We start from the raw sequence: 46,450 nt of genomic DNA, 5'->3' as shown, positions 1-46,450 counted from the left end.
GTCGTCACCCAGTTTGAGCGTCAGACGTCGAAGCGAGACTCGCACTACGGCGTACCGGGTGTGCCGCCCTCGCTCCCATAGGCTGCGTCATGCGAGAGGCCTACGTCGCCCCCGCCACCCCTACCACGCAGGCTGCCGCGCTTCGTTCTCCGAGCTTCCCGGTCGATCTGCTGGGCGGCGCGCCTGGCCAATCGCAGTTGCTCCTCCCGATCCAGCACCCGCGATGCTCCCCGACGCCGAGCCACCACCACCACCACACCGACGATAGCCAGCAGCAAAAGCGCAACGACTCCCCATGCCGCGCCAGTCACACCCGCACGGTAACGAACACAGCCAACGCCCCTGCAATCCCGCCGTCGACCCGCCCACGTGGGGAGCGGGCCGCCGCCCGGTCCATCACACGTCAAGCGGACCTTGACGCACGTACGGACGCGCCGGAACAGACTGAGTCGCCTCTCGTGCCACGGAGCGCGCCCCGACGGACACCGCCACAGTGGCGCAGTTGACCCAACCTCGCCCGGCACGGACCCGGCTCCCGGGGTCGGAGCTGGCCACCGGCGGGCACCCCCTCCCTCCCAGGTAAGCGGATGACCTAACCCTGAGCGCTGCGAAAAAGCGGGCGTCAAGCCGATCACCGTGCACGTCGCCAGGCGCACCTGCGCCACGCTCCTGGCCGACCTCGACGTCGACCCCCGAGTCGCCATGCAGGTGCTGAGGCATGCCCGCTTCTCCGTAACGTTGGAGATCTACACGCAGGTATCGACGAAGGCGACCAGAGACGCACTCAAACGCCTCGGTGACTCACTCGGGCGCTGACGGAACTGCTGTACTTCACTGCTGTACGACAGCAGAAAGGCCACCTCCCAAGACTGGGAAGTGGCCTTTGACCTGCGTGGGCGATACTGGGATCGAACCAGTGACCTCTTCGGTGTGAACGAAGCGCTCTCCCGCTGAGCTAATCGCCCTCAGCGCCGATGACTCTACCTGATCGAGGGACCGGACCGGAAATCCGGGGTCCGCGTGCCGCGCGGCAGTCGGCCGACCCGTCGAAGCGCCAGGTCAGCCCAGGGTCAGTGCGTCGCCAGGTAGTGCAGCGCCTCGGCCACCACGTCGATGCCGAAGCTGAACTTCAGCGACAGCCAGACCACCGAGCCGACGAAGACCAGGCCGACGGAGCCGAGCAGGAAGCGCACGGCCAGTGAGCGGTCCTTCACCCACTGGGTCCAGTTGTGCACGTGCCGGCGGGTGAAGCCGAGCAGCCGGCGGGCCCAGTGGAACTCGACGGCCCAGATGCCGAGGCCGGCGATCACCAGCAGCCAGCCCGGCCCGGGCAGTGGGATGAGGGCGATGCCGATGGTGACGACGAGGGCGCCCGCGATGGCGATGAAGATCTTGAGGGTCACCCGTCCGGTCGGGTTGGCCCGGATCAGGTCGAGGGTCGTGCCCAGCCGCTGCCGCCAGCGCGGTCGCTGCCGCCGCTCGGCCAGCGCCGTCCCGCCCGCGCCACTCCGGCCGGACGCCGCCCGACCGGGCCGGTCGTGCTGCTCCATCGGCACTTTGTACCCCCGCTGTTCGGCTGCCCGGGCCGCGACGTTCGGCGGGCCCGGCACCGTCTTCGGATCCACTGAGGATCGTTTCGTGACCATTTCCTCCCCCAGTGTGGCTCGCGCCCGTCACTGCAACGGCCGACTGGACGTTACCGGAGTAAGTCGACGACTGAACCACCCGATGCCGGGCGGGATCACGCACTGGGCAGAACCGGAAATCCTACATGAATCTTCACATTCACGCGGCCTTTCCGACCCCCTTCCCACCACTGGGTGAAGTCAGCGTATGGCGGAGCGTAGCCAGGAGTAGCACCTGAGTATGGGAAAAGCGGGACACGCGCGTTCCGCAGCGGTGCCGGGGGGAGATCGTCCATGAGTGTCATCCGACCGACGACCGTAGAGGTCGAGACGTCGCTAAGGCTCGTCGCACCTGACGCCACCGCCTTGCCGGTGCGTGCCAGTCTGCGTTACGACCCTGCTGATCCGTATGCGGTCCATGTCCTGTTCCACGCCGAATCCGCCGGCGGCGAGGCCGTCAGCTGGTCGTTCGCCCGGGAGCTGCTGGTCACGGGCCTCGACGAGCCGGCCGGCATCGGCGACGTGCGGGTCTGGCCCTGGGCCACCCCGCGCGGGGACTTCGTCGCGCTGGCGCTGTCGTCGCCCGACGGCAACGCCCTGTTCGAGGTGCCGCGCAGCGTCCTGGTGCGCTTCCTGCGCCGGACCTACGTCGTCGTCCCGCGCGGCCGCGAGGCCGAGCACCTGGACGTCGACACCGCGGTGAGCCGGCTGCTCGCCGGTCGCTGAACCACCGGCCACACCGGCCGACCGGGGCCGCGCGGATCTGCCGAGTCCGCGCGGCCCCGGCCCACCAGGGGGTACGCGCACCGCCTCCCGCCCCTCGCCGGGCTCAGCCGTGGGTGGTGATGCCGCCGTCGACCGGGATCACCGCGCCGGTGAGGTACGCCCCGGCGCGCGACGACAGGTAGATCGCGGTGCCGGCCATGTCCTCCGGCCGACCGATCCGGCCCAGCGGCACCTGCCCCTCGATGGCGGCCCGGGACGCGGGGTCGTCCAGCGCGAACGCCATCATCTTGCTCTCGAACGGCCCCGGCGCGATCGCGTTGACGGTGATCTGCTCGCCGGCGAGCTGGTGGGCCAGGCTGCGGGTGAGCATGTGCACGGCGGCCTTGGTCGCCGAGTACGCGTACACCTCCATCATCGGCACCCGGATGCCGTCGATGGACCCGACGTTGATGACGCGGGCCGGGTCGTCGGCGCTGGCCGACGCTCGCAGCGCGGGCAGCAGCGCGGTGGTGAGCCGGAAGACGGCCTTGACGTTGACGGCCCAGAGCTTGTCGAACGCGCTCTCCGGGTACGACTCCAGCGGCGCACCCCAGGTCGCGCCCGCGTTGTTGACCAGCACGTCGAGCCGGTCGTACCGCTCCCGGACGGCGGCGGCCAGGCCCTCGGCGCCGGCGTCGTGGCCGAGGTCGGCGGGGATGGCCTCGCAGCGCCCCTCGGCGGAGAGTTCCTTGGCCACGGCCTCGCAGACGTCCGCCTTGCGGGACGAGATGATCACGTGTGCGCCGGCCCGGACGAAGCCCTGGGCGATCATCAGGCCGATCCCCCGCGAGCCGCCGGTGACCAGGACCGTCTTGCCTTCGACCGAGAACAGATCCGTCATGCCCATCCCATCGCGAGTCGGCCGGGACCGCCGGGGCGGGGCGGCCGACCGGCGCGGACCGGCTCCGGCCGTGCCTCGACCGGACGGCGCTACCGCTCGGTAACGTAGCCCGCCCCCGACGACCTCGACAACCCCCGCCGGCCGGCCCGACACCCGCCCGCCCCAGCCCGCGCGACCTGCGCCGCGTTCCCGGGATGCGTTGATCGTCGCCCCGGGCTACCGTCGCAGGCGATGGTCTCTTCCGGTCAGCTCTCCCCCGTTCCGCCCGGCAACCCGGCGACCGCCCCCGCCGAGATCGACACGGTGGCCCTCGGTGACCTCGCCCCCGAGCCGCGCTGGCGGCGCCCGGTGCTGCTGGAGAGGGACCTGCTCGTGCTGACCACGGGCGGACACGGCACCGCCGAGCTGGATTTCCGCGCCCTGCCCTGCCGGCCCGGCACGCTGCTGCGGGTGCGCGCCGGCCAGGTGCTGCGCTGCGCCGGCCCGCAGCTCGACGCGACGGTGGTGCGCTGGGACCCGGCGGCGCTGCGCGGGCTCGACGTCGACCCGGACGCCGTGCCGTCCTGGCTCCAGCTCGCCGGCGAGGACGAGGACGCGGTGATCAACGAGGTGAGCCAGCTGGCGGTGGACTGCCAGCGGCACCGGGGGCTGGCCGCGGCGCGTGGACTGCTGCGCCACCAGCTCGCCGTGCTGCTGCTGCGGCTGTCGCTGCTGCCCGAACGCGCCCACCCGGCGACGCGGGCGGAGGCCGCCACCTTCCACCGGCTCTGCCGCGAGGTCGAACGCGGCTACCAGCACACCCGCCGCGTCGAGGACTACGCCGCCCGGCTGGGCTGCTCGGTGCGTACGCTCACCCGGGCCTGCCTGGCGGTGACCGGGCGCAGCGCCAAGCAGGTGGTCGACGAGCGGGTGGCGCTCCAGGCGAGCCGCCTCCTGGCGGCCACCGACGAGCCGATCGCCCGGATCGGCCGGCGGCTGGGCTTCTCCGAGCCGACGAACTTCGGCCGGTTCTTCACCCGCGAGGTCGGGGTGAGCCCGGGCGCGTTCCGCGCGGCCCGTGAGCAGCCGGTACCCGGGCCGGTCGTCCGGCCCCGCCCGCCCGCCGACGCGGCCGGCCGCCCACGCGGGGCATGATGTCGGGGTGCAGATCTCCGCGCGCGGCGACTACGCGGTACGGGCGGCCCTGAGCCTCGCCACCGCGTACCCCCGGTTGTTGTCCACCCAGGCCATCGCCACGGAGCAGGACATGCCGCGCAAGTTCCTGGAGGCGGTCCTGGCCGACCTGCGGCGGGCCGGCATCGTCCGGGCGCAGCGCGGCGCGGAGGGTGGCTACACGCTGGCCCGCCCGCCGCGCGAGGTGACCGTCGGCGCGGTGCTGCGCGCGGTGGAGGGCCCGCTGGCCGGGGTCCGCGGGCTGCGCCCGGAGGAGACGAGTTACGAGGGCGCGGCGGAGAACCTGCCGGGGCTCTGGGTCGCGGTGCGGGCCGCCGTGCGCCGGGTGGTCGACGAGGTGAGCCTCGCGGAGATAATCAGTGGCCGGCTCCCCGCCCACGTGCGTAGGTTGACCGCCCTGCCCGACGCCTGGGAGCCGCGCTGATGCCCACCCCCGTCCTGCGCACCGAACGCCTGCTGCTTCAGCCCTACCGGCCGGACGACGCCGAGGACTCGATAGCCCTGCTCACCGACCCCGAGGTGGGCCGGTTCATGGGCGACGGCCCGCTGAGCGCCGAGGAGGCCGGCGCCCTCTTCGGGCGGGTGTTCACGAAGGTCTACGCGAACGACCTCTTCGACGTCTGGGCGGTCCGCCGCGACGGCCGGTACGTCGGACACGCCGAGATCAAGCGGACGGATCAGGTCGACGGCCACGAGATCATCTACGCGCTGGCGAAGCCGGCCTGGGGCGAGGGTCTCGGCACCGAGCTGGCCGGGGCCCTGGTCCGCTACGGCTTCGACACCCTCGGCCTGCCCCGCGTGTACGCGACGGTCGCCGACGCCAACCACGCCTCGCTGGCGCTGCTGGGCAAGCTCGGCTTCGTCCACGAGCGCGACATCGCCGAGGACGACGGCAGCGTCACCCGCGTGCTCGTCGTCGACCGCGCCCCCGCCTGACACCGCCCCGCCCGGTCGGCGGCGACGGGACCGACCACCGAGGCACGACGCCGCCGGTCGGCGGGCCCGACGCCCACAGCCCGCGCCGCCGGCGTTGCCGCCGCCGGAGTGACCGGGCCGGTCACGCCCGCGCCGGCGTGCCCGTCGTGGTGTAGCCGCCCCGGTGGTGGATCAGCGGGTCCCCGTCCTCGCCGCCGCCGAGCGCGAGCGGCTCGGCCACGAAGAGGGTGTGGTCGCCGGCCGGCACCCGGTGCGCGACCCGGCAGAGCAGCCGGGCCAGCACGCCGGACAGCAGCGGCACGCCGAACGGCCCCGGCGCCCAGTGCGGATAGGCGGCGAACCGGTCGATCCCGCCGGTGGCGAAGACCCGGGCGGCCTCCCGCTGGTGGGCGCCGAGCAGGTGCACGGCGACGTGCTCGGCCCGGGCGAACACGGGCCAGCTCGACGAGGCGGTCCCGAGGCAGAACGAGACGAGCGGCGGGTCCAGCGAGACCGAGGTGAACGAGGTCGCGGTGAAGCCGGCCCGGACGGGCTCGCCGGAACCGTCCGGGTGGGCCGGCCCGCCGGCGGCCGGGGCGACGGTGGTGACCACGGTGACGGTGGCGGCCTGCCGGCGGAGCAGCGCCCGGAACAGGTCCCGGTCCACCGGCAGCAGCTCGGCCCCGCCCTGCCGGGACCATTCCATGGTGGTCACGTCGGCTCCGGGGCCGGGTGGGCGCCCGGCGTGCGGGGCAGCCCTGCGTCGACGGGCGGGCGAGCCGCGTGGAGAAGATCGTCCCGCTGCGTCATCGCCCCATGCTGCCGCCGGCCGGGTCCCCGGTCAATGCCCCTATCGGGGGCGGAATCGACGTCGGCCGGCACCGTCGCGAACCCCTATGCCGGACGCCGGGGGTGGGCAGCCGCCGCACCGCGAGCCCTCACCGGACGCACGGGGGCCGTCACCCCCGTCGGACCGTCCACGCGGGACGGGCAGGGGTTTCGCGATTCGGCGATCCGGGCATGTTCGGGTTCGACAGGGCAGGGAAGGGAATCGAAGGGAGCACGACGATGGGTCTGATGTTCCGCAAGCGCAAGAAGTACGGCCCGATCATCCTGAACTTCACCGAGAACGGTTTCTCCTCCTGGAGCATCAAGATCGGTCGCTGGTCCTGGAACTCGCGGGCCAAGGCGCACCGGGTCGACCTGCCGGGTCCGCTGTCCTGGAAGCAGGACAAGTCCCGGGCGTGAGGTCCCGAGGTCGAGCGGGGTGCCGGTGATTCACCGGCACCCCGCTCGGCGTCCGGGTCAGGACGTCGGCCCGGCGTCCCGCGCGGAGATGACCACGTCGCCGCCGAGCCGGCCGTGCTCCGGGTCGCGGGTCGCCTCACCGGCGTCCAGCAGGCCGGTCAGCGCCCGGACGGCGTCGGACGACCGGTAGGCGGTCGCGGTGAGGGCGTGCCGGCGCAGCTCGGTGACCGTACGCGGGCCGGAGCGCGCCAGCTCGGCCAGCAGCTCGCGGCGCAGCGGGCCGGGTTCCGGGGCCGGGACGACGTCGAGCAGCCGGCCCGCCTGGTCGCGGTAGCGCACGCCGGCGGCACCGTCGAGCGCCCAGAGCGCCTCCTTGAACGCCTCCAGGCTCTTGTCCGACCCGGTCGCGAAGGCGAGCAGCCGCGCGGGGGCGCCGTCGCCGGGCACCAGCTCCACCTCGGTCGTCAGCGGGAACCCGGCGCCGGCGAGGGCGGCGCGCGCGGGGGTGCCTGCGGCGGTGGCGAGCAGCACGTCCGCCGGCTTGCCGGCCGCCGCGGCGGTCAGGACGGCGGGATCGGCGGCGTCGTCGTCCACGACGGAGAGCAGGGGCGCGCCGGCCGCCCCGGCCGCCTTCACCGCCACCGGCAGCCGGGCCGGGCCGCCGGGCACGAGGTGCACGGCGACGCCCGCCGGCAGTTGCGCCTCGACGGCCCCGAGCCGGGCCGGCAGTTCCCCGGTGTCGTCGGCGAGCACCAGCACGGTGAGCTGGCGACCGCGCAGCCGGTCGGCGTGCCCGGCGACCACCCGCAGGGCGGCCTCCGCGGAGCCGGCGTCGCCGCCCGCGTACGCCAGGGCGAGGGTGGCCCGGCGGGCGCGGTGCAGCGCCCCCGGCAGCCAGGTCTCCAGGTGTCGGACGAGCAGCTCGCGCAGGACGGCGTCGGTCGGCATGCTGCCGTTCTACCGCACGCCCGCCCCGGGGCGTACAGAGCTCCCCCGACGGGCCGTGCGCCGCGGCGGCCCGGGACGGGTCCGGACGCGGCGCCGCCGGGCGCCGGGGCGGGTCGGCACGCGTCGCCGGGGCGGGTCAGGCCGGGACGGAGACGCCCACGCCGCCCCGGGTCTGGCCGCCGTAGCGCCGCCGTTCGGCGTCCAGGTCGAGCCGGCCGATCCGCTTGCGCGCGGCCAGGGCGGCGTCGTCGAGCCGGTCGGCGGGCACCAGCCAGACGATCTCGAACTCCAGCCCGTCCGGGTCCTGGCCGTAGAGGCTCTTGGTGGTGCCGTGGTCGGACGCGCCGACCAGGGCGTCGGCGGCGGCGAGCCGCTGCGCGGTGGCCGCCAGCTCGTCGAGGGTGTCGACCTCCCAGGCCAGGTGGTAGAGCCCGACGGTGCCGCGGCCGGCGGTGGAGCGAGCGGCGCCCGCACCGACCTCGAACAGGCCCAGGTCGTGGTCGTTGGTGGAGCCGGGCGCCTGGAGGAAGGCGGCGCCCCGGAAGCCGTCCGGCGTCATCGGGATCGGCCGGAAGCCCAGCACGTCGCGGTAGAAGGCGACGCTGCGGGCGAGGTCACTGACGTAGAGCACGGCGTGGTTGAGGCGGTGGATTCCCATGCCACCGACGCTAGCGCGCTTTTGTTGAGCGTTCAACTAAGTGGCGTATGATGGCCGTCATGACCCGCTGGCTGGATCCCGACGAGCAGCGCACCTGGCGCGCGTACCTGACCGCCTCCCGCGCGCTGATGGAGGCGCTGGACCGGGAGCTGCAACGCGACGCCGGGATGCCGCACGCCTACTACGAGATCCTGGTCCGGCTCTCCGAGGCGCCGCAGCGGCAACTGCGGATGAGCGACCTGGCCGAGGCCACCGGCTCCTCGCGCAGCCGCCTCTCGCACGCCGCGGCCCGCCTCGAGGCGGCCGGCTGGGTCCGCCGCGAGGAGTGCCCGACCGACCGGCGCGGGCAGATCGCCGTCCTGACCGACGAGGGCTTCGCCACCCTCGCCGCCGCCGCGCCCGGTCACGTCGAGGGGGTACGCCGGCACCTGTTCGACGCGTTGAGCCCGGCCCAGGTGGACCAGTTGCGCCGGATCAGCGAGACGCTCGCCGCACACCTGACCGGTTCTTGACCAATCCACCCCGGCCCGGGTCTTGTACTTACCGTCGTCGGATGAGCACGATGGGGCGTGCCTTCCGGCTTCGGTGATCTGACTGACCAGGCGCACCACCTGGTGTCCGCCGGCGACCTCGCCGGCGCCCAACGGCTGCTCGCCGACGCGCTGACCGACGCGGACCCGCGTCCGGCCAACGCGACACCCGAGCTGGCCGAGGCCGCCAGCCTCCAGGCCCGCGTGCTGGTCGCCCTCGGCGAGCCGCACTCGGCCCGGGGCTGGGCCGCGTTCGCGTACGCGGCCACGACCCGGCTGCACGGGCGCTCCGACCAGCGCACGGTGGCCGCCGCGGCTACCCTCGCGGCGGTGCTGCACCGGGTCGGCAGCTGGTCCCGCGCCGCCCGGCTCTACCAGGAAGTGATCATCGAGCTGACCGCGCTCGACGGTCCCGAGTCGCTGCGGGTGCTCGCCGCCCACGCCGACCTGGCCACGGTGGAGTACGCGCGCGGCCAGTGCCAGGTGGCCCGCGACCGGTTGCAGGACGCCTGGGAGCTGCACCGCGAGGTCTACGGCGACGGCCACCCCAGCGGCATCAAGATGCTGGCCCGGCTCGGGGCGATGCAGCGCGACTGCGGGCAGTTCGCCGAGGCGCACGACAACCTGGCGCTCGCCCGGGAGCTGTGCCGACAGCACCTGCCGGCGGACGATCCGCTGGCGGCGCAGGTGGCGACGCTGGCCCGGGCGGCGGCCAATCCCGACCACGTCTGCGCCGACACCGCACCCGTCGGCCGGGACGGCCCGATCGTGCCGTCCGCGCGCACGCCGCCCCCGGGCGACGCGCAGTCGACGGCCTACCACCCCTCGCAGCCGGGCTACCGCCCGGCGGAGCCGGACCCGTACGCCGGGCCACCGCACGTGGTGCCGACGCCCCGGCAGCCGACGGAGGACCCGCCACCCGGCTGGTGGCCCCCCGAGGCCGACGCCGAGGACGCTCCGGCCGACAGTGCCGTGCCGCCGTCGGTCGTACCCCTGGCCGGCGGCGCCGCCGAGGCCGACGGGGTGCACCGGGTCCGCCAGCCCGGCGCACCCGAGGAGCCCTACCAGCCGTCGCGGCTGCTGCCGGTGCCGGTGCACCGCGCACCGTCGCGGCGCAACAGCCGGCTGCTGCCGCTCGTCGTCGGTGGCGTCGCGGTGGTGCTGCTGGGCACGGCCGCCGTGATCGCCGGGGTGGCCGGGGTGGACGGTGACCCCGACCCGGCGCCCCCGGCCGCGACCGGCGCCCGGGCCTCCACGCCGGCCGGGGCACCGGCCGGCACGGGCACCCCGCCCGCCGCCGGCCCGACGACGGGGGCCGCGGCCTCCCCCGGCACCCCGCCGGGCTCGGTGACGCTGCGGGACAACCGCGACAACGTGGCGCTGCGCTGGACGTACCCGGCCGGCGGGGAGGGCCCGGTGGTCATCTCGGGCGGCCGGGTCGGCCAGGCGCAGACGGCCTTCGCCAACCTGCCCGCCGGCACCACCGCCTTCGTCGTCTACGGCCTGAACCGCAGCACCGACTACTGCTTCACGGTCGCGGTCGTCTGGTCGACCGACACGATCGCCCGCGCGCGGGAGGTCTGCACCCGCCGCGGCTGACGGGCCGGCGTGGTTCCCGGGGGCGGCCGACGTGTCCCGGGGCCCACGCCGCGCGTGCGGCCGGGGCCCCGGGCCGGCGTGGTCACGGGTGGGCGTGGGACCCGGGCCGGCGCCGGACGCCCGGACCGTCAGGGACGCTCCGGGTCGGGCAGGGCCGGCAGCAGCAGGCGTACCCGCAGCCCCGGACCGCCGTCCCGGCCGGGACGGGCGTCGGTCAGCTCGATGCCGCCGCAGGCCCGGCGGACCAGCTCGCGCACGATGGCCAGGCCGAGGCCGGCGCCGCCGTCGTCCCGGGCCCGGGCGTCGTCGAGCCGGGTGAACCGGCCGAAGACCCGCTCCCGGTCCGCGACCGGGATCCCCGGCCCGTCGTCGGTCACCGTCACCAGGTGGTACGCCACCGCGCCGGCGCCGCCCCCGGGGTGCACGGGCGGCCCGGCGGCCAGCACCACCTCGCCGTGGGCGTGCCGGACCGCGTTGTCGACCAGGTTGGTCAGGATCCGGCGCAGCTCGTCGGGGTCGCCCTCGGTCCACAGCGGCGCCGTCGGCGCGTCGAGGCGCACCGGCGGCGACGGGTACCGGGCGGCCACCGCCGCCAGCAGGGCACCCAGCTCGACCGGCCCGGTGACCCGCGCCGGCGGCCCCTCGTCCAGCCGGGCCAGCAGCAGCAGGTCGTCGACGAGCCGGCCGAGCCGCTCGGTGTCGGCGAGCAGGTTCGCCGACACCGCCGTCCAGTCCGTCCGGTCGGCGAGCCGCCGGGCGACCTCCAGCTCGGTACGGATGTTCGCCAGCGGGCTGCGCAGCTCGTGCGCGGCGTCGGCGACGAACGCCCGTTGCCGGTCGCGGGCGGACTCCAGCCGGCCCAGCATCCCGTTGAGCGTGACCGCCAGCCGGTGGATCTCGTCCTGCGACGCCGGTACGGGCAACCGCCCGCCCCCGTCCCGCCCGGTGATCTCCTCGGCGCCCCGGCGCAGCGCCTCGACGGGGCGCAGGGTCGCGCCGACCACCCGCCAGGCCACGGCGGCGAGCACCGCCACCAGCAGCGGGAAACTCACCAGCAGGATGGTCCGGACGACGTGCGCGCTGTGCCGCACGTCCGCCAGCGACCGGGCCACCAGGACGGTGCGCGGGTCGGCGGCGGTGCCCGCCGGCACGGCCACCACCCGGACCGGCCCGGCCAGGCCGACCCGCTCCCCCGACACCGTCAGCCGCTGCCGCGCGCCGGCGTCGATCCGCTCCGGCGACACCATCGGCACCAGCCGGTCGGCGTCGATCGAGGCGGCCCGCACCCTGCCCCCGGCGTCGATCACCTGCACCCGGACCTGCCCGCCGGCCACCGGCAGCGGATCGGGCAGGACCTCCTCGGCGGCGAGCAGCGCGACCGCGTCGGCGGTCCGGAACGCCTCGGTGTCCACGGCGCGTTGCAGGGCCCAGCCCAGCACGCCGAGCAGGACGAGGCCGCCGACGGCCAGTCCCCCCGCGACGCCGAGCACCCCGACCGCCATCAGTCGCCCGCGCAGCCCGAGCGCGGCGCGCAGGCGCCCCCGCACCCCGCGCGTCACGGCGCGAGCCGGTAGCCGGCGCCGCGGACCGTCTCCAGGCGCTCCCGGCCGAGCTTGCGCCGCAGGTACCCGACGTAGACCTCGACCGCGTTGGGCGCCGTCTCGACGCTGGCGTCCCAGACGTGGTCCAGCAGCTCGGTCTTGGAGACCACCTCGCCGGGGCGGCGCATCAGGTAGTCCAGCAGCGCGAACTCGCGGCTGGTCAACGCGACCTCGGCGTCGGCCCGGGTCACCCGCCGCCGGGCCGGGTCGAGCCGCAGGTCGCCGACCGCGAGCACCGTGGGGCGTTCGGGGGCGCCACGGCGCAACAGGGCCCGCAGCCGGGCCAGCAGCACGACGTACGAGAAGGGCTTGGTGAGGTAGTCGTCGGCCCCGCAGTCCAGTCCGTCGGCCTGGTCGTACTCGCCGTCCTTGGCCGAGAGCATGAGCACCGGGAGCCAGTGCTCCTCGGCGCGCAGCCGGCGGACCAGCTCGTAGCCGGAGAGGCCGGGCAGCATCACGTCGAGGATCATCGCGTCGTACCCGCCGTGCCGTGCCGCGTCCAGCCCCTCGGGACCGGTCGCCGCCACGTCCACCGCGAACCCCTCGGCCTGCAACCCCCGTTGCAGGGCGGACGCCAGCCGCGACTCGTCCTCCACCACCAGCACCCGCACGCCCCAAGGGTGCCACCCGGGCGCCCGGGGCCGGCCGGTCGTCCTCAGCGCCCTCACAGCGTCGAGGAGGCAGGATGTCCGGCAGGAGGTGTCACATGTCCGTCCTGAAGAGCCGTCCCGTCCTGCGCTGGCTGGTCCCCGTGACCGCCGTCGCCACCGTCATCGGAGGCGGCGCCGCGCTCGGCACGTTCGCCGCCCAGGCCGAGCCGAGCCTGCCGCCGCGTACCGCCGCCCAACTCCTGGTCGACCTGCAGACCTCCCGGCTGGAGGGGCTCTCCGGCACGGTCGTGCAGCGCGCCGACCTGGGCCTGCCGCCGCTGGCCAACCTCGTCGGCGGCGACGGCCTGACCGGCCTGCTGACCGGCACGCACACGCTGCGGGTCTGGCACTCCGGGCCCGACCGGCAGCGCATCGCCCTGACGGACACGCTCGGCGAGCAGGACGTCATCCGCAATGGCCGGGACGTGTGGACCTGGAACAGCCGGTCCAACACCGCCACCCACCGCACGCTCCCCGAGGGCACCGCCGGGGCCGAGACCCCCGAGCTGCCGGCCACCCCCGGCGAGGCGGCCGACCGGGCCCTGGCGGCGATCGGCCCGAGCACCGAGGTGAGCGTCGGCCGGTCCGCCACGGTCGCCGGCCGGGACGCGTACGAGCTGGTGCTCGCCCCGCGCGACGCCGCCTCGCTGGTGCACCAGGTGCGCATCGCCATCGACGCGCGGGAGCACGTGCCGCTGCGCTTCGAGGTCTTCGCCGACGGCAGCGACAAGCCGGCCTTCGAGATGGCCTTCACCCAGGTGTCGTACGCCCGGCCGGACGCCGACCAGTTCACCTTCAACCCGCCGCCCGGGGTGAAGGTGACCGAGGAGACCGCCGGCAGGGAGCCCGCCGACGCGCGCGGGAAGCGGCCCACGGACGGTGAGCGGCCGGACGTGCGTACCGTCGGCGAGAGCTGGGCCACGGTGGTGGTCGCGCGGCTCGACGGCGCCGGCGCGCCCGCCGACCGGGCCGGGGCCGCCCCCGGTCGCCCCTCGAACGGGTCGACCGGGGACCCGGCGGCGCTGCTCGGCGCGCTGCCGAAGGTCAGCGGCGACTGGGGCAGCGGCAGGCTGCTGACCGGGAAGCTGTTCAGCGCGCTGCTCACCGACGACGGCCGGCTGATCGCCGGCGCGGTGACGCCGGAGCGGCTCTACGAGGTGGCCAGGGGCTGAGCCTCGGCAGTCCGGGGGCCCGCCATACGGCGGGCCCCCGCTGTCTGTGCGGGGCGGCCCGTCGAGTGGCCCGGCGCGCTTGGTCGGGGCGGCCGGCGCACGGTATCTTTCTCAGTTCAGGCAACAAAAAAGAACGGCTGTCGAAAGCCGTTCCGAGAGAGATGCTAACCCAATGGGAGAGGGCTTGTCAAGGCATTCCGCCGATTCCGCCGAATTGCAGCCCGATGACGAGATCGGCCGCGAACAGGAATACGTCTCGATGCTCTATCGCCGACTGGACGAGCTGCGTGAGCAGGCCTCCGACCGGTTGACCGACGAGCTGCGTTCGACCGGCGGCACGCAACAGGCCCGTTCCCAGCGCGACAGTGCGGTGCGGATGTACGCCGACCAGGTCGAGCAGTACTCCGCGGTGGAGAGCGGCCTCTGCTTCGGCCGGCTCGACACCGACGACGGCGGCCCGCACTACATCGGCCGGATCGGGATCTTCGACACCAGCGGCGACTACGACCCGCTGCTGATGGACTGGCGTGCCCCGGCGGCCCGCGCCTTCTACCTCGCCACCGCGGCCAACCCCCAGGGGGTGCGCCGCCGCCGGCACCTGCGCACCCGGGAACGCAAGGTGACCGCGCTCAACGACGAGGTCCTGGACCTGGCCACCGCCTCCCCCACCGCGCACGAGGAGCTGACCGGCGAGGCGTCGCTGCTCGCGGCGCTCAACGCCGGCCGCACCGGCCGGATGCGCGACATCGTCGAGACCATCCAGGCCGAGCAGGACCGGATCATCCGCGCCGACCTGCCGGGCGTGCTGGTGGTGCAGGGCGGTCCGGGCACCGGCAAGACCGCCGTCGCGCTGCACCGCGCCGCGTACCTGCTCTACACCCACCGCGAACAGCTCTCCACCCGGGGCGTGCTCCTGGTCGGCCCGAACGCCACCTTCCTGCGCTACATCTCCCAGGTGCTCCCCGCGCTGGCCGAGACGGGCGTGCTGCTGCGGACCCAGGGCGACCTCTTCCCGGGGGTCAGCGCGCGCCGGACCGAACCCGCCGCGACCGCCGCGCTCAAGGGCCGCGCGGTGATGGTCGAGGTGCTGGCCGCCGCCGTCCGGGACCGGCAGTGCGTGCCCGACGAGCCACTGGAGATCGAGCTGCCGCAGCAGGAGGTGCTGCGGCTCGACCCCGAGACCGTCCGCGCCGCCCGGGACCGGGCCCGCCGCTCGGACCGGCCGCACAACCTGGCCCGGGCGCTCTTCGACGTCGAGATCGTCCACGCCCTCGCGGCCCAGGTCGCCGAGCGGATCGGCGCGGACCCGCTGGGCGGGGAGAACCTGCTCGACGAGGCCGACGTGGCGGAGATCCGCCGCGAGCTGCGCGAGGAGCCCGAGGTGCGGGCCGTGCTGGACCAGCTCTGGCCGGTGCTCACCCCGCAGCGCCTGCTCGCCGACCTCTACGCCGCCACCGGGCGGATCGCCACCGCCGCGCCCATGCTCAGCGACGCCGAGCGGGCCATGCTGCACCGCGAGCCGGGCGGCTGGACGCCGGCCGACGTGCCGCTGCTGGACGAGGCGGCCGAGCTGCTCGGCGAGGACGAGCGGGCCGCCGCCGCCCGCCGGGAGCGGATCCGCGCCCTGCAACGGGAGTACGCCGAGGGCGTGCTGGAGATCGCCCGGGGCTCCCGCTCCATCGACGTGGAGGACGAGGCCGACGGCGGTGAGATCCTCGGCGTCACCGACCTCATCGACGCCGACCGGCTGCTGGAGCGGCAGGAGGAGGCGGACCGGCTGACCACCGCCCAGCGGGCCGCGGCCGACCGGCGTTGGGCGTTCGGGCACGTGATCGTCGACGAGGCGCAGGAACTGTCGCCGATGGCCTGGCGGCTGCTGATGCGCCGCTGCCCGAGCCGCTCGATGACGATCGTCGGCGACGTGGCCCAGACCGGCGCGCTGTCCGGCACCCCGTCCTGGGCCGACGCGCTGGAGCCGTACGTGGCGCAGCGCTGGCGGCTGGAGGAGCTGACCGTCAGCTACCGCACGCCGGCCGAGATCATGGCGGTCGCCGCCGAGGTGCTCGCCGAGATCGATCCGGCGCTGCGCCCGCCTCGCTCCGTACGCTCCAGCGGGGTGCCGCCGTGGGACCGCGCGGTGGCGCCGGAGCGCCTGGCGGCGGAGCTGGTGGCCGCCAGCACCCGCGAGGCGGCCGGCCTGGACGACGGCCGGCTCGGGGTGATCGTGCCGGCCGGCCGGGTCGACGAGCTGGGCGCCGCGCTCACCGCCGCCCTGCCCGAGGCGGCCGTCGGCGAGGACCCTGAGCTGGAGAGCCGCGTGGTGGTGCTCACCGTCGGCCAGGCCAAGGGCCTCGAATTCGACTCGGTCCTGCTGGTCGACCCCGACCGCATCGTGGCGGAGTCACCGCGGGGCCGCAGCGACCTCTACGTCGCCCTCACCCGCGCCACCCAACGCCTCGGCATCCTCCGCCCCACCTGACCCACCAACCCGCCCACCCCGCCCGCCCCCGGCCCGCCCGCCCCCGGGCCCGCCCGCCCCCGGCCCGCCCGCCCCCGGCGATCATGAGGTTGGCGGCAGTCTTGGAGATCCACATCGCCGCCAACCTCATGATCGCCCGCAGGGGGGCGAGGGCCGGGCGGGCGGTGGGGTGGGTGGGTCAGTCCGGGGTGAAGTCGCCCACCTGGCTGGCGGGGCCGGACTGGTCGCTGGTGGAGCCGGCCGCCGGGGTGCTCAGGCCGCCCGTGGTGGCGTCGCCCGTGGTGGTCGGGGCCACCTTGCCGCGGTGCTGCTCCGGCTGCCGGGCCACCCGGCGCACGCTGGCCGGCCCGGCGGTGCCGCCGGTCGTGGTGACCGCGCCCTGTCCCCGGGTGGGCCCGCCGTCCCGCAGCACCTCCGGGTCGACCGGGACGTGGGCGGGGTCGTCCGGGTCCTCGTCCTGGATGACCCGCTGCACGTCGGTGGGGGGCACCGTCACCTCGTCCAGGGCGCCCTCGCCGTACACGCCCCCGGCGATCCGGTCCTCGGCCCGCCGGGCGGCGTCCTGTCGCATGTCGTCCTCGCGCACGTCCATCACCTCGCAGAAGTGTCGGTCCGGATTGCGTGCCCGAGGGCCGGGCCGGCAAACCCGCCCCGACGCCGAACCGGCCGGCCCACGCCTCGGTCGATCATGCAGTCGTGGTGCCGGCTGGATGCCCGTTCGGGCGTTTCGCGCCCCACCACAACTGCATGATCGACGCTGCCCTTCCGGGGCGCGGGCCCGCAGTGGCGACCTTTCCCGTCAGCCGTGGGGGTTACTGCCCCCGCCGGCTCGGGTAGACGGCGGGTGCCCCCGCCATGAACGCGAACCGTGCCGTGGCCGACACGCGGTAGCGGGGCGAGGGAACGCAGGTACGACTCATCGCATCCTGAGGAGGACAAGATGAGCACGCAGGCTGCTTCCACCAGGCCGATGAACCGGCCGACGCAGGACGCGCCCAACCGCGCGATGCAGGACCGGGCCATCCAGGAGACGCCCACCCGTCCGATGCCGATGATGCACGACGGGCACCGGGAGCCCATGCAGGCGCCCGGCACGGAGACCAAGCCGTCGCTGCGGACCACCGAGTTCTGGGTCTACATCGCGGCCGTGATCGGCGTGCTGGCCGCCTCGCAGCTGGTCGGTCGGAACACGACCGGGGTGGACATCTTCCGGGCCGACAACGCCTGGTTCATGGTCACGCTGCTGACCATCGGATACCTGGGTAGCCGTGGTCTGGCCAAGGCCGGTAGCAACTGGCGCAGTGGTGAGGAGCGCAAGGCCCGGCACTGACCGGGCGCCGCTGCACGCAACGCGGTGGCCTCCGGGACGAGAGTCCCGGAGGCCACCTTCGTGCGTGGTCCTACTCCTCGAAGCCGCCGAAGTCCTCGCCGAAGTCGCCCTCGAACGCGTCCTCGATCATCTCGCCGGCGATCATGCCCCCGGCGACCCCGAGCGCGGCCCCGGCCACCATGCCGCCCATGCCGGGCCCCCGGCCGTGACCGTGCCCGTGCCCGCCGAAGCCGTGGGCGCCGCGCAGGCTGCCGTAGCGGGACGTCGTCTCGCGCAGCCAGCCGTCGACCACCTGGGCCCAGTCCGTCCGGTCGGCCTCGGTGTGCGAGACGCGGTAGTGACCGAAGACGTCGTGCCCGGCGGTGAGGAACCCGCCGCGCTTGTCGCACTCCAGGATCACCTCGACCCCGTGCGGGCTGGTGACGAAGGTCAGCTCGACCTCGTTGATGGTGCCCGCGTACTGGGGCGAGGCGAAGAACTCGATCTCCTGGTAGAACGGCAGCGTCTGCTGCGTGCCCCGGATGTGGCCGCGCTCCAGGTCGGCGTGCTTGAACCGGAAGCCGAGCCGCTGGAACGCCTCCAGGATCCGCTCGTGCACCGGCAGCGGGTGCACGTTGACCTGGTCCAGGTCGCCCTTGTCCACCGCCCGGGCGATGGCCAGCTCGGTACGCAGCCCCATCGTCATGCCGCGCAGCCGCTGACCGTAGACGTCGGTGATCGGGGTCTCCCACGGCACCGGGAGCTGGAACGGGATGGCGAGCTGCTGCTTCGGGGCGAGCTGGAGCGGGCCGCTGACCGGCAGCCGGTGGAACTCCATGACGCCGGCGTACTCCGTGTCGTGGCCCTCGATCTCGACCCGGGTGACCAGGCCGACGACGACCTGCTCGATGTTGGCCGGCGCGTCGCCGCCGAGCAGGTTCACCTGGCCCTCAAGGGTCAGGCCGGGCCGGGTGTTCGGGTTGGTCAGGACGGTGTCGACGCTCGGCCCGCCCACGCCGAACGCGCTCAACATCTTCTTGAAGACCATCGGAACTCCCGCGCAAAGACACCGCGCTCCACCCTGGAGCCGGTCGCTGACTTCCCGGGACCCTAACCGGAGGCGCTGTGAAGTGCCTGTGAGGGCGCGCCCGCCGACGAACGCACCCCGCGTGGCTGCGGCCCGTACGGCTATCGGACCGCTGGCCGTCGCCTGCCTGACGCCGGGACCAGCCCGGTGGCGAGCAGATGTACGCTCGCGGCGATCAGCGCGGGCTCGCTGGTGTAGACCCGGGCGAGGTCCAACGCGCCGCTGAAGACGACCTCGGCCAGCGGCCCGTTCGCCGCGGCCTCGGCGGCCGTCCAGGCCGGCCCTTCGAGTCCGTGCACCACGACGTCGGTCAGGCCGGCGACCCGGCACTCGTCGCGCAGTTCCTCGGCCCGGTGGAAGTAGGCCGGGGTGAAGGTGCTGCGCGGGTCGTTCACCCCGTTCGTGAGCAACGCCCGGGCTTCCCGGACCGCCTCCCCGGTCAGCCGACCGGTGGCGGCGAATCGATCGGTCCCGCGAAACGCGAGATCGCCGCGGCGACGACCCGGCCACCGGGGCGCGTCACCCGCGCGGCCTCGCCCAGGGCCTTCAACCGGTCCTCGCCGCGCACCAGGTGGTAGAGGGGGCCCAGAAGCAACGTGACGTCGTAGTGGTCGTCCTCCTCGGGCAGCGCACGGGCGTCGGCCACCACCGCGTCGACGGGAGGCTGGCCGCCGGCGGCCTGCGCCACGTGGCCCGGCACCAGATCCACGAGCCGGACGCGGTGACCGGCGGCGGCGAGCATCCGCGCGTAGACGCCGGGCCCGCCGCCGACATCCAGCACCCGGGCCGGCGCGGGCGGCAACAGTTCCCGCAGGAGTTCCCTCGTCCGCGTGCGCTCCAGCCGCGCCTGCGGCCGGGAATCCAGTCGGGCGTCCTCGCGGTACCGCACCGTGTAGTGCTCGACGATGTCGCGTGAATGCTGGTCCACGACAGAAGGATCGCGGCCGGCGACGTCAGCCGCGACCCCATTTCGGGGCCGGCGATGCAGGTGTCCGCCGGCCGCGCCGGCCGCCGGGACGCCTCGGGGCCGTTACCGTCAGGGGGTGGGGGCCGGCGGCTCCTCGCGGACCACGGCCACCTCGCCGGCCGGCACGACCAGGTCGCCGGCGCAGTGCGCGCCGGTCAGCAGCTCCACGCCGGTCAGGTCGAGCCGGACGTCGGCGTCGGTGTGGTTGACGACGAAGAGCCAACTGCGGTCGCCGGCGCGCCGCCGGACCACCTCCACCTCGGCGGGGACCCGCGCCGCCGGGCGTACGCCCGACTCGGCCACCAGCCGGGCCACCAGCCGCTCCGTCGCCGCCGCGTCCAGCCGGGTGCCGACGTACCAGGCCGCGCCCCGGCCCACCGGGTGCCGGGTCAGCGCCGGCACGCCCGGCAGGGGCCCGTCGGCGTACGCGGCGAGCACCTGCGCGCCCTCGGGATGCAGCCACTCCGTCCACACGTCGGCGACGCAACCGTCGTCCAGGGTGACCCGCTCCCCCGCCCGCAGCGGGAAGAACTCCTCGACGCGGACGCCCAGCAGCTCCCGGAACGCCCCGGGGTAGCCGCCGAGGCGGATGTGGTCGTGCTCGTCGACGATGCCGCTGAAGTAGGTGACCAGGGCGGTGCCGCCGGCCTCGACGTACGCGCGCAGCGCCGCCGCGTGCGCGTCGCGCACCATGTAGAGGGTGGGGACCAGCACCAGCCGGTAGCGGGCGAGGTCGGTCGACGGGTGCACGACGTCGGCGGTGATCCCGGCCCGCCACAGCGCGTCGTGCAGCGCGGCGAGGCGGTCGACGTACGTGACGTCGACGGTGGGGTGCGAGTCGAGTTCGGCGCCCCACCACGCCTCGTAGTCGAACAGGATCGCCACCTCCGCCTCGACCCGGCTGCCGCGCACCTCGGCGAGGGCCGCGAGGTCCGCGCCGAGTCGGCACACCTCGCGGAACACCTTGGTCTCCGGGCCGGCGTGCGGGACCAGCGCGGAGTGGAACTTCTCCGCCCCGGCGCGGGAGGCCCGCCACTGGAAGAAGAGCACCCCGTCCGCGCCGCGCGCCACGTGCGCCAGGCTGTTGCGGCGCAGCTGGCCGGGGGTCTTGGCGACGTTGCGCGGCTGCCAGTTGACGGCGCTGGTGGAGTGCTCCATCAGCAGCCACGGCGCGCCGCCGGCGACGCCCCGGGTGTGGTCGGCCGCGAGGGCGAGGCCGACCTGGGCGCGCGGGTCGGCGGCGGTGAGGTAGTGGTCGTTGGCGACCAGGTCCACGTCGGACGCCCAGGAGTGGTAGTCCAGGTACTTGTTGCTGATCATGAAGTTCGTGGTGACCGGCTGGCGCACGAGCCGGCGCAGCACCTCGGCTTCGGCGCGCAGTTGGGCGCGCTGCTCGTCGGAGGAGAAGCGCAGGAAGTCCAGCTGCTGGGTGGGATTGGCGAAGGTCGGCGCCGTGCGCGGCGGGTTGATCTCGGCCCAGTCGCCGTACCGCTGGCTCCAGAAGGTGGTGCCCCAGGCGTCGTTGAGCCCGTCCAGGTCGCCGTGGCGCTCGCGCAGCCAGCGGCGGAACGCCTCGGCGCTGACGTCGCAGTAGCAGTGCACGTTGTGGCAGCCCAGCTCGTTGGAGACGTGCCACATCACCACCGCGGGATGCTCGGCGTAGCGGGTGGCGAGGGCCTCGACCAGGGCCAGCGACCGCTCGCGGAACACCGGCGAGCTGGGACAGTACGCCTGCCGGCCGCCCGGCCAGAGGATCGCCCCGTCGGCGCGCCGGGGCAGCGTCTCCGGGTGCCGGTGGGCCAGCCACGGTGGCGGGCTGGCGGTGGCCGTCGCCAGGTCGACCGAGATCCCGCCGCCGTGCAGCACGTCGAGCGCCCGGTCCAGCCAGCCGAACTCGTACGCGCCGGGGGCGGGCTCCAGCAGCGCCCAGGAGAAGATCCCCACCGACACCAGGTTGACCCCGGCCCGGCGCATCAGCGCGACGTCCTCGGTCCAGGTCGACTCGGGCCACTGCTCGGGGTTGTAGTCGGCGCCGAACCACATCTTCTCGCCCTGCCATTGCCGCATGGATGCAGAGCGTGCCCGGACGGCGGAGCCGAGTCAACACGTTCCAACATCGATCGCCTTGACGACGCCTACCGCACCACGGCCTTGTCGCGGCCGGAATGTCGGGCCATTGCCGTCCCCCTTGACAGCGCCCGGGGGACGGGTAGCTTGAGGCGCCACTGGCAATTCGTGTTCGTCAATGTGGATTCGCGATGGATCCCGTTGTGTGACCACGATTGCCGGGGCACCGCCACCGACGGCCCTCGGGCACCTCTTCGTCAGCAGGAGGCACCATGTCCCGTCCCCGCACCCGAGCCGAGTACCTCGCCCGGCTCGTACCCCCCTCCGTTGCCGGCCTCGACCGTCGCTCGCTGCTGGCCGGCGCCGCCGGCACCACCGCGCTGCTCGGCACGGGCCTGCTCGCCGGCTGCGGGTCCGACTCCGGCGGGTCCGACGCCAGCACGGTGTCGCTGGGCTCCAACCAGTCCGACCCGAAGCCCAAGGAGGTGGTCGCGAAGGTCATGGACGGGTTCCGGACCTCGTCCGGCCTCCAGGTCTCCGTCAACACGGTCGACCACAACACCTTCCAGGAGAACATCAACAACTATCTCCAGGGCAAGCCGGACGACGTGTTCATGTGGTTCGCCGGCTACCGGATGCGGTTCTTCGCCGCCCGGGGCCTCGCCAGCGACCTCAGCGACGTCTGGGGCAGGCTCTCCGGGATGTCCGACGCCTTCCGCAAGGCGTCGACCGGGGACGACGGCAAGCAGTACTTCGTGCCGTCGTCGTACTACCCGTGGGCCGTCTTCTACCGCAGGTCGGTCTGGCAGCAGAACGGCTACCAGGTGCCGAAGACCCTCGACGACCTGACCGCGCTCGCCGGGCAGATGAAGAAGGACGGCCTCACCCCGATCGCCTTCGCCGACAAGGACGGCTGGCCGGCGATGGGCACCTTCGACATCCTCAACCTGCGGATCAACGGCTACCAGTTCCACATCGACCTGATGGCCGGCAGGGAGTCCTGGACCTCCGGGAAGGTGCGCAAGGTCTTCGACACCTGGCGCGGCCTGCTGCCCCTGCACCAGCCGGACAGCCTCGGCCGGACCTGGCAGGAGGCCGCCCAGTCGTTGCAGCAGAAGAAGAGCGGCATGTACCTGCTCGGCCTCTTCGTCGGCCAGCAGTTCGACGACAGCGAGCTGGCCGACCTCGACTTCTTCACGTTCCCCGAGATCGACCCGGCGATCGGGGCCAGGGCCCTGGACGCGCCGATCGACGGCTACATGATGGCCCGCAAGCCCAAGCAGGAGGCCAACGCCAGGAAGCTGCTGGAGTACGTCGGCTCGAAGGCCGCCGCGGACATCACCGTCAAGAACGACCCGAGCACCCTGGTCGCCAACACCGAGGCGGACACCAGCGGCTACAGCGCCCTGCAGAGGAAGGCCGCCGAGCTGGTCGGCTCGGCCACCGAGGTGGCCCAGTTCCTGGACCGCGACACCCGCCCGGACTTCGCCTCGACAGTGATCATCCCGGCGCTCCAGCAGTTCATCAAGGACCCGAAGGACATCGACGGGCTGACGTCCAGCATCGAGAACCAGAAGAAGTCGATCTTCACCGACTGACGGCGAGAGGGTGAGGGCACCGTGTCCGACCTGCCCCTGATCCAAGCGGATCGCGCCGTGCCGCCGCCGGCCGCGACCACCACCGCCACGGGTGGTCGCCGCCGGCGCGTACGGCTGCTGTCCCGCACCGACCGCGTGGTCGTCGCGCTCATGGTGGCCGTACCGCTGCTGCTCGTCGTCGGGCTGGTCTGGCTGCCGGCGGGGGCCACCGTGCTGCTCTCCGGCACCGACTGGGACGGCATCGGCCCGGTCGGCGACATCGAGTGGGTCGGCGGCCGCAACTACGCCGACGTGGTCCGGAACTACCCGCCGTTCGTGCCGGCGGTGCAGAACAACCTGCTCTGGCTGGCGGCGCTGTTCGTGGTGGCCACCCCGTTCGGCATGTTCCTGGCCGTCCTGCTCGACAAGGAGCTGCGCGGCAGCCGGTTCTACCAGACCGCGCTCTACCTGCCGGTGGTGCTCTCCCTGGCGCTGATCGGCTTCGTCTGGCAGCTGCTCTACTCCCGCGACCAGGGCCTGCTCAACGCCGTCCTCGGCACCGGCGTCGACTGGTACGGCGACCCTGGCGTCAACATCTGGGCCGTGCTGGTGGCCGCCGGCTGGCGGCACGTCGGCTACATCATGCTGCTCTACCTGGCCGGCCTGAAGGGCGTCGACCCGTCGCTGCGGGAGGCCGCCGCCGTGGACGGCGCGTCGGAGGGCCGCACGTTCTTCCGGGTGGTCTTCCCGGTGCTGCGGCCCGTCAACATCATCGTGCTGGTGGTGACGGTGATCGAGTCGCTGCGCGCGTTCGACCTGGTCTGGGTCGTCAACAAGGGCCGCAACGGCCTGGAACTGCTCTCCGCGCTGGTCACCCAGAACGTGGTGGGCGAGGCGAGCCGGATCGGCTTCGGCTCGGCGCTGGCCACCATCATGCTGGTCGTCTCGCTGGTCTTCATCAGCGTCTACCTGGCGACCGTGCTGCGGGAGGGACGCCGATGAGCACCGCGACCGTGCCCACGGAGAGCCGGACCGACCCCGCGACCCGGCGCCGCCCGCCGCCGCGCCCGGCCCGGGTGGTGCTGCACGTGTTCCTGGCGGCGGTGGCGATCGGCTGGCTCTTCCCGATCCTCTGGGCCGTGCTGACCTCGCTGCGCTCCTACGAGTACACGGCCGCCAACGGCTACGTCTCGCTCGGCGGATGGACCCTCGACAACTACGTCACCGCCTGGCGGACCGCCGAGTTCGGCAGGCACCTGCTCAACTCCGCCTACATCACGGTGCCGGCGGTGCTGCTGACCCTCTTCCTCGCCTCGTGCGTGGCGTTCGTCATCGCCCGGTTCAGCTGGCGGACCAACGTCGTCCTGCTCGGCCTGTTCACCGCGGCGAACCTGCTGCCCCAGCAGGCCCTGCTCATCCCGCTGTTCCGGCTCTTCACCCAGGTGCCGCTGCCGGCGTTCATGAGCGACTCGGAACTGCTCTACGACAGCTACTGGGGGCTGATCCTGGTCAACGTCGCCTTCCAGTGCGGCTTCTGCGTCTTCGTGCTCAGCAACTACATGAAGGCGCTGCCGCGCGACCTCTACGAGGCGGCGATGGTCGACGGGGCGAGTGTCTGGCGCCAGTACTGGCAGGTGACGATGCCGCTGTGCCGGCCGGCCCTCGCCGCGCTGGCCACCCTGGAGGTGACCTGGATCTACAACGAGTTCTTCTGGGCCACCGTGCTCATGCGCACCGGCGACAAGTTCCCGGTGACCAGCTCGCTGAACAACCTGCGCGGCGAGTTCTTCACCGACAACAACCTCGTCTCGGCCGGCTCGGTGCTGGTCGCCGTCCCGACCCTGGTGATCTTCTTCCTGTTGCAGAGGCAGTTCGTCCGGGGCCTGACCCTGGGGGCCACCAAGGGATGACCATCGTCCACCTGCGCCGCGCCCGGACCAGCCTGGTGCTCGACGCGCGCGGCCCGGGGCTGCCCCGCCTCGCGCACTGGGGCGCCGACCTCGGCCCGGTCCCCGCCGGCGACCTGCCCGCCCTGATCGACGCCACCGTCGCGCCGGTCGTACCGAGCAGCTTCGACGCGCCGACGGTGCTGTCCCTGCTGCCGGAGGCGGCCGCCGGCTGGGGCGGCCGGCCGGCGCTGGCCGGGCACCGCGACCGCCGGGACTGGTCCACCGCCTTCCGCCTGGCCGGCGTCGACGTGACCGACGACGGCAGCGGTCCCGCCCGGGTCACCGTCCGGGCCACCGACGGCGCGGCGGCGCTGTCGCTGGCCGTCGAGATCACGCTCGACCCGACCGGGCTGGTGCTGCTGCGGCACCGGCTGCGCAACACCGGCGACCGCCCGTACGAGCTGCGGGAGCTGACGCCGATCCTGCCGGTGCCGGCGGTCGCCACCGAGTTGCTCGACCTGACCGGCCGGTGGTGCCGGGAACGGTCCCCGCAGCGGCACCCCTGGCCGATGGGCGCCTGGGTACGCGAGGGCCGGCACGGCCGCACCGGGCACGACGCGACTTTGCTGCTGGTCGCCGGCACGGCCGGGTTCGGCTTCGACCACGGCGAGGTGTGGGCGGTGCACACCGCCTGGAGCGGCGACCACGTGACCTTCGCCGAGCGGCGGCCGACGGGCGAGTCGGTCCTCGGCGGCGGCGAGCTGCTCGCCCCCGGCGAGGTGGTGCTCGACCCCGGCGGGGAGTACGCCACTCCCCTGCTGCACGCGGTCTTCTCCGCCGCCGGGCTGGACGGGCTCAGCGACGTCCTGCACACCCACCTGCGCGCCCGCCCGCAGCACCCGGCCACGCCCCGCCCGGTCACCCTCAACGTCTGGGAGGCCGTCTACTTCGACCACGACCTGGACCGGCTGCGCGCGCTGGCCGACCACGCCGCCGAAGTGGGGGTGGAACGCTTCGTGCTCGACGACGGGTGGTTCCGGGGGCGCCGCCACGACCGCGCCGGCCTCGGCGACTGGTTCGTCGACGACGCCGTCTGGGCGGACGGCCTGCACCCGCTCGTGGACCACGTGCGCGGGCACGGGATGCAGTTCGGGCTCTGGGTCGAACCGGAGATGGTCAACCCCGACTCGGACCTGTTCCGCGCCCACCCGGAGTGGGTGCTGTCGGCGCCGGGCCGGCTGCCGCCGCAGTGGCGACACCAGCAGGTGCTCGACGTGGCCCGCCCGGAGACGTACGCGTACCTGCTGGAGCGCCTCGACGCGCTGCTCGCCGCGCACCCCGGCATCGGCTACCTCAAGTGGGACCACAACCGGGACCTGACCGAGGCGGGCCACCACGGCCGCCCCGGCGTGCACGGGCAGACCCGCGCCGTCTACCGGCTCCTCGACGAGCTGCGCCGCCGCCACCCGGGCGTGGAGATCGAGAGCTGCGCGTCCGGCGGCGCCCGGGTGGACCTGGAGATCCTGCGGCGCACCGACCGGGTCTGGGCCAGCGACTGCAACGACGCCCTGGAACGGCTGGCCATCCAGCGCTGGACGGGGCTGCTGCTCCCGCCCGAGCTGGTCGGCAGCCACATCGGGCCCGAGCGCTCGCACACCACCCACCGCGTGCACGACCTGGGCTTCCGGGCGGCGACCGCGCTCGTCGGCCACCTCGGCATCGAGTGGGACATCGGCGCCATCGGCGCCGCGCAGCGCCGCGAGCTGGCCGCCTGGGTCGCGCTGCACAAGCGGCTCCGCCCGCTGCTGCACGCCGGCCGGGTGGTCCGGGTCGACCATCCCGACCCGGCCGTCTGGGCGCACGGCGTGGTCGCCCACGACGGATCCCACGCGGTGTACGCCGTGGCCCGGCTGGCCACCTCGGTGACCCAGGCGCCCGGGCCGGTCCGGCTCCCCGGCCTCGACCCCCGCCGGCGGTACGCGGTGCGGCCCGTCGCGGGAGTGCCGGAGCCGGCGACCCTCCAGCTGACCGGGCCGGGCTGGCTGGCCGACGGCGGGGTGACCCTCGGCGGCGCGGTGCTGGCGACCGTCGGGCTCCAGATGCCGGCCCTGCACCCCGAGCAGACCGTGCTGCTGGAGGTCACCGCCGCCGGCTGAGGGGGCGGCGGAGATTCCTCGGAGATTTCTCCGCCGGGATGTCGAGAACCGGAGTTCCGGCTTCTACCGACGGGTGAGAGCACCGATGATGGTGCGCAGTCGTGAGGAGCCAGACGTGAAGTACATGTTGCTGATGCAGTTCAGCGCCGCCGGCACGGACTTCCTCCCGATCGACACCTGGACGCCCGAGGAGATCCGGGCGCACATCGGGTTCATGGGCGTGGTCAACGCCAAACTGGTCGCCGACGGCGAGTTCGTCGACGGCCAGGGGCTCGCCGGGCCGGCCCAGGCGAAGATCGTCCGGGCGGGCGCCGGCGGCGCGCCCGTGGTCACCGAGGGGCCGTTCGCCGAGACCTGCTGCGCGAGCTGGCGCCGCAGGTCCTCGGCGTGCTCGCCCGCTGGTTCGGCGACTTCGCCACCGCCGAGGACGCCGTGCAGGAGGCGCTGCTGGCGGCGGCGACCCAGTGGCCGGTGGAGGGGCTGCCCGACAACCCGCGCGGCTGGCTGATCCAGGTCGCGTACCGGCGGATGGTCGAGCTGGTCCGCGACGAGACGGCCCGGCGGCGGCGCGAGGACCTCGTCGCCCGCCGCGAGCCGGACGACCGCCGCGCCGCGCCGCCGCCGGACGAGGAGCTGGGCGCCGACCGGGACGACACCCTGACGCTGCTCTTCCTCTGCTGCCACCCGGCGTACGCGGGTACGGAGGCTGTCGAGCTGCCCGCGTGAATGGAGCAGGCAGTTCAGGATCCCTGGCCGCCGGCCATCTCACACACGGGGCAGCTCGACAGCGCGCGCAGCGACGCCTGCAGGATGGTCGCCTCGCCCGAGGCGACGAGTATCCCCGCCGCGCGGCAGCCAGCACGTCCCCTACGCCGCCCGAACGGCCGTTCGATCCCGAGCGCCGCTACGCCACTCGAACGGCGGGTTCGGCGCAGGTGGCACCGCCACAGACCGTAGAGCGGGCGCGCACCGATGGCGCGGCGGGTGGCGGGCCCCCCGGAGGGCCCGCCACCGTTGGACGCCGGTCGCCTCAGGGAGCCGCCGGGCTCGCCCGCAGCTCCACCACTACGCCCCTTCGAGCCGGGTCGACAGCCATGACCGGCATCGAGGTGCCCTCGGGAACCTCCACCGTGTTCGCCATGCCTTCCACAGTGACCGACACGTCCTGGTCGCCGGCGCCCACCAGGTACACAGCCTCCAGGCGGAGGCTCAGCCAGCCGGTGTCGCCCTTCACCGCGAAGCACACGTCCTCGGCGAGGGACTCGACCCGAATTAGGTTGGAATCACCGGTGCAGTCCGCGAGCGTGATGCGCCCGTCACCTCGGAAGAGCTGAATTCCCCTGGTCTCGAGAATCTGCGCCGCACCAGGATAGGAGTAGTCCTCCACCACCGACGGCATCGTCGTCGGCTCCTCGACAGCCGAAGCCACGCTCGGCACCACGAAAGCACCGACAGTGGTGACGGCGACTGCCCCCAGAACCATCAACTTCCTATCGATATGCATATCAGAACCTCTCACGACATAGGTAATTGGGCATTTCAAGATCTGTCCATCCAGTACCGGCGTCCCTCGCCCACCTCGTTGTGGGTGAGGTAGAGCCGGGTCGCCTTGTCCGACTTGTCGACGAAGACAGGCACGGAATAACCGTCAATATTCACCGACACGTACTGGCGCCGATATCGATCAGGCGCCGACAGGCGCCAGGCCCCGGAACCCGTCCACGCGGCCGAGAAGCGGTCAGGCGCCTGAATGTGAACTGGCAACTCACGCGCCTCGAAGGTGTTGTCGTGGCGCAGCGTCAAGGAGGCGTCGTCGACCCCCCTCCAGTCGCCCAGCACGTCGGCGGCTACCGCCCGTGACTGCTCCTTGAAGAACACCCGGGCGGCGACATACACCCCCAGCCCAAGCAGCAGGAGCACAGTCGTTGCAATCGCCACCAAAACCAGCGCCGTTCTCCGGCCCATCGCAGCACCTCTCACGCGGATCGAAGACCCGCAGCCATCAACTCACTCTGATCCGCACGGTGCCGGTCACTGTCGTCTTCAATGGTCTGGCGGGATTGATCTTGTAAAGTTGAGCGAGCACCTTGCGGTAGGTGGGGTTGTCGTCATAGCCCGCAAAATGGGCGACCGACTCGTTGCTCATATCGTTCGTAAGAGTCACCCGCACCGTCGCAGTACCATCCGAGTTCATCGAAATCACCTGGTAGTCGACATAGTACGAACCGAGGGCGGTGACCTCCCAGTTGCCGCCAAGGATGTCCTTGAGCCCCTGCATCGGATCATCCCCCAAGCTCTTGTGCAGCTCGCCAGAGCGGTCACCGGCCATGACCGACTCCTGCAGTGCCGCGAGCAACCACGGGTCCTTCACCGCCTGCTGCCCGAAGTAGCTGTCCGAGCCGAACCGGACCTCCCCCTGGGATCCCGTGTTGCCCATGAAGGCGAAGAGGGTGTCCCAACCGCTGGCCGTCGTCGGATCGAGGTACATGTCCTGGCTGCAGTCGGTCCAATAACCGAAGGGAGAGAGGAAGTCGATGACCGCCCGGTTCGCCCGGCACGCCGGGTTCTGCCACGTGTAGGGCTTACCCTCATAGCAGATGGAGTTTTCGACCCAGGCGGTGTCACAGGGGTTGGGCTTGGGATTTGCTGGGCCGCCGTCGTCCCCGCCCCCGCTCTGCAACCAGGTGATAACGGTCCTCAGCGCCACCTGATAATCCCGGGCGGCCGCCTCGGCGTCCTTCCCGGCTTGCAGCGCAGAGACCCGGGCCTGCGCGGCTGCGGCGTACGCATAGCTTGCATAGGCCCTGGCCTTGCTGGCCGCGGCGGTTGCCTGATTCGCAGACTCGGTGGCCGCCCGCGCAGCCGCGGTGGCAGCAGCGGCGGCCTCCCGGGCGACACGAGCGGACTCCGCCGCTTGGTCCGCCGACCGCTGAGCATCAAGCGCGGACAGCGCCGCCTGGTCGGCGTAGCCCTTCGCCTGGAGCGCCAGATCGCTGGCCTGCTTCGCGTATCCGGCGGCCTCGGCCGCCTTCTGCTGCGCCAAAGCCGCATACTCGTCAGCCTTGGCGGCGTCGCTCTGCGCCTGGATGGCGTAGTTCGTCGCCTCAAGGACGTATCGCTTGACGGTCGCGACGTGCACGGCCGTGTCGTGGTCCCGCTGGGCAGCCTTGTGCCGCACCGAGATGAGGAACTGCTTCTGGTAGTTGCGCGGACCGGCCAGCGCGATCTGAGCGGCGGCGTTCACCTCCGGACCGCCGTTCGCCATGATGGTCGCGATGGCGTCGCGATCGTCCCGCTCCGCGGCGACATGCTGACCACTGCGCAGGAACTCGTGCGCGTCCTCCGGTGTCCCGGCCAGTGCGGCCTGCGCTGCGACGTTCGTAGCCGGGCCGCCGGCAGCCATGACCTCCGCGATGGCAGCGCGGTCGTCGCGTACCTTCCCCTCGTAGTAGGGCCACTTCAAGAAGGCCACCACCCGCGCGTGGTCACCGGTGAGTGCCTGCTCGGCAGCTGCCTTGAAGGCGTCCTTGTCGGACACTTCGATCATTCGCAGAACCCGCGCCCGGTCGTCCTGATCGGCGGCGATTTCCCTGCCCTCGGCCAGGAACAGCCGCAGGTCTCTCTCGCCACCAGCCAGCGCCTCCGCCGCCGCCGTACGCGTCCACGGCCCCGCGCTTCCCATGAGCCGCAACAGTGCCTGTCGGCCGGAGCGGAGCAGGACCTCGGTCGACGCGCCCGAGGCGCCCGCCTCGTCGAGCAACCTCTGGGTTTCGGCATCGACCCGTTCGAACTCGGGAATGTCGGCAGCGAACGGCTTGGGGGCAGCGCGCTCTAGCGCGGCCTCCTCCCGTGCCTCCTCGACGGCCAGGTCCGTGTCGAGCTTGAGCCGCTCGGCCTCGGCCGCACGAGCCGTCTGATCCACCTGGGACGCCTGCTTGGCGGCTTGGTCGGCGGTGTCCGCCGCCGTGTGCGCCGCCTTGGCCGCCGCGATGGCTCGCGTCGCCGCCTCGGCCGCCTCACCCGCATGTGCCGCAGCGTCGTCGGCCGCCACGGCAGCGGCGTCCGCATGGCCCGCCGCGTCCAAGGCGTGGGTTCGTGCCTGTCGAGCGGCAGCCGCCGCCTGACGTGCCAGCGCCTGGGAAGCCCGTGCCGAACGGGTGGCCGACGCGGCCAGCCGCCGGGCCCGTGCGGCGGCTTCGCGTGCGCGCTGCGCCTCCGCCTCAGCAACGTTGGCGTACCCTCCAGCCGCCTCAGCTGCGGCTGCGGCCTTGTCGGCGTTGCCAGCCGCACTCAGGGCGGCCCCTGCTGCGACGTCCGCCGCGGCTGCTGCCTGCTCCACCACGTTGAGGGCACCCAGAATGCTCTTCACCGTGGCCGAGGCACTCCGCGCGGCCTCGGCCGCCGATCGAGCCGCCGACGCCTTGCTCGCGTCGTTCGCCGCTGCTGCAGCGGCGTTGTAGGCGCGTGCGGCCGCCCGACCGGCAAGAGCAGCGGCCGAGGCCGCCCTGTTCGCCGCGCTCGCAGCCACCCTCGCCGCCCGATGTGCCGCCGCAGCAGCTCCAATCGCATCCGCCGCAGCGTCCGCCGCACGGTTGGCCGCGTCTGCGGCGCGGGAAGCCGCCGCCCCGGCCTTGCTGGCGGAGTCCTGCGCCGCTGCCGTCTCGGCGGCTGCTCGCTCGGCCGCTTCCTTCGCCTCCGCAGCAGCGCGAGAGGCCTGCTCGGACGCCTCCTTCGCCACCTGGGTCTCGCGCGCCGCCGTGATCTGCGACTGCTTCGCCAGGTCGACGAGCTGCTGGAGCGTCAGCACCTCCGTGTCCCGGGCCCGGGCCACGTGCTGACCGTGATCGAGGTACTCGCGGACATCGGTCGCCGTGCCGTTCAACGCGACCTGCGCGGTGCGGACCACCTCCGGGCCACCCGCCGCCATGATCTCCGATACCTCGTAGCGGTCGTCGCGCTCCTTGGCGACCCGCTGACCGGTCATCAAGAAGGTGACCAGAGCATCGCCGCCCGTGTCCAGTGCCTTCTGAGCCGCGAGCCGGGTAGCTGGACCACCGCTGGCCATGATCTCGGCAACTCGTACCCGCATGTCGCGGCGGGCCGGCTCCTGCCATCCACTGCTGAGGAAGTTTCTCAGTTCCTCAGGTGGGCCGGCCAGCGCATCCTGTGCGGCCAAGGTCAGAATCGGACCGCTGAGCGCCATCAGCTCGGCCAGTCGGACGCGGTCGTCCCGGACGGATGCTTCTGCGCGCCCAGAGGCGATGAACGAGGCAAGCCGCTCCTCAGTGCCAAGCAGGGCCTCCCGCGCCGCCTGCGACACCACCGGCCCGCCGGTCTGCAGATAGATCATTGCGGCGTGCCGGTTCGACAGTGTCGAGACGATGTCGTCGGCCGCCAACGCGGGCCTCGCCGGCGTGAGCATCGAGCTGAGTAGCACTGACACGACAACGACACAGACATTCCGCCGAACCGTGGCGCGCCTCGATATGCTACGAGGTAAAACACGTAAAATTGGCACTGTACCCCCGATTTCAGATGTCACTCATGGCTGCTGCAATTGGGATGCCACCCAATTGCGTCTACTTCGTCGCGTCCGCCTGCTTCAGGTGGTGGGATCGCCGCAGCCACACCTTCTTGGCGGTCGTCGTCAGATGGACAGACGACACGACTGCGGGCGCGCCCCACGCCGATCGGACGCGGGGCCCGCTCGTTGGGCGAAGAAGGATCATTCGCCGTCCATCTTCATGCTCGGCCACCAGCCGTAGACGCCCCGGCCCACCCGCCACGAGCCGAAGGGCACGTTGAAGCCGCCGTCGGTCTTCGCCGTGAAGGTGTGCAGCCCGATGCCGTCGTCGGTGTACTGGTAGAGGATGGCGAGGTCGTCGCGCTTGTCGCCGTCGTAGTCGCCGGAGACCAGCTTGCTCCTGGCGAACTGGCCGAAGATGGTCGACGTCCAGGAGGCCAGCGGGGCGTTGAAGTTCCCGTCCGCCTTGGCGGTCCAGGTGAACAGGCGCAGGCCGTTGTCGGCGAGGAGGACGGCGACGTCGTCGCGACCGTCGCCGTTGAAGTCGCCCTCGGCGAGCTTCATGGAGGCGAGCGCCCCGAACGGCTTGTCCGCCGGGGTCGACCAGGAGGTGTATCCGGTACCGAACTTGCCGTCGGCCTGCCCGGGCCAGGTGATCAACGCCATGGCTCCGTTGGCGTACGCGTAGAAGAGGCTGGCGTCGTGCCGGCCGTCTCCGTTGACGTCACCGGCAAAGACCGAGGTGCTCGCCCAGTTACCGAAGTTGGAGGCCCGCCACGCCTCGATCGGCGCGTCGAATCCGCCGTCCGGGCGGGCGAGCCAGTTGATCCAGGCCTCGTCGCCGTTGCCGTACCCGTAGAAGGCGGTCAGATCGGCCCGGCCGTCCCCGTTGAAGTCGCCGGAGGTCATCTTCATGCTGACCAGGTGGCCGAAGTTGCTGCCGGCAGTCCAGGACCGCACCGGCGCGCTGTGCTTGCCATCCGGGCGGGTGACGAACGTGTCGAGGGCGAAGCTGCCGTCGGTGCGGGTCGACATCACCGCGACGTCCTTGATGCCGTCGCCGTCGAAGTCGTCGTTGAACACCTTGACCCGGTCCGCGGCGTACGCCCCACCGCCGCCCTTCCATTCGCCGAGCGGGGCGTCGAACCCGCCGGTGGAGGTGGCGGGGAACGTCTGCGGCGCGACGTCGCCGTTGGCGTACACGTAGAGGAAGTTGATGTCCTCGTACCTGTCGACCGCCGGGCCCTGCGGCATGTTCGCGGTCAGCCAGGGACCGAGGTCGTCCACGCGGGTCTCCAGCGCGTCCCGGCGCGTCTCGGTCTCGGCCAGGCACCCGCCCTGCCACGACGCGTGGTGCAGGGCCACGAGCTGCGGCTTGCCGTCGACCAGCCGGACGGCCGGCCCGCCGAGGTCACCTCGGCAGATGGCGGCCTGCCCGCTGCCCAGGATCTCCAGCGTGCCGGCGCCCACGCCCTGCACCGAGAAGGTGCCGGTGTGCAGCTGGTCCGGCACCCACGTGGTGGCAGTACGACCGAAGCCGGCCACGGTCAACTGCTCGCCCACGCTGGGTGCGGCGCCCAGCGGCACCGGAGCCACGTCGACCCGCGCGGAGAGCCGGACGAGCACCACGTCGCGGTCGGGGTGCGGCACGATCCGGAAGACCGGCACGACAGCGCCGGTCGACGCGGTGAGGTCCGGGCGACCGACGGTCACGGTGGTCGGCTTCGCGGGCTTCCCGGCGACGACCGGCTGGCCGTCGACGCTGAAGCAGCTCTTTGCGGTCAGCACCCACCACGGGTCGACCAGTGCGCCGCTGCAGGCCCGGGAGCCGGGCCCCACCTCGATCTTCGCGGCGAAGGCGAAGGAGCCGTCGCTGACGGCGGCACCTCCGGTGACGGCCTGGGCCGGCGAGACGCCGATGAACCCGGCCAGCAGGGTGGTGGCGAGCAGGCCGACAGTTGGGGCTGCTCGCCGACGGTACGACGAAGGCACAGACGATCCCTTCCGGATCAACTGGCGGGGGCGATGTACGACAGTGCGACGACGACAGGCGTCGATACGCGACTATGGTGTGCCGGACGGCGCTCTCATGGGCGGCCGGCGCGTACAGCCAGGCGTGGCACCATGCAGACTCGTGCCCAGCCGTGTGGCTGGGCACGATCGCGAACGATCATGCACGACAAGGACCCCCGTGTCCCTTGCGGACTCGCGACCACCAGAAGGCGATCGCAGGGTCACCGTAGGCATTCCCGCCTTCGGCCGCTGCCCACTCGACGGTGCGGTATCCCACATCGTCGATGTCTTGCGTCGTCTCCGATCCGCCCCTATGGTCAGCGGCCTCCGGGTGGCGGCGCATCGGGGCGGCCAGCCCCGACCCGTCCGGCGCCCTGCGACCGCCCGTGCGGCCCCCCGGCTCTCCGCCGGCGTCACGAGGAAGAAAGGTGGCCGGGTCCGCGCGGACCCGGCCACCTCCTGGTGCGTGAGCTCAGCTCGCGGTGCAGGTCACCGCGGGCGTGGGGTTGGTGCCGTTCCAGCTGGCGATGAAGCCGAAGCTGGTGCTGGCCCCGGCGCCCAGCCGGCCGTTCCAGTCGGCGTTGCGGGCCGTGACGGTCGACCCGCTGCTGCTCAGGACGGTGCTCCAGGACTGGCTGACGGTCTGGCCTCCTGCGAACGTCCACTTCGTCGTCCAGCCGGTGATCGCCGCCGAGCCGGCGGTCACCTTCACCTCACCCTGGAAGCCGCCCTGCCACTGGTTGGTCACCGTGTACGTCGCGGTGCAGCCGCCTGGCGGCGGGGTGGACGGCGGCGGAGTCGTCGGCGGGGGCGTGGTGGGCGGGGGCGTGGTGGGCGGCGGGGTGGTGGGCGGGGGCGTCGTCGGCGGCGGGGAGGTCGGCGGCGGGGTGCTGCCGTAGACCGTCGCCTCCTTCGCGGTGGCCTTGATTCCGTTCGCCCCGTTGAAGATGCGCTGGCCCCACGTGGTCAGCGCGGCGGGGTTGAAGCTGGTGACCATGTCGAGGTATTCGACGCCGCCGCCGTTGCCGCTCCACGACCAGCCCAGGTAACCGATCCCGTTCGCCTGGCTGTAGGAGAGGATGGCGTCCTCGTCGGGGTTGCCGTCGGAGTGGTCGAAGCCGAACTCGCCGACCACGATCGGCAGCTTGGCGGCACGGAACCGGCCGAGGTAGTCGCTGATCTCGGCGGCGGTGTCGAAGACGCCGTACATGTGGATGGAGAAGACCGTGTTCTTCTGCGGGTCGGCCGCGAAGACCGAGGCGGCGTTGTCGCGCATGGTGAACGACCAGTCCTGACCCCAGTTGGGGGCGTCGACCATGATGGTGTGCGTCAGGCCGCCCGCCCGCAGCCGCTTGATCGCGTTGGCGGTGTCGGTCGCCCAGGTGCCGTAGCCCTGGTTGCCGTACGGCTCGTTGCCGATGTTGACGATGACGTACTTCTCCTGGCCGGCGAGGGCGCCGGAGACGCTCAGCCAGTAGTCGACGGCCTGGTCGAGGGTGGCCGCCCCACTCTGCTCGCCGTAGCCGGTGGTGTCGTGCACCTCCAGCACGCAGATCAGCCGGTTGGCCTTGCACAACGAGATGACGTTGGCGACGTCGGCGGTGTCGTTCTTCGCCCACCGCTGGCCGCTGGCCAGCACCACACGAACGGTGTTCGCCCCCAGCGCCTTGATGTTGGCGAAGGAGCTGGTCTGCTGCTGGTACCAGGTGTGCGCGTGGTTCACGCCGCGCATGACGAACTGGCTGCCGTTGGCGTCGTAGAGCTTGCCGTCGGTGACGGAGAAGCCGGTCGCGGCCCGCGCGGGCTGGCCGAACGCCAGCACGGCGACCAGCAACGCGAGCAGGGCCGCACCGGCGGCGGAGAGTCTCTTCTTCATGGCCTTCCTCAAAGGGAGGACCCCCACTGCCCAGGTGGGGGTGGGACGTCACAGGGGATGGCGGCTGCAGCCCGACAGCCGCCGCCCGGCTCCCGGCGGCGCAGGGATCAGCGTAGGCGGGTCCGGCCGGTCACGCAATGAACCGGTTAAGCAGCGGCCCGCCGACACCGGACGTGAGGGTTGACCCGGCCGGACAGGGGTATCCGGGGATGATCCGCCCCGGGTCGGAAGGAGACATCCATGGTCAACGTCGGCTACACCCTGATGTGCGAGCAGGCCGGCCCCAAGCAACTGGTCGACTACGCGGTGCGGGCGGAGGCGGCCGGCTTCGACCAGCTCGTCATCTCCGACCACTACTACCCGTGGCTGGACTCCCAGGGCCACTCCCCGTACGCCTGGTCGGTGCTCGGCGCGGTCGCGCACGCCACCAGCCGGGCGGAGCTGATGTCCTTCGTCACCTGCCCGATCCGCCGCTACCACCCGGCGGTCGTGGCGCAGAAGGCCAGCACCGTCGGGGTGCTCTCGGACGGCCGGTTCACCCTCGGCCTGGGCGCGGGCGAGAACCTCAACGAGCACGTGGTCGGCGGCTGGCCGCACGTGCAGCAGCGCCACGAGATGTTCGAGGAGGCCCTCCAGATCATCCGGCCGCTGCTCAACGGGGAGACGCTGACCTTCTCGGGCAACCACTACGACGTGCCCGACGCCTACGTGTGGGACCGGCCGGCCCGGCCGGTGCCGATGGCCGTCGCCGCCTCCGGCCGCCAGTCGGTCACCCTCGCCGCCGAGTACGGCAACGGCCTCGTCGCCACCGAGCCCGACCCGCACATCATCGAGATGTACGACGAGGCCGGCGGCGCCGGGCAGCCCCGCTACGGCCAGGTGGCCATCTGCTACGGCCCGGACGAGGCGGAGTGCCGCAAGATCGTGCACGACCAGTTCCGCTGGTTCGGGATGGGCTGGAAGGTCAACGCGGACCTGCCCGGACCGGAGTCGTTCGCCGCCGCCACCCAGTTCGTCCGCGAGGAGGACGTCGCCGAGGGGGTCTCCTGCGGGCCCGACGTGGACCGGCACGTCGAGGCGTTCCGGAAGTTCGTCGACGCCGGCTTCACCCACGTGGCGATCGTGCAGGTGGGCGGCGAGACGCAGCCGATGTTCCTGGACTGGGCACAGGAGCAGCTCCTGCCGAGGCTGCGCGAGCTGTGAGGGCGACAGCGACCCACCGGCCCCGGGCGACCCCGCCGGGCCGGTTCGGCCCGGCGGAGCTGCGCCTCGCGCTGGCCGCCCCGAAGCCGGCCGCCGGGCTGACCAGCGAGTGGCGGCTGGTCGACGGGCTGCGTACGCACACCCGCCGCGCGGGCGACCCGGGCACCGCCGCCACCCCGGTCGTGCTGGTGCACGGGCTGGCCGTGTCCCACCGCTACCTGACCCCGCTCGCCCTGGCGCTGGGCGACACCCATCCGGTGTACGCGCCCGACCTGCCCGGCTTCGGGCTGACCGAGCGCCCCGGCCGCGCGTACGACGTGGTCGAGCACGCCGCGCACCTGGCCGCCTGGCTGGCCGCGTACCGGATGCCGCCCGTCTGTCTGCTCGGGCACTCGTTCGGCGCGGAGGTCGTCGCGGCGCTGGCCGCCCGGCACCCCGACGCGGTCCGGGCCGTGGTGCTCGCCGGCCCGACCAGCGACCCGGCCGCCCGGTCCCGGCGGGGACAGTTCGGGCGCTGGCTCGTGGACACCCTGCGCGAGGCGCCGTTGCAGGCGCCGATCCTGGCCCGGGACGTCCTCGACGCCCGCCCCTGGCGGGTCCACGCGACGCTGTCGCACTCGGTGCACAACGGGATCGAGGCGGACCTGGTCCGCATCGCCGCGCCGACCCTGGTGGTCGCCGGCTCCCGGGACCCGGTCGTGCCGCCGGCCTGGCGCGCGCAGGTGGGCCAGCTGGTGCCGCACGCCCGTACGGTCACCGTGCCGGGTGCCGCGCACAACGTCGTGACCACCGCCCCGGCGCAGGTCGCCGACGCGGTCCGCGCCCTCCTCGCCCCCTCGCTGACGAACAGGTGACGACATGCGCATCGGCAACACGGAGATCCGTCCGGCCGGCGGCGGCCTGGGCTGCCTGCTGATGATCCTCTTCTCGATCGTCGCGTCGGTCGTCCTGACCGTCCTGCTCAACCTGCTCCTGTAACGCCACCCGGGCCGCGGCACCGGCACCGGCACCGGCTCCGGCTCCGGCTCCGGCTCCGGCTCCGGCGATCTTGGTGCGGGGGCGCCCCTGGAGGGGCCGTTTCGCGCCAAGATCTCGCTCGGGCACCGCTCAGCCCCGGCGGTGCGCGGGTCAGCCGCGCAGGCCGAGGGCGGTCAGCACCTCGCGGGTCGCCTGGCGGACCGGGTCCAGCACGGCGCGGCGCACCCAGCGGGCCGCCGGCGACACCGTCGCCCGCCACGCGGCGGCGACCGCCCGGCCCACCGGCCGGACCGCGTGACGCCACAGCCAGCCCGCCCCGAGCACGAACGGACGCAGGGTGAGCGCGTAGCACCACCACAGCAGCCGACCCGCCGCCCACCACGCCCACGCGAGCGCGTGCAGCAGCACCCGGCCCACCGCCGCCAGCCACCGGCCGAACGCCGCGAGCCCGGCCACCAGCAGGCGTCCGAGCGGGGCGAGGAGCCGGGCCAGCCAGCGCACCGGCAGCCAGATCAGGTGGTACGCCAGCCAGGCCAGCGGCACCCACACCACCGTCCGGGCCAGCCAGGCCAGCCCTCGACCCAGCCACACCAGCGGCACCCAGACCAGCGTCCGGAGCAGCCAGGCCAGCCCCCGACCGAGCCACACCAGCGGCAGCCACACCAGGTGCCGCAGCAGCCAGCCCAGCGGGCGCAGCAGCCAGCGGTCCAGGAACCGGCCGACCGGCGCGAGCAGCCAGCGGTACAGCCAGCGGCCCACCACGGCGACCAGCTCCCAGGCCAGCCGCAGGGGCACCACCACGACGAGCGCGATTCCCCGGGCGACGGCGACCAGCAGCGGGGCGGGCGGGGCACCGGCGTTCCCCGGCTCCGGGCTCGACGGGTTGATCACCGGCTCACGGTAGTCGGCACCGGCAACCGCACCGCAGCCCCCGGCCCCCGGAGGCGCACGCCCGGGGTGGGCCGCGCGGCCAGGCGGGCCGGGCGATCAGACCGGGCCTGTGCAGCCGGGACGACGTCAGGCCGAGGCGGTCAGGCGGGGTCGAGGTCCAGGTCCGCGACGACCGGGTAGTGGTCGGAGGCGTGCTCGGTCTCGCCGCCCCGGAGCACCCGGAAGTCCCGCACCCGGCTGGCGAGCGCAGCCGTGCCGAGCAGATAGTCCAGCCGCATCCCGGAGAACTCCGCCCCGCCGCCGTGCCGGGTGGGCGCGGTCAACCCGCCGTCGGGCGGCGTCCCCTCCCGACGCCGGCCGGCCGGCGTCGCGTACAGGTCGACCAGGCCGGCGGCGAGCAGCCGGGCCACCGCCCGGGTCTCCACCGTCCGCCCGTCCCGGCGCAGGTGCCGGCGGCGGTACGCGGCCGGGAGCCGGGCGATGCGGTCGGTGTGGTCGGCGACCGGGTCGAGGGTGTTGAGGTCGCCGGCCAGCAGGCCCAGCTCCCCCGGCGCGCGGCGCAGCGCGGCGGCGGCCCAGCCCGCCTCGACGCGCCGCCGCAACCCCCAGTACGGGTCCAGGTGGACGCTCAGCACCGTCAGCGGACCGGCGGCGGTCGCCACGGTGACCCGCTGCGCGGCGTGGTGGAACGGCCGGCGTACCCGGGTCGCGGAGAGGGCGCGCAGCGGCGGTCGCAGCAGCACCGCCACCGGCTGGCCGAAGCAGGAACGGGCCAGGTGGGGACGCATCCCCACCCGGCCCGCGAAGTCGGCGAGCACGTCCCCGGAGTCGAAGCCCCGCAGCTCCTGCAGGGCCAGCACGTCCGGCCGCTCGGCGGCGACGACCCGGACCAGCAGGTCCCGGCGGTCGGCGCCGCCGGAGTCCCGTCCGCCGGTCCTGATGTTCCAGGTCATCGCCCGCAGCATCGGCGGCGTCAGTCCACCCTGGCGGCCTTGGCCAGCTCGTCGTCGAGGGTGTGCACGTCCTCGGACTCGATGCTCGGCCGGTTGCCCTCGCGCAGGTCCTCGTTGGGGCGGACCACCCAGTAGAGCAACCCGATCCAGAGGGTGGTGAGGATGATCGCGCCCATGAAGTCCGTGGGGTGGTGCATTCCCCGGTACATCCGGCTGATCGCCACGCCGGCCGGCATCACGACCGCCAGCGCCACGAAGGCCCACCGCCACCACCGGTCGGTACGCGGGAAGACGATCACCGCGATCGCCACCCAGACGCAGAGCGTGGCGGCGATGTGGCCGGACGGGAAGGAGGAGGTCGGCATCGGCCCGTCGAGGTTGCCGACCGGCGGACGCGGCCGGTCGACCGCGGCGGCGGAGGCGAGGAAGAGGCTCAGCTCGCCGAACATGGTCAGCGCCACGAACAGCACCGGCCGCCAGCGCCGCCACACGGCGAGCACGAGCGGGCAGAAGACCAGTGAGATGAGCAGGATCGCGTGCGTGTCGCCGACCTTGCTCCACCAGTAGCTGAAGTCGTCCCGGCCGGGGGTGCGGTGCTCGGCGAACCACCTCGGCACGTCCGTGTCCAGGGTGGCGAAGAAGGTGCCGCCGGCGTAGTAGCTGACGAACATGCCGAAGCCGTAGAGCGCGCCGAGGACCAGCACCCAGCCGACGACCAGCTCGAACACGGCGGCCCGGGGGTGCGGCAGCAGGTGCGCCTCGTCGGGCGCGGGCGCCACGTCGTGCGCGGCCTCCGGCTCCAGCCCCTCGCTCAACGCCGGCACCGGACGGCCGCGCTCCAGCCGCCAGAGCCGGAAGGCGTACGCGGTGACGCCGAGCCAGGCGGCGCCGAGCAGCCAGGCCCCGAGCACGTCCGAGACGAAGTGCACGCCCAGCGCGACCCGGGTCAGGCCGATGAGGAACACGACGACGGCGACCAGGCCGATCGCGGGCTTGCGCCAGCGGCGCGACATGGCCGGCAGGAAGACCAGCAGCAGCGCCCCGTACGCGACCATCGAGCCGAGCGCGTGCCCGCTGGGGAAGCTGTCCCCGGCGTACGTGCCGATGGGCACCTCCACCTCGGGGCGCAGCCGGTCCACCAGCGTCTTGAGCGCCGGGTCGAGGACGAGGGCGCCCACGCCGGTGACGATCAGGAACACCGCGAGCCGGCCCTGCCGACGGATCAGCAGGCCGACCACGGCGACCGACACCAGCCAGATGATGACCGCCCGACCGCCGAGGTCGGTGAGCGCGTTGAGCACGGTCACCAGCGGCCCGTGCGGGGCGACCAGGTCGTTGAGCCAGGCGGCCACGCCGTGGTCGACGTCGTAGAGCGGGGACCACCGGGTCCGGACCAGCACGAGGAGCACCCCGAAACCGACCCCGGCACCCAGCACGATCGCCAGGCCGGCCAGGGTCCGCTCGGTGAAGTGACCCAAGGGTCGTCGTAACGCCTCTTTGACCGCGCCCACGGCAGCCTCCCTCTCGCTTCTGGCGTGCCGCAATACCCGATCGGCGCTTCGCGTACACCGGGGGGTGTCCGAAGCGGAGCTACAGCGAGCTCATCTCGCCGGTGTCGTGGATCTCCTCGCGCTCGGCCTCCGGCTCCCAGCGGTCGGGCTGGGCGGGCTCGCGCACCCCGATGCGCAGCGCCTCGAGTTGGGCGGCGAAGGACAGTCCACCGAAGAGCGCCATGCCGGTCAGGTTGGCCCAGAGCAGCAGCGCCATCATCCCGGTCAGCGCCCCGTACGTCTGGCCGAACCCGCCGCTGAACCGCACGTACGCGGCGAGCAGCAGGCTGGCCACCCACCACAGCACGGTGGCGATGCCGGCGCCGAAGAAGAGCCAGGACAGGCCGGGCTGGTTGCGGCGGGGGGCGTGCCGGAAGATCACCGCGACGGCGAGGACGGTCAGGCCCAGGCTGAGCGGCCAGCGCACCACGTCCCAGACGCCGTTGGCGAGCTCGCCCCAGGCGTAGTGCCGCTGCACGGAGTCGCCCATCGGGCCGCCGCCGACGAGGATGAGGAACCCGGTGAGCGCCGGCACGCCGGCGGTGAGGGCGAGGATGGTGGCGCGGACGTACTTCCACAGCGCGGGCCGGTCGCGTTCCACGCCGTAGATCCGGTTGGCGCCGCGCTCGATCTGGGCCATGGTGGTGGTCAGCGCGACCAGGCCGGTGAGCAGGCCGAGGCTGAGCGCCAGTTCCCCGGCGCGTTCGGTGCGGTCCCCCTCGCCGAGCAGTTCGGCCACCATCGGCTCGCTTGCCCCGGGGGTGAGCGCGAGCACCGTGTCGGCGACCACCCGGCCGCCCTCCTCCACGCCGAGTTCGCTGATCAGGCCCGTCAGCGCGATCAGGAACGGCACCACGGCGAGGCAGAGTTGCAGCGCGAAGGCGCGCGAGTGGCTGAACCCGTCGCCGTAGCGGAACCGGATGAACGCGTCCCGCAGCAGGTGCCAGCCGCCCTGCCGGCGCAGTGTGTGCCAGGCGTCGTCGGCGTTGAGTTCCTCGTCCGACATCAGCCGGGTCTCCGGCACCATCCGGGTGCTACTCACGGCGCGCTTCCTCGACGAGCTGCTCACCGCGCTCGGCGGCCGCCCGGGCGTCCTCGGCCAGGTCGGGATCCTGCGCCGGCTGCGGCACGCAGAGCCACAGCGCCCGCCGCCGGATCTCGGCCTTCAGGGTGCGGCCAGGCTCGATGAGATCGCCGTCGAGCTCCCGGGGCTGGGGCCGGTTGCTGGTGATCTCCACCCGTCGGGCCCGGAAGACCTCCATCCGGGGCACGCTGTCCTGCCGGCGTACGACCGCCCAGCCGAGCGCGAGCCAGTGCCGCAGCGTACGCGGGGTGAGCACCGCGACGTCGAGGTAGCCGTCGTCCGGTTCGGCGTCGGTGAGCAGGCGCACGCCGCCCTGGAGGCGGCCGACGTTGGCGACGAGGACGGAGCGGGCCCGGCGGCGGATCGGCTGTTGGTCGTCGATGCGGATGGAGACCTTCATCGGCCGGTCGCGCAGGTGCCGGGCGGCCCCCACGACGTACGCCGGCCAGCCGATCCGCTTCTTGGTGGTCTCCGAGGTGTCGGCGAGCATCTGGGCGTCGAAGCCCATGCCGGCCATCACCGTGAAGTACTGGTCCTCGACCGCGCCGACGTCGAGCAGCCGGCGGCCACGCTCGACGGCGACCTCCAGCCCGGCGGCCAGGTCACCCGAGAGGCCCAGGTTGGCCGCGAGCAGGTTGCCGGTGCCCTGGGGCAGCACGGCGAGTGCCACGTCGGTGCCGACCAGGCCGCTGACGCAGGCCATGACGGTGCCGTCGCCGCCGCAGGCGAAGACGAGGTCCACGCCCGCCTCGACCGCCTCCTCCGTCTGGCCCCGGCCCGGGTCCTCGACCGTGGTCTCGAACCACAGCGGCTCGGGCCAGCCGGCCGCGGCGAGGACGTCGTGGACCGTACGACGCAGCTCGTCGAGGTCTGCCACCTTCACCGGGTTGACCACCACGGCGGAGCGCAGACCGCCGTCGTGCGTCGTGCGTCCCTTGTCCTGTCGAGGCTCCACGGCGCCAGTGTGCAGCAGATCCGGCACGGCAGCGACCCGACGACGCGGTGACGTTACGCGCAGGGCAAACGGGTTTGCCGAACGCCCCCACCGCTCCGCCGCCCACCCGACCACCCACCCCCGGCTGCGCCGGGCCGTCCTGGCCCCCGTCGATCATGAGGTTGACGGTGGTTCCTGAGATCCACTTCGCCGCCAACCTCATGATCGACGGACGGGGCGGGGGTGGGGTGGGGTGGGGGTGGGTCAGGCCGGGGTGCGGAGGGCGGTCTCCACGCGGCAGCGCAGGTCGTCGAGGTCCGCTCCCGCCTCGGTGAGCACCAGTGCGCCCAGCCCGTGCCCCTCGCGGAGCACGCCGAGCAGGATGTGCTCCGTGCCGATGTGGCGGTGGCGCAGACGCAGCGCCTCCCGCAGCGCCAGCTCCAGCACCTTCTTGGCGCGCGGGGAGAAGGGGCCGCCCGCGTACCGCCTGCGACCCCAGCGGCGGCGCGGCGCCGGCGCGGCCTCGCGCAGCGCGTCCGGGCCGAAGGACTCCTCGATCCGGGCCACGATGGCGGCCAGGTCGATGCCGATCTCGCGCAGGGCGGCGGCGTCCGCGTCGCCGAGGCCGGTGGCTCCCCGCTCGGCGTGCCGGCGGACGCGGGCCCGCAGGTCGTCGGCGCGCAGACCGGCGTCGGCGAGCACCCGGGCGGCGAGGCTGTCGCCGTCGGCCAGCAGGGCGAGCAGCAGGTGCTCGGTGCCGACGGGCCGTCGGCCCTCGGTCCGGGCCTCGTCCCGGGCGTGCCGCACGACCGTGCGGGCCCGGTCGGTGAACCGTTCGAACATCACGCCTCCCAGGAGGATCCGACCGCCGGACGCCCGGCGTGCTTCTTGTGGACCGCCTGCCGGCTGACCTCGAGCTCGTCGGCGATCTCCTGCCAGGACCAGCCCTGTCGACGGGCGTTGTCCACCTGGACCACCTCGAGCCGCTCGAGCAACCGGCGCAGCGCGCGGACGGCGCGCAGCCCGACCCGGGGGTCGGTGCTGCCGGCTGCCGCCGCGAGTTCCGTTGCCTGACTCATGTCGTCAACTTACGTTGACATCGGGACAGCGTCAACCCATGTTGACACCCGCGTACGGTCGGCCCGGTGCTACCGTCCGCCGGTGCCCCTCTCCCGCCGGCCGCCGCGCCGAGGCCACCATGCCTGGTGAGATGCGTCGCCTCCCGCTCGGCGAGGCCACGCTGGAGTTCGCCGGCGGCAGCGTGGTCGGCAACCGCTACCCGGCCAACTTCGACGTGCTGCACGTCGACCCCGCCCTGCCGTTCGCCGCGGTCGCCGACGGCATGGGCGCCGGCGAGGGCAGCCGCCGGGCCGGCACGACGGCCATGGGCACCCTCGTCGCGCGGGTCAGGGCCGCCTGGCCCACGGTCGACCCACGCCGGTTGCGCGCCGCCGTGGCCCACGTCCAGTCAGCCGTACGCGCCGCCGGCGCGGAACTGGCGGAGCTGACCGGCTGCACGCTGACCGCCCTGCTCGTGGAGCCCGACGGCGGGCAGGGCTGGCTCGTCCAGCTCGGCGACTCCCGCGCCTACCGGCTGCGCGACGGCCTGCTGGAGCTGATCACCGTCGACCACACGGCGGCCTGGCTGGGCGTGCTGCACGGCTGGTACCCGGCCGACTCCCCCGACGCCGCCCGCGCCCGCTACCAACTCACCCGCTACGCCGGCCACCCGGACGAGCCGGAGGCGGACCTGCTCGCGGTGTCGCTGCGCCCCGGCGACGTCTGGCTGCTCTGCACCGACGGCGTCAGCGACCAGGTCGACTACCACCTGATGCGGGAACTCCTCGCGGCGCCGCGCCCCGAGGAGGCGGTGCGGGACCTGCTCGACGGCACCCTGGAAGCCGGCGGCGACGACAACGCCAGCGCCGTGGTCGTCCGGGTCCACGCCGCCGCGCCCCGCTGATCGGCGCTGTCGAACGCAGACGCCGCTGAAGGCGTCCGCCGGCACGGACGCCGCTGAAGGCCCGGCTCCGGACATGCGTCTGGCCGGCACCCCGGGGTGGGGTGCCGGCCAGCGGCGTCATCGCTTGCGGGGTCAGCTGTTCCAGTGCTCGGCGACGAGGTCGGCGGCCTGCTGCTCCCACTGGGCGTAGTGGTCGGGGTACGCCGAGACCTGCACGGTCTGGGC

Annotated in this window: 42 protein-coding genes, 1 tRNA gene and 2 pseudogenes; 19 read left to right on the top strand and 26 right to left on the bottom strand. The window is 73.4% G+C overall.

What is annotated here, in order from left to right; all coding sequences use genetic code 11:
* Window positions 1-603: 603 nt before the first annotated feature.
* Window positions 604-816, top strand: a pseudogene (locus AB0G08_RS24350) (tyrosine-type recombinase/integrase); the annotation flags it as partial.
* Between the two features lie 77 nt (window positions 817-893).
* Here AB0G08_RS24350 and AB0G08_RS24345 read toward each other — a convergent pair.
* Together AB0G08_RS24345 and AB0G08_RS24340 are read right to left on the bottom strand one after the other, a co-directional pair.
* Window positions 894-965, bottom strand: a tRNA-Val gene (locus AB0G08_RS24345).
* 105 nt (window positions 966-1,070) lie between these two features.
* Window positions 1,071-1,646: a TIGR02611 family protein gene (locus tag AB0G08_RS24340; protein WP_358091781.1), complete on the bottom strand. Its 576-nt coding sequence runs from the start codon at window positions 1,644-1,646 to the stop codon at window positions 1,071-1,073.
* Between the two features lie 273 nt (window positions 1,647-1,919).
* Here AB0G08_RS24340 and AB0G08_RS24335 point away from each other — a divergent pair, with 273 nt between their 5' ends.
* Window positions 1,920-2,351 carry an SsgA family sporulation/cell division regulator gene (locus tag AB0G08_RS24335; RefSeq protein ID WP_067311359.1) on the top strand — a complete coding sequence of 144 codons (432 nt, stop codon included), beginning with the start codon at window positions 1,920-1,922 and terminating at the stop codon, window positions 2,349-2,351.
* Between the two features lie 103 nt (window positions 2,352-2,454).
* Here the strand turns inward: AB0G08_RS24335 and AB0G08_RS24330 are convergent, their stop codons facing one another.
* Entirely contained in the window at window positions 2,455-3,231 is a 777-nt protein-coding gene (locus tag AB0G08_RS24330) for a glucose 1-dehydrogenase (protein ID WP_358091779.1), read from the bottom strand.
* Between the two features lie 231 nt (window positions 3,232-3,462).
* On the opposite strand from AB0G08_RS24330, the gene AB0G08_RS24325 reads away from it, so the two are divergent.
* From AB0G08_RS24325 to AB0G08_RS24315, 3 genes are read left to right on the top strand one after another with little or no spacing between them, the layout of a single operon-like run.
* Window positions 3,463-4,365, top strand: a complete 903-nt coding sequence (locus AB0G08_RS24325; protein ID WP_358091777.1) for an AraC family transcriptional regulator — start codon at window positions 3,463-3,465, stop codon at window positions 4,363-4,365.
* Between the two features lie 7 nt (window positions 4,366-4,372).
* Window positions 4,373-4,828, top strand: coding sequence for an Rrf2 family transcriptional regulator (locus AB0G08_RS24320; RefSeq protein WP_121398934.1), 456 nt, complete (start codon window positions 4,373-4,375; stop codon window positions 4,826-4,828).
* Window positions 4,828-5,340: a GNAT family N-acetyltransferase gene (locus AB0G08_RS24315; protein WP_358091775.1), complete on the top strand. Its 513-nt coding sequence runs from the start codon at window positions 4,828-4,830 to the stop codon at window positions 5,338-5,340. The genes AB0G08_RS24320 and AB0G08_RS24315 overlap by 1 nt, the downstream gene beginning before the upstream one ends.
* 121 nt (window positions 5,341-5,461) lie before the next feature.
* Here the strand turns inward: AB0G08_RS24315 and AB0G08_RS24310 are convergent, their stop codons facing one another.
* On the bottom strand, window positions 5,462-6,025 hold the full coding sequence (locus AB0G08_RS24310; RefSeq protein ID WP_358091785.1) for a flavin reductase family protein: 564 nt from the start codon (window positions 6,023-6,025) through the stop codon (window positions 5,462-5,464).
* A gap of 362 nt (window positions 6,026-6,387) precedes the next feature.
* Here AB0G08_RS24310 and AB0G08_RS24305 point away from each other — a divergent pair, with 362 nt between their 5' ends.
* Window positions 6,388-6,567: a DUF4236 domain-containing protein gene (locus tag AB0G08_RS24305; RefSeq protein ID WP_007075522.1), complete on the top strand. Its 180-nt coding sequence runs from the start codon at window positions 6,388-6,390 to the stop codon at window positions 6,565-6,567.
* Between the two features lie 57 nt (window positions 6,568-6,624).
* Here the strand turns inward: AB0G08_RS24305 and AB0G08_RS24300 are convergent, their stop codons facing one another.
* Window positions 6,625-7,515, bottom strand: a complete 891-nt coding sequence (locus AB0G08_RS24300; protein ID WP_358091773.1) for a hypothetical protein — start codon at window positions 7,513-7,515, stop codon at window positions 6,625-6,627.
* 136 nt (window positions 7,516-7,651) lie between these two features.
* On the bottom strand, window positions 7,652-8,173 hold the full coding sequence (locus tag AB0G08_RS24295) for a VOC family protein (RefSeq protein WP_358091771.1): 522 nt from the start codon (window positions 8,171-8,173) through the stop codon (window positions 7,652-7,654).
* A gap of 50 nt (window positions 8,174-8,223) precedes the next feature.
* Here AB0G08_RS24295 and AB0G08_RS24290 point away from each other — a divergent pair, with 50 nt between their 5' ends.
* Both AB0G08_RS24290 and AB0G08_RS24285 read left to right on the top strand, forming a co-directional pair.
* Window positions 8,224-8,685, top strand: coding sequence for a MarR family transcriptional regulator (locus AB0G08_RS24290; RefSeq protein WP_357876178.1), 462 nt, complete (start codon window positions 8,224-8,226; stop codon window positions 8,683-8,685).
* A gap of 57 nt (window positions 8,686-8,742) precedes the next feature.
* Window positions 8,743-10,302: a tetratricopeptide repeat protein gene (locus AB0G08_RS24285; RefSeq protein ID WP_358091769.1), complete on the top strand. Its 1,560-nt coding sequence runs from the start codon at window positions 8,743-8,745 to the stop codon at window positions 10,300-10,302.
* A gap of 128 nt (window positions 10,303-10,430) precedes the next feature.
* Here AB0G08_RS24285 and AB0G08_RS24280 read toward each other — a convergent pair whose 3' ends face one another.
* On the bottom strand, window positions 10,431-11,804 hold the full coding sequence (locus AB0G08_RS24280) for a HAMP domain-containing sensor histidine kinase (protein ID WP_358091783.1): 1,374 nt from the start codon (window positions 11,802-11,804) through the stop codon (window positions 10,431-10,433).
* Between the two features lie 53 nt (window positions 11,805-11,857).
* Window positions 11,858-12,514: a response regulator transcription factor gene (locus AB0G08_RS24275; protein ID WP_358091767.1), complete on the bottom strand. Its 657-nt coding sequence runs from the start codon at window positions 12,512-12,514 to the stop codon at window positions 11,858-11,860.
* A gap of 95 nt (window positions 12,515-12,609) precedes the next feature.
* Here AB0G08_RS24275 and AB0G08_RS24270 point away from each other — a divergent pair, with 95 nt between their 5' ends.
* Together AB0G08_RS24270 and AB0G08_RS24265 are read left to right on the top strand one after the other, a co-directional pair.
* Complete coding sequence (locus AB0G08_RS24270) at window positions 12,610-13,725, top strand: sigma-E factor regulatory protein RseB domain-containing protein (protein ID WP_358091765.1); 1,116 nt, start codon at window positions 12,610-12,612, stop codon at window positions 13,723-13,725.
* Window positions 13,726-13,897: 172 nt separating this feature from the next.
* Entirely contained in the window at window positions 13,898-16,204 is a 2,307-nt protein-coding gene (locus AB0G08_RS24265) for an ATP-binding domain-containing protein (protein ID WP_358091763.1), read from the top strand.
* A 178-nt stretch (window positions 16,205-16,382) separates the two neighbouring features.
* On the opposite strand, the gene AB0G08_RS24260 is transcribed toward AB0G08_RS24265, so the two are convergent.
* The gene (locus tag AB0G08_RS24260) at window positions 16,383-16,790 is read right to left on the bottom strand and encodes a hypothetical protein (RefSeq protein WP_357876170.1); all 408 of its coding nucleotides are present in this window, start codon (window positions 16,788-16,790) and stop codon (window positions 16,383-16,385) included.
* 354 nt (window positions 16,791-17,144) lie between these two features.
* On the opposite strand from AB0G08_RS24260, the gene AB0G08_RS24255 reads away from it, so the two are divergent.
* Entirely contained in the window at window positions 17,145-17,534 is a 390-nt protein-coding gene (locus AB0G08_RS24255) for a hypothetical protein (RefSeq protein ID WP_358091761.1), read from the top strand.
* A gap of 70 nt (window positions 17,535-17,604) precedes the next feature.
* On the opposite strand, the gene AB0G08_RS24250 is transcribed toward AB0G08_RS24255, so the two are convergent.
* The 4 genes from AB0G08_RS24250 to AB0G08_RS24235 form a co-directional block, all read right to left on the bottom strand.
* Window positions 17,605-18,561 carry a sporulation protein gene (locus tag AB0G08_RS24250; RefSeq protein ID WP_358091759.1) on the bottom strand — a complete coding sequence of 319 codons (957 nt, stop codon included), beginning with the start codon at window positions 18,559-18,561 and terminating at the stop codon, window positions 17,605-17,607.
* Between the two features lie 140 nt (window positions 18,562-18,701).
* Window positions 18,702-19,010 (bottom strand): hypothetical protein, encoded by a 309-nt coding sequence (locus AB0G08_RS24245; protein ID WP_358091757.1) that lies wholly within the window; start codon window positions 19,008-19,010, stop codon window positions 18,702-18,704.
* A 29-nt stretch (window positions 19,011-19,039) separates the two neighbouring features.
* Window positions 19,040-19,528: a class I SAM-dependent methyltransferase gene (locus AB0G08_RS24240; RefSeq protein WP_358091755.1), complete on the bottom strand. Its 489-nt coding sequence runs from the start codon at window positions 19,526-19,528 to the stop codon at window positions 19,040-19,042.
* A 108-nt stretch (window positions 19,529-19,636) separates the two neighbouring features.
* The gene (locus AB0G08_RS24235) at window positions 19,637-21,634 is read right to left on the bottom strand and encodes a beta-galactosidase (RefSeq protein ID WP_358091753.1); all 1,998 of its coding nucleotides are present in this window, start codon (window positions 21,632-21,634) and stop codon (window positions 19,637-19,639) included.
* Between the two features lie 272 nt (window positions 21,635-21,906).
* Between AB0G08_RS24235 and AB0G08_RS24230 the strand changes: the two genes are divergently transcribed.
* From AB0G08_RS24230 to AB0G08_RS24215, 4 genes are read left to right on the top strand one after another with little or no spacing between them, the layout of a single operon-like run.
* Window positions 21,907-23,232, top strand: coding sequence for an ABC transporter substrate-binding protein (locus tag AB0G08_RS24230; RefSeq protein ID WP_358091751.1), 1,326 nt, complete (start codon window positions 21,907-21,909; stop codon window positions 23,230-23,232).
* A gap of 21 nt (window positions 23,233-23,253) precedes the next feature.
* Window positions 23,254-24,213 carry a sugar ABC transporter permease gene (locus tag AB0G08_RS24225; RefSeq protein WP_358091749.1) on the top strand — a complete coding sequence of 320 codons (960 nt, stop codon included), beginning with the start codon at window positions 23,254-23,256 and terminating at the stop codon, window positions 24,211-24,213.
* Window positions 24,210-25,121, top strand: coding sequence for a carbohydrate ABC transporter permease (locus tag AB0G08_RS24220; RefSeq protein ID WP_358091747.1), 912 nt, complete (start codon window positions 24,210-24,212; stop codon window positions 25,119-25,121). Before AB0G08_RS24225 ends, AB0G08_RS24220 begins: the two co-directional genes overlap by 4 nt.
* Entirely contained in the window at window positions 25,118-27,256 is a 2,139-nt protein-coding gene (locus AB0G08_RS24215; RefSeq protein WP_358091745.1) for an alpha-galactosidase, read from the top strand. Before AB0G08_RS24220 ends, AB0G08_RS24215 begins: the two co-directional genes overlap by 4 nt.
* Window positions 27,257-27,319: 63 nt before the next feature.
* Here AB0G08_RS24215 and AB0G08_RS24210 read toward each other — a convergent pair whose 3' ends face one another.
* Window positions 27,320-27,589: a hypothetical protein gene (locus AB0G08_RS24210; protein WP_358091743.1), complete on the bottom strand. Its 270-nt coding sequence runs from the start codon at window positions 27,587-27,589 to the stop codon at window positions 27,320-27,322.
* 21 nt (window positions 27,590-27,610) lie between these two features.
* Here AB0G08_RS24210 and AB0G08_RS24205 point away from each other — a divergent pair.
* Window positions 27,611-27,946 (top strand): annotated as a pseudogene (locus AB0G08_RS24205) (sigma factor); the annotation flags it as partial.
* Window positions 27,947-28,286: 340 nt separating this feature from the next.
* On the opposite strand, the gene AB0G08_RS24200 reads toward AB0G08_RS24205, so the two are convergent.
* From AB0G08_RS24200 to AB0G08_RS24180, 5 genes are all read right to left on the bottom strand, one after another.
* Window positions 28,287-28,760: a hypothetical protein gene (locus tag AB0G08_RS24200; protein WP_358091741.1), complete on the bottom strand. Its 474-nt coding sequence runs from the start codon at window positions 28,758-28,760 to the stop codon at window positions 28,287-28,289.
* A 35-nt stretch (window positions 28,761-28,795) separates the two neighbouring features.
* Window positions 28,796-29,221 carry a hypothetical protein gene (locus AB0G08_RS24195; protein ID WP_358091739.1) on the bottom strand — a complete coding sequence of 142 codons (426 nt, stop codon included), beginning with the start codon at window positions 29,219-29,221 and terminating at the stop codon, window positions 28,796-28,798.
* A gap of 37 nt (window positions 29,222-29,258) precedes the next feature.
* A complete protein-coding gene (locus AB0G08_RS24190; RefSeq protein WP_358091737.1) occupies window positions 29,259-32,654 on the bottom strand; it encodes an ALF repeat-containing protein in 3,396 nt (1,131 codons plus the stop codon).
* A 327-nt stretch (window positions 32,655-32,981) separates the two neighbouring features.
* Window positions 32,982-34,772 carry a trypsin-like serine protease gene (locus tag AB0G08_RS24185; RefSeq protein WP_358091735.1) on the bottom strand — a complete coding sequence of 597 codons (1,791 nt, stop codon included), beginning with the start codon at window positions 34,770-34,772 and terminating at the stop codon, window positions 32,982-32,984.
* 493 nt (window positions 34,773-35,265) lie between these two features.
* Window positions 35,266-36,669: a cellulase family glycosylhydrolase gene (locus AB0G08_RS24180; RefSeq protein ID WP_358091733.1), complete on the bottom strand. Its 1,404-nt coding sequence runs from the start codon at window positions 36,667-36,669 to the stop codon at window positions 35,266-35,268.
* A gap of 240 nt (window positions 36,670-36,909) precedes the next feature.
* Here AB0G08_RS24180 and AB0G08_RS24175 point away from each other — a divergent pair, with 240 nt between their 5' ends.
* Window positions 36,910-37,872 (top strand): TIGR03557 family F420-dependent LLM class oxidoreductase, encoded by a 963-nt coding sequence (locus AB0G08_RS24175; RefSeq protein WP_358091731.1) that lies wholly within the window; start codon window positions 36,910-36,912, stop codon window positions 37,870-37,872.
* The gene (locus AB0G08_RS24170; protein WP_358091729.1) at window positions 37,869-38,726 is read left to right on the top strand and encodes an alpha/beta fold hydrolase; all 858 of its coding nucleotides are present in this window, start codon (window positions 37,869-37,871) and stop codon (window positions 38,724-38,726) included. Before AB0G08_RS24175 ends, AB0G08_RS24170 begins: the two co-directional genes overlap by 4 nt.
* Window positions 38,727-39,000: 274 nt before the next feature.
* Here the strand turns inward: AB0G08_RS24170 and AB0G08_RS24165 are convergent, their stop codons facing one another.
* From AB0G08_RS24165 to AB0G08_RS24135, 7 genes are all read right to left on the bottom strand, one after another.
* On the bottom strand, window positions 39,001-39,741 hold the full coding sequence (locus tag AB0G08_RS24165) for a hypothetical protein (protein WP_358091727.1): 741 nt from the start codon (window positions 39,739-39,741) through the stop codon (window positions 39,001-39,003).
* Window positions 39,742-39,881: 140 nt separating this feature from the next.
* Window positions 39,882-40,706, bottom strand: coding sequence for an endonuclease/exonuclease/phosphatase family protein (locus tag AB0G08_RS24160; protein ID WP_358091725.1), 825 nt, complete (start codon window positions 40,704-40,706; stop codon window positions 39,882-39,884).
* Window positions 40,707-40,714: 8 nt separating this feature from the next.
* Window positions 40,715-42,205, bottom strand: a complete 1,491-nt coding sequence (locus tag AB0G08_RS24155; RefSeq protein WP_358091723.1) for a phosphatase PAP2 family protein — start codon at window positions 42,203-42,205, stop codon at window positions 40,715-40,717.
* 79 nt (window positions 42,206-42,284) lie between these two features.
* Entirely contained in the window at window positions 42,285-43,286 is a 1,002-nt protein-coding gene (locus AB0G08_RS24150; RefSeq protein ID WP_358091721.1) for a YihY/virulence factor BrkB family protein, read from the bottom strand.
* Complete coding sequence (locus AB0G08_RS24145) at window positions 43,279-44,283, bottom strand: diacylglycerol kinase family protein (protein ID WP_358091719.1); 1,005 nt, start codon at window positions 44,281-44,283, stop codon at window positions 43,279-43,281. The genes AB0G08_RS24150 and AB0G08_RS24145 overlap by 8 nt, the downstream gene beginning before the upstream one ends.
* A gap of 243 nt (window positions 44,284-44,526) precedes the next feature.
* Window positions 44,527-45,105 carry a Clp protease N-terminal domain-containing protein gene (locus AB0G08_RS24140; RefSeq protein WP_358091717.1) on the bottom strand — a complete coding sequence of 193 codons (579 nt, stop codon included), beginning with the start codon at window positions 45,103-45,105 and terminating at the stop codon, window positions 44,527-44,529.
* Window positions 45,105-45,341, bottom strand: a complete 237-nt coding sequence (locus tag AB0G08_RS24135; RefSeq protein ID WP_089001290.1) for an HTH domain-containing protein — start codon at window positions 45,339-45,341, stop codon at window positions 45,105-45,107. Before AB0G08_RS24135 ends, AB0G08_RS24140 begins: the two co-directional genes overlap by 1 nt.
* Before the next feature lie 131 nt (window positions 45,342-45,472).
* Between AB0G08_RS24135 and AB0G08_RS24130 the strand changes: the two genes are divergently transcribed.
* A complete protein-coding gene (locus tag AB0G08_RS24130; protein WP_358091715.1) occupies window positions 45,473-46,225 on the top strand; it encodes a protein phosphatase 2C domain-containing protein in 753 nt (250 codons plus the stop codon).
* Window positions 46,226-46,450: the final 225 nt, after the last annotated feature.

This window comes from Micromonospora sp. NPDC023644, from assembly GCF_040640115.1.
In the GTDB taxonomy this organism is placed as follows: domain Bacteria; phylum Actinomycetota; class Actinomycetes; order Mycobacteriales; family Micromonosporaceae; genus Micromonospora.
This window is presented reverse-complemented; position numbering and strand designations above follow the sequence as displayed.

Coding starts and splice junctions, on each gene's coding strand:
- AB0G08_RS24340 (WP_358091781.1), bottom strand. CDS start 1,646: ATGGTCACGAAACGATCCTCAGTGGATCCGAAGACGGTGCCGGGCCCG.
- AB0G08_RS24335 (WP_067311359.1), top strand. CDS start 1,920: ATGAGTGTCATCCGACCGACGACCGTAGAGGTCGAGACGTCGCTAAGG.
- AB0G08_RS24330 (WP_358091779.1), bottom strand. CDS start 3,231: ATGACGGATCTGTTCTCGGTCGAAGGCAAGACGGTCCTGGTCACCGGC.
- AB0G08_RS24325 (WP_358091777.1), top strand. CDS start 3,463: ATGGTCTCTTCCGGTCAGCTCTCCCCCGTTCCGCCCGGCAACCCGGCG.
- AB0G08_RS24315 (WP_358091775.1), top strand. CDS start 4,828: ATGCCCACCCCCGTCCTGCGCACCGAACGCCTGCTGCTTCAGCCCTAC.
- AB0G08_RS24310 (WP_358091785.1), bottom strand. CDS start 6,025: ATGGAATGGTCCCGGCAGGGCGGGGCCGAGCTGCTGCCGGTGGACCGG.
- AB0G08_RS24305 (WP_007075522.1), top strand. CDS start 6,388: ATGGGTCTGATGTTCCGCAAGCGCAAGAAGTACGGCCCGATCATCCTG.
- AB0G08_RS24300 (WP_358091773.1), bottom strand. CDS start 7,515: ATGCCGACCGACGCCGTCCTGCGCGAGCTGCTCGTCCGACACCTGGAG.
- AB0G08_RS24295 (WP_358091771.1), bottom strand. CDS start 8,173: ATGGGAATCCACCGCCTCAACCACGCCGTGCTCTACGTCAGTGACCTC.
- AB0G08_RS24290 (WP_357876178.1), top strand. CDS start 8,224: ATGGCCGTCATGACCCGCTGGCTGGATCCCGACGAGCAGCGCACCTGG.
- AB0G08_RS24280 (WP_358091783.1), bottom strand. CDS start 11,804: ATGGCGGTCGGGGTGCTCGGCGTCGCGGGGGGACTGGCCGTCGGCGGC.
- AB0G08_RS24270 (WP_358091765.1), top strand. CDS start 12,610: ATGTCCGTCCTGAAGAGCCGTCCCGTCCTGCGCTGGCTGGTCCCCGTG.
- AB0G08_RS24265 (WP_358091763.1), top strand. CDS start 13,898: ATGGGAGAGGGCTTGTCAAGGCATTCCGCCGATTCCGCCGAATTGCAG.
- AB0G08_RS24255 (WP_358091761.1), top strand. CDS start 17,145: ATGAGCACGCAGGCTGCTTCCACCAGGCCGATGAACCGGCCGACGCAG.
- AB0G08_RS24250 (WP_358091759.1), bottom strand. CDS start 18,561: ATGGTCTTCAAGAAGATGTTGAGCGCGTTCGGCGTGGGCGGGCCGAGC.
- AB0G08_RS24235 (WP_358091753.1), bottom strand. CDS start 21,634: ATGCGGCAATGGCAGGGCGAGAAGATGTGGTTCGGCGCCGACTACAAC.
- AB0G08_RS24230 (WP_358091751.1), top strand. CDS start 21,907: ATGTCCCGTCCCCGCACCCGAGCCGAGTACCTCGCCCGGCTCGTACCC.
- AB0G08_RS24220 (WP_358091747.1), top strand. CDS start 24,210: ATGAGCACCGCGACCGTGCCCACGGAGAGCCGGACCGACCCCGCGACC.
- AB0G08_RS24215 (WP_358091745.1), top strand. CDS start 25,118: ATGACCATCGTCCACCTGCGCCGCGCCCGGACCAGCCTGGTGCTCGAC.
- AB0G08_RS24200 (WP_358091741.1), bottom strand. CDS start 28,760: ATGCATATCGATAGGAAGTTGATGGTTCTGGGGGCAGTCGCCGTCACC.
- AB0G08_RS24195 (WP_358091739.1), bottom strand. CDS start 29,221: ATGGGCCGGAGAACGGCGCTGGTTTTGGTGGCGATTGCAACGACTGTG.
- AB0G08_RS24180 (WP_358091733.1), bottom strand. CDS start 36,669: ATGAAGAAGAGACTCTCCGCCGCCGGTGCGGCCCTGCTCGCGTTGCTG.
- AB0G08_RS24175 (WP_358091731.1), top strand. CDS start 36,910: ATGGTCAACGTCGGCTACACCCTGATGTGCGAGCAGGCCGGCCCCAAG.
- AB0G08_RS24160 (WP_358091725.1), bottom strand. CDS start 40,706: ATGCTGCGGGCGATGACCTGGAACATCAGGACCGGCGGACGGGACTCC.
- AB0G08_RS24140 (WP_358091717.1), bottom strand. CDS start 45,105: ATGTTCGAACGGTTCACCGACCGGGCCCGCACGGTCGTGCGGCACGCC.
- AB0G08_RS24135 (WP_089001290.1), bottom strand. CDS start 45,341: ATGAGTCAGGCAACGGAACTCGCGGCGGCAGCCGGCAGCACCGACCCC.
- AB0G08_RS24130 (WP_358091715.1), top strand. CDS start 45,473: ATGCGTCGCCTCCCGCTCGGCGAGGCCACGCTGGAGTTCGCCGGCGGC.